We start from the raw sequence: 55,382 nt of genomic DNA on the forward strand, positions 1-55,382 counted from the left end.
TCGTCAGCATGGTGAAGGCTTGCCCGACGTCACCCGTGTCGCGCCAGATACCGGCGATGCAGAAGATCGGTTCGTCCTTTTTGGTGAACAGCCACTTGTCCTTGCGCTTTTTCCCTTTTTCCGTTGGATCGGTGAATTCGTAGAAGCCATCGGCAACGATAAGGCACCGATTGGAGTTGAACTCGCGTCCGTCCGAGCGGAAATTGTAGACCGGCCGCTTGTTCTGGCCCGGCCAACTCCATCGGCGCTGGACGAGGTCCGCCTCATCGCGCGCTCCCTCGATCCCCCGGATGATCGGCGCCATGTCGGTGATCTTGATGTCCTCGCGTGCTTCAACATTCGGTGCACCTTCACCAAAGCGGATCTTGATCTTGAGATGGGCGAAATTCTCGACGATCGACGCCAGGTCCACCATCAGTCGATAATCATTGCACATGCGTCCTCCGCGCTCCTTCTTGTCTGACTGGGTTCTTGCTATGTTCTACATATGGCGAAAGCGAAGGTTTTCCAGACCGACGCCCCGCTCGACGAGCGCCGCGTCATCATACGGCGCCATGACGGCGATGTGGAGATGGTGGAGCTACCCGGGGGTTGCGTCCTCTCGATGGTGGCCCGCGTGCGGTGCATGTGGTGCGCTCAGAAGGAAGGTTGTTCCCGACTAATCGCTGCCTGGTGCAGGCATCCGAGTTTCGCCATCGCAGTGGGGGCAAGAATTTCAGTTTCTCACTGGGGAACGGTGACTGGTTTTATTTCGCAGGAATCTGGCGGCAGGCGTCGAATGGCTGGTCGGAAGCCTATGCCATCCTCACTATCGAGGCGAATGCCGACATTGCGCCCTATCATGATCGGCAGATGGCAGTCCTGACGCGCCACCAACGGATGGACTGGCTCGACGGGATTATGCCGGAAGAGGAAATCCTACGGCCACTTCCTGCCAGGACCTTCCGCGTCAGTCCTCTTTCGAACGCTTCTTTCCAGCCGCCGCTGGCAGTTTAAAGGGCGAGCCGCAGTTGCGGCGTGGTTTCAGGCCTGCGTTCCTCCAGGGAGGACAGCGACACGCCAAGCAGGCGTATACCCTTTTGCGCCGGGAAGATCGGTCCAAGAAGCAGATCGACGACCTCCTCCAGATCGCTGATCGCCGTTAGAGGTGCCGGTAGTGTCTTGCTGCGGGTGATCTGGGTGAAGTCGGCATATTTGACCTTGAGCGTTACCGTCTTGGCGCCGATCTCATTGGCTTCGCAATGGCCCCATACTTTCTCGATCAGCGGCTGAAGGCCTTCGCGCGCCGGCGCAAAGGCATGGATATCCTGCGAGAACGTATCCTCCGCACCGACGGACCTGCGCACCCGGTCCGGTTTGACCAGCCGGTTGTCAATGCCCCGCGCGATATCGAAAAAGTAGGGTCCGGACTTCCCAAAATGCTGGATGAGGAAATCCAGCTTTTTTATCTTCAGATCGGCGCCTGTCTCGATGCCCAGCCGATGCATTTTCTCTGCCGTCGCCGGACCGACACCATGGAATTTCTTGACCGGGAGCTGCTCGACAAAACGGGCGCCGTTCCTCGGCGTGATCAGGAACTGGCCGTTCGGCTTGTTCTGCCCGGAGGCCATCTTGGCGAGGAACTTGTTGTAGGAGATGCCGGCGGAGGCCGTGAGGCCAGTAATTGCGAAAATTTTTGCCCTGATCTCCTCGGCAATCTCGGTAGCGATCGTCATGCCTTTCCGGTTTTCGGTGACGTCGAGATAGGCTTCGTCGAGCGAGAGTGGTTCGATGAGCGGTGTGTATTCCGCGAAGATCGCGCGGATCTGCAGCGAGACCGCCTTGTAGACGTCGAAGCGCGGCCTGACGAAGATGAGGTCGGGGCATTTTCGCTGGGCGGTGACCGACGGCATGGCGGAGAAGACTCCGAAGGCTCGGGCCTCATAGCTGGCGGCGGCAACGACGCCGCGGGCTGCGGGACTGCCGACAGCGACCGGCCGGCCCCTAAGCTCCGGATTGTCGCGTTGCTCGACCGATGCGTAAAACGCATCCATATCGCAATGAATGATTTTGCGGATGGCGCCCTGAGCGTCAGGTTCTATGGGACGATCGTTTGCCTCATCTGCCACGTCAAGTCCTCACCGCCACATGCTGCGCATCCTGGCGCCGACATCTACACGGATCTGGCGCGCACTGCGCTCGGAAGCCGAAGCGCTTACCTGGGGCCATGTCGTCGCTTCAAAAAACTGCAGCAGCGTCACGGGGATAAACCGTGTTCGCGAGGCATAGACATGCCGGTCGCCCTGGGCATGCTGGCCTCCAGTGAAGAAGCGCTGCGGCGTGAGGAGCGTCAGGCTGTCCTTTGCCCGGGTCATGCCAACATAGAGCAGCCGGCGCTCCTCTTCGAACTCGACCGTCGTGCCGACCCCGAGATCCGAGGGAATACAGCCGTCGACGACGTTGAGCATGAACACCGATCGCCATTCCTGGCCCTTGGCCGAATGGATCGTCGACAGGATCAGATAGTCCTCGTCCAGCAGCGGAACGCCGGCCTGGTCGCTTGTCGCATCCGGCGGATCGAGCGTCAGTTCGGTCAGGAACCGCTCACGGCTCGGATATCCAGACGCGATCTGTTCGAGCTGCAGGAGGTCGGCCTTCCTCGTTTCGGCATCCTCGTGAATGCGGTCGAGATGCGGCTCATACCACTCTCGCGCCTGTGCGATTTCCGCTGGCCAGCCGCCCTCTGTCTTCCGCAGTCCCATCAAAACCTTCACAAACGCCGTCCAGTCGGGGCCGGCTTTCGGCGGCGGCGGGATTTCCGCCAGCGCCATCAGCGGTTCGGGATCTGCGGCGATCGTGTCGAGGATCTTTCCCGCTGTCGAGAGGCCGACACCCGGCAGCATCCGCAGCAGCCGGAAACCGGCGACGCGATCACGCGGGTTCTGGGCAAAGCGCAGCACCGCCAGCATGTCCTTCACATGCGCGCTGTCGAGGAATTTCAAGCCGCCGAATTTGACGAAGGGGATGTTGCGGCGGGTCAACTCGACTTCCAACGGGCCGCTATGGCTCGATGAGCGGAACAGCACGGCCTGCTGCTTGAGCGTCATGCCGACCTCGCGATTGGCAAGAACCTGCTCGACGATGTAGTTGGCCTGGTCCGCCTCGTCCTTGACGGTCACCAGCATCGGGCGCTGCTCGGACTGCCGATCGGTCCAGAGGTTCTTTGTGAAGCGTTCCCGGGCGAGGTCGATGACCCCATTGGCCGCCGCAAGGATTGTCTGCGTCGAGCGATAATTGCGGTCGAGCGTGATGATGTCGGCGGCCGGCGAGAATTCGTTTGGAAAGTCGAGGATGTTGCGCACGGTCGCCGCACGAAACGAATAGATCGACTGCGCGTCGTCGCCCACGACGGTCAGGCCACGCCCGCCCGGCTTCAACGCCATCAGCACCGACGACTGAAGCTTGTTGGTGTCCTGATATTCATCGACGAGGATATGGTCGAAACGGCCTCCGACATCGTCGGCGATCTCGGGATCGGACACCATCTGCGCCCAGTAGAGCAGCAGGTCGTCGTAATCGAGGACGTTTTGCGCCTGCTTGGCCTCGACATATCCGGCAAACAGTTCTTTCAGCTGCGCTTCCCAGCCGCTAACCCATGGATAGTTCGCCTTCAGCACCGCCGCCAAGGGCGCTTCCGAATTGACCACCCGTGAGTAGATCGAAAGACACGTGCCTTTGGTCGGAAACCGGCTTTCCGTTTTCGAGAAGCCGAGCTCGTGGCGCACGAGGTTCATCAGATCCGCGGAATCTTCGCGGTCGTGGATGGTGAAGTCGACATTGAGGCCGATCTGCTCGGCATAGATCCGCAGCAGTCGGGCGCCGATCCCGTGGAATGTCCCGGACCAGGCTAGCGCGTCCGTCAGGACGCCGGAATTGGCGCCGAGCACCTGTTTGCAGATCCGCTCGACACGGCGGGCCATTTCCGAGGCAGCACGACGGGAAAAGGTCATCAATAGAATGCGGCGCGGGTCGGCGCCGCTGACGATGAGGTGAGCCACACGATGGGCCAGTGTATTGGTCTTGCCGGACCCGGCGCCGGCGATGATCAAAAGCGGGCCGGCCAGCTTTCCCTCCGGTAGCGCAACGCCGTGCTCGACCGCCAGCCGCTGCTGTTCGTTGAGCTTCTCCAGATAGGCAACGCTCATTCCGGTCTCATCTCCTGCGGACTCTTTTGACTTGTCTGGCGACGCAGGAAATTTTTCCTGCCTGTGAATAAAAGCCCATCCATTTGATCTTGCTCATGGATTCTCAAGCTCATCATGGTCGCCCAACTTTCTGCTGTGCCGAACGCCCAAAGCATCCGATTGACTCATTGCACGTTAGAGAACAAAAAAGGAACATAACCTACGCTAAGCCCATTGAAAAGGTCTTGATCGGACTTGCCCACATTATGCAAAATCGTGCCCGAACCATTGCCATCGAGGAGTTGCGTGAGCGCATCCAGCATCTGGAAGGCGGCTCAGTACGGACTCGCGAGGCTCTGCCGTTCGGTGTGGATGAGATCGATCGACATCTGCCTGGAGGCGGTTTGGCGCTCGGGGCGCTTCATGAGGTCGCCGGCGGCGGTAATGGAGCACTCGACGGGGCTGCTGCTGCCCTGTTTACCGCCGGGATCGCCGCACGCACCAAAGGCAAGGTGTTCTGGTGCGTCACCAGGCAGGACCTGTTCATGCCGGGGATCGTGCAGGCGGGCCTGTCGAACAACCGCGTCATCATGGTCGAATGTCGCGACGAGAAAGGCATTCTCGACTGTTTCGAGGAAAGTCTTCGATGTCGAGGCGTCGGCGCCGTGATCGGCGAGCTGGCCCGCTTGCCGATGACCGCGTCGCGCCGGCTGCAACTCGCCGCCGAAACCTCCGGCGTGCTTGGCATCGCCATTCGCCGCTGGCGCCGCCAAGCGGATGTTTCCGATTTCGGGCATCCGACGGCTGCCGTGACGCGTTGGCGCATCTCGGTCTTGCCGTCACAACCGCTGCCGGTTCCAGGCATTGGCCGGGCCCGGTGGTATCTCGAACTTCTTCGTTGCCGTGCCGCAGAAAGTGCTGATTATGTGGTCGAAGCCTGCGATGCCAAGGGTCGTCTCGGTCTACCTGCCGACCTGGCCAACCGATCGCCGTCGAAGGATGCTTGGGCAACAAGCGCCGCCGGTTGACCAGCCTGTGGTGATGATCGCCCGCGAAGGCAGCCGTCGGCGGGTCGTGGCCGCCAATGCCGCCGCGATGGCCGCGGGACTGCGTATCGGCATGCCCGCGAGCAAGGCCCAGGCATTGGTTGCCGAGTTGATCATCGAGGAGTTGCGCCCTGAGGAGGATCGCAACGAGCTCGATCGCCTGGGGCTATGGTTCCTGCGCAACTATGCGCCGATCGTGGCAGTCGATCCTCCCGACGGCATCGTCATCGATACGACCGGCGCCGATCATCTGCATGGCAACGAGACATTGATGCTATCAGGAATGATCAATCGGCTGTTCGCGATGGGTTTTACCGCCCGTGCCGCCGTAGCCGACAGCTGGGGCGCCGCGCATGCGCTAGCCCGCTTTTCCGCCAAGCCCGCTCTGGTCGTTCCGGAGGGGGAGGCGGCGCAAGCTGTGCTCGATCTGCCGATCGCGGCGTTGCGGTTGGAGAACCGAACTGTCGCCGCGCTTCGCACCCTCGGTTTCGATCGCGTCAGTGAGCTCGCCGCCACGCCACGCGCGCCGCTGGCCCTGCGTTTCGGTCCCGAAATCGGCCGCCGCCTCGACCAGGCGCTCGGGCGCGTTGCTGAGCCGATCGATCCTATTCGCGCCGCAGAAGCCATCGAAGCCCGACGCGCCTTTGCCGAACCGATCTCCGCTGCCGAGACCATCGCCCGCTATACGCGGATGCTGGTGATCCGCGTATGCGGGTTGCTTGAGGAACAGGGGATTGGCGTTCGCCGACTGGACCTCATCCTCCATCGTGTCGACAACACCTTGCAGGTCATTCGAGCAGGAACGGCGAAACCGATCCGCGATGTCGAACGCCTAAGCAAGCTCCTCTGCGACCGGATCGACACGATCGATCCCGGGTTCGGTATCGAGATCATGGTTCTGTCGGCCGCGCATTGCGAGCCGCTGGATGCGATACAGACAATATCGTCGCTGATCGAGGAGCCGGAAGCGGAGATCGGCGGATTGATCGACGTGATCTCCAATCGCGGTCACCGCGTCTATCGCGTTGCCGCCGTCGAGAGCGAAGTGCCCGAGCGTTCGCTGGCGGCGGTTCCCGCTCTAGCCGAAGACGATGAACTGGGATGGCCAGCGGAATGGCCGCGACCGTCCCGGCTCCTTCTTCATTCCGAGCCAATCCAGTGTATGGCGCTGCTGCCGGATCATCCCCCTGTCAGCTTCACGTGGCGTGGCAGCCGCCATGCGGTCAAGCGCGCCGACGGTCCGGAGCGCGTCTTCGGCGAATGGTGGAAACGCGACAAGGAGCTCGGCGCCATCAGGGATTATTTTGTGGTCGAGAACGAGGCGGGTGAGCGCTTCTGGATCTATCGTCAGGGCGATGGCGAACATGCCGACAGTGGCTCCGGCAACTGGTTCCTGCAGGGGATCTTCGGATGAGCGAGACCGGGGCCGATCAAAGCCGCTACGCCGAACTGCAGGTGACCTCGCATTTTTCCTTTCTGCGCGGGGCGAGTTCCTGCGAGGAGCTGTTTGCGACTGCGGCCTTGCTTGGCATCGAGGCATTGGCCGTTACCGATCGCAACAGTCTTGCAGGGATTGTGCGGGCGCATCAGGCGGCCAAGGATATTGGCATCCGGCTTGTCGTCGGCTGCCGTCTGGATCTGCGCGACGATCTCTCGGTTCTCGTCTACCCGACCGATCGCCCGGCCTATTCCAGACTGTGCCGTCTGTTGTCTCTCGGCAAGGGGAGGGCCGGCAAGGGCAAGTGTGATCTCGGTTGGGACGATCTGGTCGCCTATGGCGAGGGCTTGCTGGTGGTTCTGCTTCCCGATCTTGCCGACGATCTTTGTGCTATCAGGCTGCGGAGACTGCGCCAGGATTTTGGCGATCGTGCCTATCTGGCGCTCACACTTCGTCGCCGGCCGAACGACCAGCTCCGACTTCAGCAGCTCTCCAACTTCGCCGCACAGGCCGGTGTCTCAACGGTCGTCACCAATGACGTACTCTACCACGACCGCGATCGTCGTCTGATGCAGGACATCGTCACCTGCATCCGGCACAATTGCACGATTGATCAGCTTGGCCGCCGCAAACAGCGTTTCGCCGACCGCTATCTCAAGCCGCCGGCGGAAATGCATCGGCTGTTCAAACGCTACCCGGAAGCGCTAGCCCGGACCCGCGAGATCGGCGCGCGGTGCAGATTCTCGCTCGACCAGCTGGCCTACCAGTATCCGGACGAGTTGATGCTCCCGGGGCTAACGGCACAGGAGGCGCTGGAGCAGCTGACATGGGAGGCCGTGCCGAACCGCTATCCGGAGGAATTGCCAGCGGATGTCGAAAAGATCCTGAAGCACGAATTGGCGCTGATCGCCAAGCTCGACTACGCGCCCTACTTTCTCACCGTCAATTCCATCGTGCGCTTCGCCCGCTCCAAGGCCATTTTATGTCAGGGCAGGGGATCGGCGGCCAATAGCGCCGTCTGTTACGTGCTCGGCATCACCTCGATCGATCCGTCGCGCAGCGATCTGCTGTTCGAGCGCTTCGTTTCGGAAGAGCGGCGGGAGCCGCCGGACATCGATGTCGATTTTGAGCACGAGCGAAGAGAGCAAGTCATCCAGTGGATCTACGAGACCTATGGGCGCCAGAGAGCCGCGCTGTGTTCCGTCGTCACCTGTTATCGCGCCAAGGGGGCGCTCAGGGACGTTGGCAAGGCTCTCGGCCTGCCGGAAGATCTCACCAAGATGCTTTCGTCACAGGTCTGGGGCTGGAAGGAAGGCATCGGCGAAAAGCAGGCGGCCGATCTCAATCTCAACGCCACCGACCGGCGTCTTCGTCTCGCCTTCGATCTTGCCCAGCAACTGATCGGCACCCCGCGGCACCATTCGCAGCATCCGGGCGGTTTCGTCTTGACGCAGGACAGGCTGGACGAGCTCGTGCCGATCGAGCCGGCGGCGATGGAAGATCGGCAGATTATCGAATGGGACAAGGACGACATCGACATCCTCAAGTTCATGAAGATGGACGTGCTCGGGCTTGGCATGCTCTCCTGCATGAAGCGTGGCTTCGATCTCCTCGATGAGCACAAGGGCATCAAAAAGGATCTCGCGACCATCCCGCCGGAGGATCCGCGCACCTATGCCATGATCCGGCGGGCCGACACGCTGGGCACGTTCCAGATTGAAAGCCGGGCGCAAATGTCGATGCTGCCTCGGATCAAGCCCAGGACCTTCTATGACCTCGTCATCGAGGTGGCGATCGTCCGCCCCGGTCCGATCCAGGGCGATATGGTGCATCCTTATCTCCGGCGGCGCGAAGGCAAGGAAAAGGTTCATTATCCGAAGCCGGAACTGGAGAAGGTTCTGGGAAAGACCCTTGGCGTGCCTTTGTTTCAGGAACAGGCGATGCGTGTGGCGATCGAATGTGCCGGCTTTACCGCCGGCGAGGCCGATCAGCTGCGGCGCGCCATGGCGACATTCAAACATACCGGAGGTGTTTCAAAGTTCGGCGAAAAGCTGATCAACGGCATGATCGCCAATGGCTACGAGCGTGACTTTGCCGAAAAGACCTTTAGCCAGTTGGAAGGCTTTGGAAGCTACGGTTTTCCCGAAAGTCACGCTGCCTCCTTTGCCTTGATCGCCTATGCCTCCTCCTGGCTGAAATGCTGGCATCCCGACGTTTTCTGCGCAGCGCTGCTCAACGCCCAGCCGATGGGATTTTATGCGCCCGCCCAGATCGTCCGCGATGCCCGCCAACACGGCGTTGACGTCCGGCCCGTCTGCATCAACAGCTCTCGCTGGGACTGCACGCTCGAGCCCAGTGAGGATGGCCGCTTCGCCGTTCGCCTGGGGCTGCGTTTGGTCAAGGGATTGGCGAACAAGCATGGGGCGACAATCGTCGCCGGGCGAGAAGACGTTCCGTTCCAGTCGATCGACGATCTCTGGCGCCGTGCCAGTGTGCCCTCGGCGTCCCTGGTCCAATTGGCCGAAGCGGATGCGTTCCAGCCATCGTTGAAACTGGCACGACGTGAGGCATTGTGGGCGATCGAAGGCCTGCGCGACGACCCGTTACCATTGTTTGCCGCTGCTGCCGCCCGTGAGCACGCGGTCGTTCCCGAGGCGATCGAGCCGGTAGTCGCGCTGAAACCCATGACATCGGGCGGTGAAGTCGTCGAGGACTACAGCCATGTCGGCCTGACCTTGCGCGCTCATCCGCTGAGCTTTCTGCGCGACGATCTCAAAAGGCGGCGGATCGTCACCTGCGAGGATGCCATGAACGCCCGCGACGGCAAATGGCTGGAGGCCGCCGGTCTCGTTCTGGTTCGCCAGCGACCCGGCTCGGCCAAGGGCGTCATGTTCATCACCATAGAGGACGAGACGGGCCATGCGAACCTCGTGGTCTGGGTGAAGATATTCGAGAAATACCGGCGCGTCGTGCTGGGAGCCGGCATGATCGGCGTCTACGGCAAGGTTCAACGCGAGGGAGAAGTGGTGCATCTCGTCGCCCACCGGCTGACCGACCTGTCATCCGAACTCGTGAGCGTCGGATCCCGGGAAGGGGCCTTTCCGTTGCCGCATGGACGCGGCGACGAGTTTCATCACGGTTCGCCGACGCTTGACCCGCGCGGGCTGCCGAAAGTTCGCGATATCGTCGACCCCTACGGCCACCTCGATCAAATCAAGGTCAAAACACGGGATTTCAGATGAGTTCGACTTATGTTGGCGCAGTAGCGGGGCCCTCAATGGCGTCATGATCGGCTTCGGTGCTCGCCAGGATCATCGTCGGCGCGGGCGGGCTTGGCTGTCCCCGAAACATCCTCCCAGATCCAGACTTCTCGAGCCAGGTTCGGATGAGAGATCAAGGGCAGGTGGTTCAATCTGGCGGAGTAACCGTCGGCATAGGGACAGACTGCATGGCAGCGGTCAGGAGTTGGTCGCGATCGCGCATGCCTCTGTTGTAAAGCCTTGCGACTGATGCTGTCAGGCTTCCGATCGCGCCCGGGTCGTTCACGAGACCTTTTGCTCGAGCGATCTCCTTGACGACGCCAGCACACAGACGCGCATCTTCCTGCGNCCATCCGAGAAGACATAGGAGTTGGTCGCGATCGCGCATGCCTCTGTTGTAAAGCCTTGCGACTGATGCTGTCAGGCTTCCGATCGCGCCCGGGTCGTTCACGAGACCTTTTGCTCGAGCGATCTCCTTGACGACGCCAGCACACAGACGCGCATCTTCCTGCGAAATCGGTCCAGACGTCATTTTGTCCTCCAAACATGGCCCGCCCCACGAATGGGGCAGGCCACAGCGTAGTTAGAAGTCCATACCCGAACCAGCGGGCAGGGCGGGGGTGGAGTCCTTCTTYGGCTTCTCGGCGATCATCGCTTCCGTCGTCACCAGAAGGCCGGCAACGGATGCRGCATCCTGCAGGGCGGTGCGAACCACCTTTGCCGGATCGATGACTCCCTGGGCATAGAGATCGCCGTACTCGCCGGTCTGGGCRTTCCATCCGAACGACAGGTCCGTCTTTTCCCGGAGCTTGCCAACGATAATCGAACCTTCTGCGCCGGCATTCTCGGCAATCTGCCGCACAGGTGCCTCGATYGCCCGGCGGACGATATCGATGCCAACCCGCTGATCGTCATTGGCAGTCGGGAGGCCGTCCAACGCCCTAACCGCACGCAGCAAGGCTACGCCACCGCCCGGCAGRATGCCCTCTTCGACGGCTGCGCGTGTTGCATGAAGGGCGTCATCGACGCGGTCCTTCTTCTCTTTCACCTCGACTTCGGTCGAGCCGCCGACGCGAATGACAGCGACACCGCCAGCGAGTTTGGCGAGGCGTTCCTGAAGCTTTTCGCGGTCGTAGTCGGAGGTCGTCTCYTCGATCTGCGCCCGGATCTGGGCAACACGGCCGTCGATCTCGGCCTTGGAACCAACGCCGTCGATGATCGTCGTGTTTTCCTTCTCGATCACCACCTTCTTGGCGCGGCCAAGCATGTTCAGCGTGACATTCTCCAGCTTGATGCCGACGTCCTCGGAGATGACGGTACCGCCGGTCAGGATGGCNGATCACCACCTTCTTGGCGCGGCCAAGCATGTTCAGCGTGACATTCTCCAGCTTGATGCCGACGTCCTCGGAGATGACGGTACCGCCGGTCAGGATGGCRATRTCTTCCAGCATGGCCTTGCGGCGATCGCCGAAGCCCGGCGCCTTGACGGCCGCGATCTTCAGACCACCGCGCAGCTTGTTGACAACAAGCGTCGCCAGCGCCTCGCCTTCGACGTCTTCCGCAATGATCAGAAGCGGCTTGCTCGACTGAACAACCGCTTCGAGGACCGGCAGCAGGGACTGCAGGTTCGACAGCTTCTTCTCGTGGATGAGAATATAGGGYTCCTCGAGTTCGACCCGCATCTTGTCCTGATTGGTGACGAAGTAGGGCGAGAGATAACCGCGATCGAACTGCATGCCTTCGACGACTTCCAGCTCGGTCTGATCACCACCTTCTTGGCGCGGCCAAGCATGTTCAGCGTGACATTCTCCAGCTTGATGCCGACGTCCTCGGAGATGACGGTACCGCCGGTCAGGATGGCRATRTCTTCCAGCATGGCCTTGCGGCGATCGCCGAAGCCCGGCGCCTTGACGGCCGCGATCTTCAGACCACCGCGCAGCTTGTTGACAACMAGCGTCGCCAGAGCCTCGCCTTCGACATCTTCAGCGATAATGAGGAGCGGCTTGCTCGACTGAACAACCGCTTCGAGGACCGGAAGCAGGGACTGCAGGTTCGACAGCTTCTTCTCRTGGATGAGAATATAGGGYTCCTCGAGTTCGACCCGCATCTTGTCCTGATTGGTGACGAAGTAGGGCGAGAGATAACCGCGATCGAACTGCATGCCTTCGACGACTTCCAGCTCGGTNCTGTTGGGCGGGATGGTGCCGAACGCCTTTTCCGTCCTCGAGTTCGACCCGCATCTTGTCCTGATTGGTGACGAAGTAGGGCGAGAGATAACCGCGATCGAACTGCATGCCTTCGACGACTTCCAGCTCGGTCTCGGCGGTCTTTGCCTCTTCGACGGTAATCACGCCTTCATTGCCGACCTTCTCCATCGCTTCTGCCAGATACTTGCCAATCTCTTCGTCGCCATTGGCCGAGATGGTGCCGACCTGGGCGATCTCCGAATTGCTGGTGATCTTGCGGGCGTTCGCCTTCAGTTCCTTGACGACRGCMTCGACGGCGAGATCGATGCCGCGCTTCAGGTCCATGGGGTTCATGCCGGACGCGACCGCCTTGGCGCCTTCCTTGACGATCGCCTGCGCAAGAACCGTAGCAGTGGTGGTACCGTCGCCGGCGAGATCGTTGGTCTTCGAYGCCACTTCGCGCAGCATCTGGGCGCCCATGTTCTCGAACTTGTCTTCCAGTTCGATTTCCTTGGCGACCGAAACACCGTCCTTGGTAATGCGCGGCGCGCCGTAGGATTTGTCGATCACGACGTTGCGGCCCTTCGGACCGAGCGTTACTTTCACCGCGTTGGCGAGAACATCGACCCCACGCAGCATGCGTTCGCGGGCATCGGTGTTGAATTTGACTTCTTTCGCAGCCATGTGTTCACTCCTTCAATAGGCAGCTTTTGACTGATGGGCRGCAGTGCGTGATTACGCAGCCTGCTTCTGCTCGGCCCGGGCTTCGATGATACCCAGGACATCGCCTTCCTTCATGATCAGCAGGTCTTCGCCGTTGATCTTGATTTCGGTGCCGGACCATTTGCCAAACAGAATACGGTCGCCAGCCTTGACGTCGAGCGCCTGGATCTGGCCGGCCTCGYTGCGTGCACCAGGGCCGACGGCRACGACTTCGCCTTCCTGCGGCTTTTCCTTGGCCGTGTCAGGGATGATGATGCCGCCTTTGGTCTTTTCTTCGGATTCGACCCGGCGGACAAGAATGCGATCATGAAGCGGTCGGAACGACATGTTTTCCTCCATTGGACAAAAAAGATGACGCAAGATCCCCTGCCGGACCGGGTGACCAATCCGGACGGGTGCGAACCTCACTCGAGCGTTCGCGGGCAAAATTTATTTTCGGGATTTTTCGATTTCAAGAGGGAGAACCAGAAAAATCAGCACTCTGCSGGGACGGCTGCTAACACACTGGAAAGGAACGGTAATATGAAATTTGCGGTATTTGGTAGGTTGATGATGGCGCACASCTGCGCCATTATTCTCCTGTCRCGAAACGGAGATGAAGCATGAACTTTTCATCTGATCTCGAGCGCCAGCTTAATGGGTACGGACTTACTACCGCGCATATTCTTTATCGCATTCCGGATTTCGAATCCGTCCTGCAGACCTATGTCTGGCAGGACTACGATCTGGCGCCYGAATTCCCTGAGATGCGAAAATTCCTCGATTTCTGGCAAACAAACCTCGACGGGCCGCTGCACTCGGTTCGTTACAGCCACCAGCGCTTGATCGGCCCTAACGAATGGCGGCGCRTCGACGGTGAATTCAAGCTGCATTGAAACTTGAAATCGATTTTCTCACTTCCTAGCTCACCCGACGATCGGGGCTTGATGAGCCCGATCGCTTTCCACGTCTGTTCGGAGTGAGACCACATGGAAGAAAATATCAATAGCATCAGAAGCGCCAGCATCCCGGAAAGGGAGGAGATTATCGTCRATTTTGCGCGCTGGCTCGAGACTGCCTCGCAGGATGCGCTTGTCTACGGTGAGGGCCGTTTTGCTGTGATGTCGGCTAATGTAGCGCAAGCGATCCGCTTGAACGCCGACGAACTTGCGCGCGACAATCCTGAGACGACCGAGCGGGTTCTGCAGCAAGCGTGCGCGATGCTTTCCGATCATCTTGCGCGTCAGCCAGTGGAAGCAGCAGGATTATGCCGTCAAGCNCCCGGAAAGGGAGGAGATTATCGTCGATTTTGCGCGCTGGCTCGAGACTGCCTCGCAGGATGCGCTTGTCTACGGTGAGGGCCGTTTTGCTGTGATGTCGGCTAATGTAGCGCAAGCGATCCGCTTGAACGCCGACGAACTTGCGCGCGACAATCCTGAGACGACCGAGCGGGTTCTGCACCAAGCGTGCGCGATGCTTGCGCAGTTCAAGACGGCATACCCACACCGCGTTCTTAGTCGATCAGTTCATTGACCCGGCCCATCACGCACGCGCCAGCGTGCGACGCAGCCTGTCATTGATGTTTTGGGAAACCCCAATATAACAGCATGGCATCTTTCGATGATGATGATGCGTAGGTTCTTCGGGATCTGCCAATGCTTTTGGGAAAGATGCGATATGCCGAGACGGAAAGCGACTGCAGTTGTCAGCACCGGAATAACAGGACTGGACGAGATCCTGCGCGGCGGCCTACCGGCATCGAACCTCTATATGCTTCAGGGCGCGCCGGGATCTGGCAAGACCACGGCGGCACTCCAGTTTCTCCGCGCCGGCGTGGACGCGGGCGAAAGCTGTATTTACGTGACGCTGTCGCAGACGGCGGCAGAACTCGAAGCTATCGCGGTTTCGCACGGGTGGACGCTCGATGGCATTCGTATCGAAGAGTTGACCACCTCCGGGTCGGTCAGCGAGGCGGACGACCAAAGCATCTTCCTGACGGCTGATCTTCGTCTGGATGAAACCAGAAAGGCAATAGAAGCTGCAATCGAAGAACACCAACCACGTCGCCTGGTCTATGACTCGCTTCTGGAAATCCGGCTGATCACCGGCGACTCCCCGCGCTTCCGGCGGGAATTGATCGGTTTCAAATCGTTTCTGGCCGAGCGCAACGTTGTCGCCCTTCTGCTTGATACCCAGACGCTGGGCTATGACCGCAGCGGGGAAGAAGTGGAAGGGCTGGCCCACGGGGTCATCCGTCTGGACAAGTCGCTGGAGGAATATGGCGGTGTGCGCCGTCGCGTCGAGATTTCCAAGATGCGCGGTGTCCCGGTTGCCGACGGCTATCACGACATGGCGATCCGGGAAGGCGAGGGCGTTGTCGTTTTCCCAAGGATCATGCCCAATACCGCACCGGAAACGACCAAGCCGCAACTGATCAAGTCGGGTGTGGCAGCGCTGGACGATATGTTCGGTGGCGGCCAGGAAGCCGGAACCACGACCCTGGTCATCGGCCAGTCGGGTACCGGCAAGTCGACCATGTCATCGCTTTATGCGACCGCGGCGCTCGAGCGTGGCGAAAACGTCGCGCTGTTCCTGTTCGAAGAGCGGCTTGAGACATTCTTCCGGCGCTCCGAAGGTCTGGGGATGCAGCTGCGTCAATTCCATAAGGACGGCAAGCTCATCCTGCGCGATTTCAATCCGAACGAAATTTCCCCCGGTGAATTCGGTCAGATCGTCCAGGACGCCGTGACCAAGAACAAGGTCCGCGTGGTCGTTATCGACAGCTTGACCGGCTATCTCAACTCGTTGCCCCACCGCGAAAAGGCGGTCCGCGATATCCAGTCGCTGCTGAAATTCCTCGCCCGCTCCGGCGTGTTGACCATGTTGATCGTCGCCCAGCACGGGTTGCTTGGCCAAAATGTCGGCATCGACGTCGATGTCAGCTTTCTGGGCGATACGGTCCTGCTGCTGCGGATCGTCGAGCACGAGGGGCGATTGCGCCGGAATATCACTGTTGTAAAAAAACGACACGGTCCGCACGATCTCAATGTCCAGGAACTGCTGATCGAAAGCGGCAGCGTCAGCGTTGTTTCCTACAATCCCCTTCCTGACCCGAAATGAATGACGCGGGAGGCGAAAGCGAGCTCGATTGGGTCCTTGTCCTTGCTCCGTTTCGCAAGGATGCAGACTACATCGCTGCGTTTTTGCGTGAGCAGGATATAGCAGTCAACCACAGCCTGATCGGCGACGATCTGGCCAATCACCTGTCACTGTCTCCCGGCGTCATTGTCATTACCCACGAAGCGTTGAGCGCGTCGATCATTGCCGCGATCGGTGAGCATCTCGCCGCCCAGCCGGATTGGTCGGAAGTTCCGATCTTGGTGCTCCTCGAGCGGGCGGCACCGCTTGATCGAATTCGCGAGCATCTACATCGGTCATGGCCCGGCGCGCGTCTCCTGTTCCACACGCGCCCGATCGCCCGGCTGGAACTGGTCAACAGCATCCAGACCAATCTTCTGGTGCGGCTGCGCCAGAAACAGGTGCGCGACGCCATCGAGCGCGAGGTCGAGCTGCGACTGGAGCTTAATCATCGCATCAAGAATATCCTTGCGAGCGTGACCTCGATCTTTCAGATGACGCGGCGCGGCGCCTCAACGGTCGACGAACTCGCTGAAGATTTTACCAGCCGGCTGCACGCCTTGTCCAATGTGCATACGGTGGTATTCGAGGCTGGTGGAGAAGAGGCTTCTCTCTCTTCGGTGATTGCGGTTACGGTTGCGCCATATAACAGCGATGGCCTCAGTCGTATCAAAGCGCAAGGGCCCGACGTTTTCGTCAGTCGGACTACTGCCACGACAATTGCTCTGTGTCTTCACGAATTGACGACGAACGCCATCAAGTACGGCGCACTGTCGCAAAAAGACGGCAGTGTAGACGTTGCCTGGTCCATCTCGGAGCATAATCCGCCGACGCTATCCCTGGGCTGGGTCGAATCGGGTGGTCCCCCTGTGACGGAACCGACGCGGCAGGGTTACGGCACCAAATATGTCCGCTCTGCGCTCGGAGCCCTGTTCGGATCCAAGCCCGAGATAGTGTTCGAGCGGCAGGGTCTGCGGTGCCATGTGGTTGGACCACTGGAACGACTTAAGTAAATGCGTTTCCTTGACACTGACCCGGATGACCGAGTCCGCTGCGACCAGTCCCAGTAAGCCGTCGAAAACCTGCTGAAGATCGAGGATCAATTTTCCGACCGGCACGTTACCTGTCCTTGTCGGATGTCTACGGTCCGCAACAGTCGCGATGGAGCTTTGGGGATGGGCTACAACGGTATCACGGTTCTTGTCGTCGAGGACGAAATCCTTCTTCGGATGGATATCGGGCAGTCACTGGAAGAGGAGGGATTCAGGGTATTCGAGGCTGCCAATGCAGACGATGCGATCGCCATTCTCACCGCGCAGTCAAAGATCCACTTGATGTTCACGCAATCGTCGGTCACACCCCCAGCGGCCTTCAGCCGCCATCCCTAGGATGGCGGTCCTTCTTTTACCCACCGCCCCAGGATCTCATAGTATTTTTGAAGCCAAAGCCGCCAGGACGCCCACCCAGGCAATAGTCAAGAAACCGATACGGACGATAAATATCTAGGCTTTAAAGGGCAGTTCCCCTCGCACGGATGTGAAAGGAACGCGGAAGTTCGCAAGAAGATTCGAAAATAAGCGAGAGGTAATCTTACATCGTAACCAATCCCCACGTCCCAGGATCGCAATTCAATTGCTGGTATGAGGCGAGAGGCGTATGGTCCTACTCAGCCGGAGGGAAATCCGAGCCCGCATCTGGTTAGAGGCCCGAAGAGCACACCTCAGTTGGGCCTCGCTAAGGTTCCCAATGAGCACAAAAAGCCCTGATCCGTCACCGAAACAGATCAGGGCTTGCGTCGTCCAAATATCGCCTGCGAGGCGAGCCTCCAAAACGCGCGCAAATCGGCATGTCTTTAAATAGAAGTGGAGTCGATTCTGTTTTGTGGCATGTTCGGCTCGCCCGAATGAAAGCGGGCTATCGAACAAACTCACGCCCCTGTCGCTCCCCGGCAGGGGCTTTTTTGCTGCCCCAGCGCCCCAGTATCACTCCAGCAATTTAATGCGACGTGTGCAGCCCCAGGCCGAACCATACGACGGACTCAATGGCGTTGGCTGCGGCGCAGGCGAATTGTCGTTGGCTGTATTTCGCGGCTCTGTCTGCATGTAAGCGTAGATAGCGCGACACACTGCTAAGGCAACCCCGCGCCCCAACCTCATAGGCCTGTTTTAATTCTGATCAGCAGAACTTTTGCCTTCTTGGCCTCACGGTACATTCCGTAACGTAGGGCAAAGACGACAATGAAGATAAAGAAAAACAAAAACGCACTGATAGGCCAAAAACCCTTTGAAAGAAGACCACGGCTTTGAATATCCAGTGCGTGCAGGACGACCAATAAGGGTGAGACGCCGACGGCTGCGATCAGAAACTTATCCTTCACAGTCGTGTATTTCCAGAAAACGTGGAGTGCGTTCATTTGGGATTGCCCTTGTTGATGGCTCGTATTGTGCATAGAGGAAAAGGGTTGCTGAACGCTAATACCCCCTACTTCATCTGTGGGCCGTTTATAATTTGACCGATAGCCCGAAAATCACTCCGACTGCCTCGCAGAACCATGTGGGGCAGGCGTTTGCGAATTTAATCGGGTTTTGATCGTGGCCGATTATTCGCGGCTGGAGAGCTTGTCAAGCATCTCACTGACGGTCACGCTTGCTGCCTGATCTGGCAACGGCGTCTGCTTTAATCAGCCCCGCCATCCACCTTCACCCACGTCACCGACCAGTCAAAGCCATCCTCAACATCGACATGCCGAAACTTGCCGCTGTCAGCGACCCCGCCATTATCGTTGACGGTGATGTCTTGCGGGTAGCGCAAGCCCGGCAGATCAAGCATGCGCAACACGCCATGCAGCTCGTCGATGTTGGTCACCCGCTTGATCGGCTGGCGGTTTGGCACTTGGATCGTCCAAGCGTAGAGCGCCACAGCGCTAGCTTTGCTCGGCCACGGCCGGAATGCTTGCTCGGTCGATAGTGTTGGGCTTGTAATAAGCATTGTGGATCAGCAGCAGCGCGACGGCAAAGAAGCCGGCGATCATGAGGAAGAGGACGCTTCTCGGTGTCATGGCTTTTGCTTCCCTTGAATGGACGCTTTGACAAGGCCTTCTGCGGCCGGAAATTCTCCGAAGTCGTTTGCATCGCCGCTGTCACCGTCTAGGTCATCTTGCGTGTCCGAATTCACGTTGACAGACGCGAAGACCGTTCCCTTTCCGTCGGTGATGTCGATGCCTCGAAGGTGTAGCCCACGTCCTGAAGCCATCTCGTCGGATACCATATCGACCAGGCCCGCTTCGGCATCTTTCCGTGCGTCTTCCAGGCTTGGAAACGTGATGCCCTCTGGATCCTGCTCTACGCCTTCAGTTGTTCGCATGTGGAAAAAGTAGTAAGGCATGCAAGATCCCTTCGGAGGAAAAGGACCCTGCCGAGGCAGGGCCAGTTGCCTGATGTGCTGGATGGGGAGGCACGGACGTGCCGTTTCCAGCGCGACTCAACGAAGCTTGCAGGGCTTTGTTCCGACTCTCCTTATATGCAGCGTTCGCCATCGGTGCGGCGCGACCCTAAGCCGCTCGGAGGATCATGTCGGCCGGGCCGGACGCGGCTTCAACACCCGCAAGTTCGAATCCCAAACTCGGACGGAACCAACACGACTGTTCATCCATATGTGACGCTGGGAACTGCTCGTCGGCGTCCGTCGTGGTAGAGTAGGTATGTCGAAATGGAGGAGCCGAACATGGCAGAGCACTCGGCCACGATCGTTTATGACGTTGTTGCGAAGGCGGTTTTGATCGAATACCGCGACAAAGTGGCGACGTTAGACGGTCCCTGACTAAGCCCGCAACACGCAAAGGCCGCAGCCGAGGATTACTGCCGTATCAGGGGCTGGCCTTTACCCTAGAACCTTGGCGCGCATCTCGTTCACGCTGCAGCCGCGCCGCCCGTAGCGCCTCGGTCTTCTTATCTGCGGCCACACGAGCGTTTTCGCTTGCACTTCCGAATTCCTTGGGAGTTTCAAACTTCCCACGTGGGGATTCCCCCGTGGCCGGCGCGTCGTTGTTTCCGGATCGGTCATGCCCGAGCCTCCATCTCCAGATGGAAGACGCGAAGTTCCAACGTCTGCTTTACAGAGCCAACAAGTTCGCCGTCGACGAAGGGTTTACGAACCCAAGCCGTGGCGTGAAAATCCGGTGGCAGAGGGAGCCATACTCGAAATGTACTCACCATAAAATCAATCGTCGCAAGCAAGGCGACGAAACTGCGGGATGGTGGCGGACTATATCTAATGTCTAAGGGCAACGGCCGCTATTGGATCCTCAACTATACATTAGCAGGCAAACGCCGGGAGATGGGGCTCGGCCGATTGCACACGGTTGGACTGGCAGATGCGCGCGATCGGGCAGAAGAAGCTCGGAAGCAAATTCGCCAGGGCGTGACCCTGTTGTAGCGAAGGAGCTAAAAGCCGAAGCCTGCCGCCATGACATTCGGTACTTATGTGGATTCTTACATGACGCCGCCGTCAAGGCGGGGCAGATGGCGCGGTGCGAAGACTGAGGCAAGGTAGCGTAACCTCGTTGAGAACCACGCGAGGCAGATCAGGTCGAAGGCGTTGGCCGATATTGGCAATACCGACATCGTCAATTTGCTCCGGCCGATCTGGGGTGAAAAACAGGAAACCGCTAGTGTTAGGCCCATGCAGGAGATTGACTTCGTTCAGCCCGGGATCGGGGAGGTTGGACGCGACATGCACGGCCTTTTCGCGTATCTCGAAGCCGGCAACGATCTCCGCGATTGCTTCAGCGCCGAGCCCAGCATTGGCGGACGGACAATATCAACGGCACCGGAAAAGCGTTCGCAAATACCATTACCGGAAACGCCGGCAACAACACCATGGATGGCGGCGGCGGAAATGACACACTCGTCGGCGGTTTCGGGGACGATAGATACATGCTCGCCGGTGGAAACGATGCTGTCACCGAGAGTGGCGGCATGGACACGATCTATTCGACGATCAGCCGTTCGCTGTAAGAGTCAATAATTATGTCATTGCCGTCGCCGGCATCAATAATGCTATCGCGAGCGCCGTCGTCGATTATGCCGTCGCCTGCGCCTCCATCCATCAGATTTACGCCCGTAAGCGTATTGTTCCCGCCCCGCCCATAAAGCGCAATCAGCTTGTATAAAGACGAGAAATCGTTCGCGTTTATGTCGTCAGCGTTGGCGGTACCGTTAACAACCTTATCGTATGCCATTTCAACCCCAGATTAGTGAGCAATGCATCTCGCGACTTACGCGCAAACTGGCTAAGATGTTTATTTGAGTCAGCACCAAATGGAAGTCGGATGAGGACGTAAAAAAGCCCGCCGGACTGACGAGCACGGCGGACAAAGTGTGTGAGATCAGGTGGCCGGTGTTCATCGGCGCGGATGCTAGAACGGAAGGAAGTCATCGTCGTAGTCTTCATGCGCGAAGTAATCGAGCGCTCACTGGCCGCCTGACGAATCGAAGTCAGTGTGCTCTCCGTCGGAGCCAGCGAGAAGCTGCCCGATCACTTGATACGCTTGGCCAACTTTGGCCTCTAACTCGGCAATGCGTTCTGCGCCAGTCGTGGTGGGATCCTCGTGTTGCTACAAGACTGCCCGGACCTTTTGTGAACGCCAACAAAAAGCCCGCCCGTTGGAGAAAACGCGCGGATTTGGAGATTTATCTAAATTGACGGAACCAAACGACTGCGCATCCGTATGTGTCCTTGGGAACGGCATGCGATGTTCGCCTGCGATACTTTAGTTCTGATTAATCCGGGGGAACCAACGCATGGCAGAGAACTCAGCCACGATCATTTATGATGTGGTGTCGAAGGCGGTGCTCATTGAGTACCGCGATAAGGTCATGACGCTCGCCGGGCCTTGGCCCAGTCAGGCGCTGGCGAGGGCTGCCGCCGAGGACTATTGCCGTATCAGAGGCTGGCCTTTGCCGTAGAATTTCGGCGAGCATCTTGCTCACGCTCGCCGGGCCGCACGCAGCGCTTCCGTCTTTTTCTTATCCGCCGCCACCCGAGCATCCTCGCTAACGGTTGTAAAAAACTTTGCAGCTTCGACATCGCCGCGGGGGGATGCGCTACGGCGACGGCGCGTTTTGCTTTCGACCTCTGTCACGCTCTTTCCTCCATCTGCAGGTGAAATTCGCGCATTTCGATAGCAAAGCGCACCGCGTCCAGCAGATCACAGTCACGGAAAGGCTTGCGGATCCACGCAGTGACGTTGAAATTGTCTGGAAGGTCCGATGGCTCTCCGCCCGAACAAAAAATCACGGGAATGCCACGCTCCTGCAAGACAACTGCAATGGCCAACCCGTCGCCGTCACGAAAGCTGAAGTCGAGCACCGCAGTAGCGGGGCTATTGCTCTCGAGCCATCTCAAAGCGTCATTTCGTGATGAGCGAACTTCGACTGCCATACCGGCCGCTTTTAAAACTTCATCGATATCCATCGCAATGAACGGCTCATCCTCAACGACGAGGACGGTTCGGACACGGTCTGCAGTGGGCTCGATGTCAGGGGGAGTGGGATCTGTAATATCAAGTAGAGACATAGCTCTGCTCCATCAAAGTTGGGCAAGAGCAAATTGGTCTCTCAAACAGTCGCAGCCGAGGAAAAGGATAGGTGCAGTGGGACTGGTGGCTATATTATACGCCTCTCCGGAGGGAATGGCATTAAACAATATCAATAGATGGAGCATTGGTGGATCGATCGACCGTTGCGATAGCGCCGTGACGGAACAATGACTGGATATCGCGGTTCGGCTCTCACAACGAAGGAGACGACCATGACCAACCGCGAACACCTGATCCGAGAACGGGCCTACTCACTCTGGGAAACGGAGGGCAGCCCGAGTGGAAAGCACGAAGACCACTGGCAACAAGCAGAAAGGGAGATCGACGGCGGCAATTCTGGCTTGGCGGCGTCTGATGCGCCCAGCCCGCCAGAAATGGACCTGGAGCCGATCCCGTTGCCGTTTGCGGCGGGAACAGACGATCAGGACGTGCCGCCTGCAAGAACCGGCCAGTCCGAGAACAGTAAAGACCCTGTGGAGAGCGGTGGGGCGGATAATCCCGTACATCATACGGGCGAGCAGCCGCTAAGTCCGCTTTCGAAGTAATCAATGAAAAAGCCCGCTCTCCGGTGGCGCGGAAAGCGGGCCGACAAGAGCCAAATCCTGCCGTCGCAAGTTAACGCCTGCTTAACCATGTTGGCAGAAGATCATCTCAACGCAGCCGACCATCTCCTCTGACTGCGTCGATTCGTGGCGATCTCCTCCCAGCTGCGGTGATTAATCGACGGCCCACCAGGCGCTAGGGTGGGCCGTTTTTTTATGAGTTGTTCTTTGAGCTAGGTTAAAACGGGGAGGCACAGGATGTTTCCGCGCACCCCATGACTCCCCGTTCGGCGGCTCCCTGCCGATCTGCAAATGCTAGAGCCTCTGAATTCGGCTCGCATTGTAAAAATTTAAACGGCGCGAGGACTTCCGCCTCAGACAATCAGGCCGCTTGATTTCCGTAAAAACCAATGGCACATTTCCAGCGGATTTTTGATCCCCGAACACGCATGTCACGCTCCCGCCGCAACCTTTTGGTCGCGGCGTTTTTTTGCGATACGGGTAATTACACACTATCTCCTTTTTTCTCCGCCTCTAGGCGAAGCTTGCGAAGCGCTTCGGATTTTCGCTGTTGCGCTGCCATCCTTTCGGTTTCATAATCAGTGCTCGCCGATTTTGATTTCTCAAAGTTGCCCCGCGGTGACGCGCCGCGCGGACGCCGAGTCGGTTTCTCGGTCATATGGCGCTCCATCTATTTTATAGTGAGGGAGTTTAAGCGCTCATGCGGCCAGACGGACTGGATCCAGTGCGCTGCCATGCTGCGGCAACAGCCTGAACCGGCAAGCCCGCTTCCAGGCAAGCAGCAACAAATGCTTCACGGGCGATCGCAACCGGCGTTCGCCTCGCAAGGGCGGCGCGACATTTTTCGCATGCACGCTGATAGCGCTCCCCGTGGCGAAGCGGCCACTCATTCTCGAGAAAATCGACGGTGTCGTTCAAGCTTTCGAATGCGCGCGTCAGGCCGTTCGGAAACGCCACCTTGAGGGGCACGGAAAAATACACGTCAGCAAGCATAGCATTCCTCCTTTTCACGATGTTAGGATGATTTTGATATTGGTTTCGGTTGGTCCGATTCAAGGTCCGCTGACGAATTTTTAGGCACAAAAAGCCCGCTTGCCGGAGAAGACAAGCGGGCAAATAGCGCTGCGTGGTTCGCGCGCTGGAACATGGTGGGGTGGGTGGCGTTAGTTTGCCGTCTTTCCGACTGCGGTAGGGGCGGCATCGCGTTCGCCGCGCTTGCCGTGAACCTAGTCACGTTCGATCGGGAGTCGTGTCCCGGGCATCCGAATTCGACGAACCGCCTGCTGTTCGTCAGCTATGGCGCCTTGCTGGGTTTCGACGCGATCAGCCTTGTGCCCGAGCTGGTGACCCAGCCGCTGCAGGTGATCGTCGGCGGGCACCGGGGTCCGACCGGACAGTAGGAGGCGGGGAGGCGTCTGTTCGACCTTTCGACGTCGAGGGCGAAGTACTTCTTCGAAGTCGAAGGCGCGGGACACTACGACAGGTACTACAAGCCGGAATATGTCGGCCCGGCGGTCGCACGGCTGGCCGAGTTCTTTTCAGAATATCTCGCGCCGGAGGATTCGGCGGGCTGCTAGGACGAGCCGGAGTCGTAGCACTCGATCAGCATCTCTGTCAGCACACGCACCTTCCGAACAAAACTTCACATCGTCCCTAGGCCATCGTAGGCATCTCCTCCTTTGCCAGCGAACTGGTTAGACGCGCTCTCGACGACCAAGCTTGGTGAGAAACGACGCCGCACTTTTGCGATAGGACTGCCGCTTGTCTTCATCCATCCGCCTCCAAGTAGAATAGACTTGAGCGAGACGATGATTCTTGGATAGGATCGCGGTATTTCGATCTATAAAATCCCAGTACAGGGCATTGAATGGACATGCGTCTTCGCCGGTTTTCTTAGAGACATCATATCGGCAGCCGTCGCAGTAGTCAGACATCCGGGAGATGTAGGCGCCACTTGCCGCATAGGGTTTGGATGCCATAAAACCCCCGTCCGCAAACTGGCTCATGCCAATGACATTAGGTAGCTCCACCCATTCAAATGCGTCCGCGTAGACAGAAAGATACCACTCATGCACTGCATGGGGATCAAGCCCGGCGAGCATCGAAAAGTTTCCAACAACCATTAGACGTTGGATATGGTGAGCATAGGCGTAGTCGATCGTCTGGGTAATCACCTGCGAAACGCAGGCCATATTGGTATCTCCGCTCCAGAAAAAACCGGGAAGCGGTCTGTCCGCTTTGAACACGTTGCTATGTTCGTATCCCGGCATTTTCAACCAGTAGATGCCGCGGATGTACTCGCGCCACCCAATGATTTGTCGGATGAAACCCTCGACGGCGTTGAGCGGCGCTTCGCCCTCGATGTAGGCTCGTTCCGCCTGATGGCAGAGCGCCAAGGGATCAAGAAGGCCGATGTTGATGTAGAACGATAAAAGCGCGTGATTGAGAAACGGATCCTCGCTCAACATCGCGTCCTGCGTTTCACCGAAATTTGGTAGAAACTCTTTTACAAACGTCCGAGCTGCCTCTTCCGCATCAGCGCGTGTCACCGCAAATGAGAAATTTGCTGTCGAGCCGATGTTCTTCGGAAACGTCCGTTCGACAAGATTCAAAACATCTCTGGTCGTTTTGTCCGGATCAAACTTAGCATGCTTTGGGCGAAACAGGTCAGGCTTTGCGGGCTTGCGGTTTTCCGCGTCAAAGTTCCAGCGGCCACCTTCCGGGTTGTTGCCATTCATCAGGAGGCCAGTTCGCCGCCGCATATCCCTGTAAAAATATTCCATCGTCAGGGATCGACGTCCACGCGCCCAATCTTGAAATTCAAACTTCGAACAGAGAAAGCGGTTATCAACTCGAATTTCCACCGGAATGCCGATACCCACCTCCCATGTTCCCATCGCCTGGAGGACCCGCCACTCTGCGGCCTCGGTGACGATGACGCGCTGCGGTTTCATATCGGAGACAGCGCGTTTCAGCTCACCGGTAAAGGAACCGGAATTATCCGGGCTGTCGAGCGACATATAGTGCACATCAAAGCCTTGCTCACGAAGCTCTTCTGAAAAGTGCCGCATGGCGGAGAGAATCAGCGCGATCTTCAGCTTATGATGATGCACATAGGACGCCTCCTCCATGACTTCGCACATCAAAATAACGTCTTGCGCGGGATCGGCGCCATCGAGGCTGGAGAGCGACTGTGAAAGCTGATCGCCAAGGACAAAGATGAGATTACGAGCCCGTTTCAACGAGAACTCCCATCGGCGTTGGAGTAAGTCTTGGTCAATAGCGAAACACCCGTGATCCGAGCTACCAAACGATGGGGCTGCCGTCGTATGCGAAGAAACCACCAGTCTCGGCAGGCTGAAGCGCGTCAAGCACCCGTAGAATGGCTTGCCCGGCGTCGTCAGGCGTCGACCTTTTGTGCTTTGAGGAGAATGGATCCGACAGGGAGGTGGCAACGCTGCCTGGATGCATGGCGACGACCACCGATGCAGGGTTTACCCTGGACACCTCGATTGCCGCTGTATGGACGATCTGGTTCAGCGCAGCCTTGGAAGATCGATAAGAGATCCATCCACCAAGTTGATTATCGCCGATCGATCCGACGCGCGCTGAAAGCAGCGCAAAGATGACCCGTGTCCTCCTGGCAAGCAGGGGTACAAAGTGTTTCAGGATCAATGCTGGTCCAACTGCATTAACGGCAAACTGGTTCATCATAACGTTTTGCGAGATCTGGCGTATCGACTTTTCTGGTCCAACACCATCTATGGTCAGCGCGCCGGTCGCGCAGAAAATCAGATCGAACGACGTTGATTGAAATCTATCGGCCGCGCGACGAACGGTTTCTTCGTCGGTGATGTCGAGCCCGTTCTCACGGCGCGAAAGCTGAACTATTTTTGAGCAGTTAAGATCGGTTGCCAAGCAACTGGAAATCGCTTGGCCAATACCCCCGCTTGCCCCGATCACCAGGGCCGAGTATCCCGGATCCAACGAGGTCATGAGTGTACCCGCCATGAGATGCTCCCCTAACGTTTGGAAGTAGTCTTGCAACAATCAGCCCCGCGCCAGCATCATAAAGCGCGACTGATCCTGAGCAGAAGCCTTAAACGTGCCGGTAAACGTGGTTGTTATTGTTTTGGCACCCTGCTTTCGAATGCCGCGCATCGCCATGCACATGTGCTCTGCTTCAATCATGACAGCAACGCCTTTCGGGCGAAGGCTTTCGTCGAGAGCTCTCGCAATCTGCGACGTCATCGTTTCCTGTGTTTGAAGCCGGCGGGCATAAAGCTCAACCAGTCGTGCCATCTTAGAAAGTCCAAGCACGCCGGCTTCCGGGACGTAGGCGATATGGGCAGCACCATGAAATGGCACCATGTGATGCTCGCAATGCGAATGGAACTCGATATCCTTGACAATCACCATATCGTTATAGCCGGCGACGTCGGAAAAAGTCCGCACCAGAATGTCCTCCGGGACCGCATTGTAACCAGAAAAAAGCTCACGATACGCTTTGGCGACGCGCCTTGGCGTATCCAGCAGGCCCTCGCGTGAAGGATCGTCGCCGGCCCACCGGATCAAAGTCCGCACGGCGGCTTCGGCCTCCTCTTGGTTCGGAACGTCTGGGGCCTCAAAAAAATCTCTATCCGTCGCGATTGCGTCCATCTGGAATTTCCTTTGCTCTTCAGTCAGGCTGATACGCTGATCGTTTGGCTCGGATCAAAACTGCGGCGTGGAGGAGTGGAAATGGGCGTTCTGCTCAACGGTGCCGTAACCGCAGCGTTGTGGCTAAACAAAGACTGATGATGCGGCGCGTGAGCTTAAGATGCCGCTCGATCACCTATTCCTGACGCCGGCGTATCGAAGCGCGACGAAGGTTGTAAGGCTCGCCACCGCGAACGCGTTGAGATTGAGAAGAATCGCCAAGTCGCTCTCGTTCCAGACATGCAACGGCGCGCCGATGAATGTTCGCGAGAACATGAAAACGATGAAGACGATGGCAGCCATACCCCGCTGCCACCAAAGTTCCTTCGCACGAAACGACATCGCCGCCAACATCAAGCAGGCTGCGAAAAACAATTCTGTCCCGGAGCTTGGCCCAAAAAGCTTCGTTTCGAACCACGTGTCGAGTGTTCCGACCAATGGTAGCGCAACTCTTGCCGCCAAAGACGAACGCTTTGCAAGAAACGGAATGGTCAGGAAAAACGGAACCGCTGCGAGCGTCCAAAGTGACGCCAACACTCCATGACCGATAAGATACCAAACATAGAGTGGGTAAAAAGGCTTGTTCAGGATAATCACCCAAGCAACTGTGACAGTCGCCTGGGTCAGGGGATCTCTTCGAGTGTCACCCAGATTCATGCGCTTGGAGCCATCAGATAGTGCCCGACACCAAAGACATCGCCGCTCTCAAGACCGAGTAGCCCGCAGTCGACAGGAATAGGCGCCGCCAGCGTCGTTGCGAGGGGGCCGCCTCTGCACCCTCCAGCAGATCCAAAGCCGCAAGCGAAATGCCATCCCATTACTGCACGTCCAGCGGCGTTGATTGCAAACGCCAAGGTTTTCATCGAACCTCTCCGCCAGGAGACGGCAGGGATTTGCGCGGGCCGGGGAAAAAGGCGTTGACGCGCTTTTGCAGGGCGCGAAACGTGTCGCCGCGCGACCGCAGCATGTATTCCTCTAACGGTGGAATTCCCGATACATGCACCAGCAGCCAGTACATCATGATTGGGGCAAGAACCGACAACCAGCTCCACGCCGGCCCCGTCAGCGCAAACAGCGGAAAACAGCACCAGAATAACCACTCAAAGAAATAGTTGGGATGGCGGGAATAGCGCCAAAGGCCAACCTCGCAAATCCCGTTGCGCGCGCCCGGCGATTTTCGAAATCGTGCCAATTGGTAATCGGACAGTGTTTCGCCGCCTAGGGAAATGAAAGCTACGAAGATGGCAAGGAAATCCTGAGGTCGGGAGACACTCGCATCGTTGTCTGCCGCCAGATACACGGCCAATACGAGGACGAAGGCTGCGACCGCTTGAACCTGCAAGAAGACGAAAAGCCGCCATGCGGCACTGTCGCCCCATTCCTCAATAAACTTCGCGTAGCGCGGATCCTCCTTTGCCCCTCTTGTGCGCATCCCGATGTGGCTTGCGAGCCGCAGAGACCATAGTGCGATGACGATGAAGACGACAGAGCGACGGGTGTTGCCACCATTGGCGAAGATTATGGCGGCAACACCTCCGGCTCCCACGACCAAGGACCAGATCGTGTCGATCCAGCCGCTGAGGCCTGTCGCGCGCTGGATGGCCCAGGCGCCAGCCATCGCTCCGGAAAGAGCAATCGCGATAATACCCAACAGATAGATGTCCATTCGCTTCCCTTGCGCACTCAGTTAACGAACGCCCCTACGCTGGTTCCGGTAGCTCGGTTTACGCTTCCGACCAGAAACTGGAAAAAAATCTGCGTGATCGAAAACCGTGGCGAGTTCCTTCCGTAAGTAATGACAGTTCAAAAATTGAAACTATGAGGGGCGTTTATGGAATTTCGAACTCGTGCCGTTGGGGCGCGCCGTCTCAATATCGCAATCATTGGCAGCGGCATCTCAGGTCTTTCTGCAGCCTGGCTTCTGTCAAAGCATCATGATGTGACCGTGTTCGAGGCTGCGGGTAGGCTTGGCGGTCACAGCAACACGGTGACGTTTACTGCAGAGAGTGGCAAAGTCGCGGTGGATACGGGATTCATCGTCTACAATGAAGTGACGTATCCCAATCTCACGGCACTTTTCGGTGCGATCGATGTACCGACGGCCGCTTCCAACATGTCATTTGCAGTATCGCTCAATGAAGGGGAGTTCGAGTATTCCGGTGGTACGGGTCTCGGTCTGTTTGCGCAATGGTCGAATGTTGCAAACCCGCGCTTCTGGTCGATGATGCGCGACCTTCTAAGGTTTTACCGCAATGCACCCCGCGACCTCGCTGTGATGAATGGCATCTCTCTCGACGACTATCTCTCCCGTAACGGTTATGGGCGTCCTTTCCGCGAGGATCACCTTTATCCGATGGCCGCCGCGATCTGGTCGACGCCGGCGATGGAGGTCGGTGCCTATCCAGCCGCAAGCTTTGTCAAATTTTGCTGCAATCATGGTCTTCTGGCGTTGTGGAATAGACCGACGTGGCGCACCGTGAGGGGCGGCAGTCGGGAATACGTAGCGCGACTGACCGCCGGTTTTGCTGATAGGGTAAGGCTTTCGACGCCCGTCAATGCAATCCACCGTTTGGGCAATCAGGTCGAGATCCGCGATGCCTTCGACAAGCAATACTGGTTCGATGACGTTGTGGTGGCGACCCATGCCGACCAGGCTCTGCGGATGTTGGCCGACCCGAGCGATGAGGAGCGTAGGATCCTGGGGAGCTTCCGCTACTCACGCAACGAGGCAGTTCTGCATGGCGATACCACACTGATGCCGAAACGCCGTGCTGCCTGGTCCAGTTGGAACTATGTCGCGGACAACAGGGGTACCAGTCAGCAGGATCAGACCCAGCCTTCGATCACATATTGGATGAACAAGCTGCAGCCACTCGGTTCTGCCCCGCCTACCTTCGTGACGCTTAATCCCAAACGTTCTCCCCGCGCCGCGACGATCATCGCCACTGAGGCTTACGACCATCCGGTGTTCGACCTCGCCACAGATCGAGCCCAGCGCGAAATCTGGTCGCTTCAAGGTTCACGCAACACGTGGTTTTGCGGCGCGCATTTCGGCTCCGGTTTTCACGAGGATGGTATTCAAGCGGGGCTCGCCGTGGCTGAAGAGCTCGGAGGTATACGCCGTCCATGGAACGTCCCGCAGGAGAGCGGGCGTATCGTCCGCGGCTCTGTGGAGCGACCGTCAAAACGAACTGTCGATCTGGAGATGCTTGCATGAGGACCCCACGGTTGCGGTATGCTTCGCGCCCTTCAAGCGCTTCCTTCCAAACTTCACCCATCGCAAGGCCGTAGCCCGTGACGCAATTTGACGAAGCCACTGAGCCGACCAACGCTCTCACGTTACGCAGGCCAAGGTCTGGGATCGGCGGACTTATTTTCGAACAATTGATCAAAGATCTCCGCTACGGCCGCCTCAAAATCGTCTTGCCGAACGGCGCAGTCATCGAACATCCCGGATTGGAGGAGGGGCCTGACGCGACGATCGTCATCCGCCGATGGCGGGCGCTTCGGCGGCTTATTGCTTCTGGCGAACTTGGCGCAGCGGAAGGATTTATCCGCGAAGACTGGACAACGCCTGATCTGACGGCACTGATACGCTCGGCCGCCGCAAACGCCGATGTACTGGCGCCAGCTCTTGCTGGAACTCGGATCGCAAGACTGCTCAGCCGCATGCGCCATCTCCTCAACGCCAACACCAGGAAGGGCAGCCGCCGAAATATTGAAGCGCATTACGATCTGGGGAACGCGTTTTACAGAGAATGGCTTGATCGCTCGATGCTTTATTCCTCGGCAATATTCGAAGATCCATTACAGACACTAGAAGCTGCGCAGCAAAATCGGCTCAATCATATTCGCAAGAAGCTGGAAATCTCGGATGGACAACGCGTCCTGGAAGTCGGTTGCGGATGGGGCGCTCTGGCGCTCGACCTCGCCACCCATTCCAACGCTCATATCGTGGGTTTGACGCTTTCGCCTTCGCAACTGAGTTGGGCGAACACCGCAATATCCGCGGCGGTCAAAACCGACCAGATCGAACTGCGGCTTCAAGACTATCGTGATGTTCACGGTCAATTTGATCGAATCGTTTCCATTGAGATGTTCGAAGCGGTCGGCGAAGCCTACTGGCCGGATTATTTCGCGATGATCAAGCGGTGCATGGTACCCGGTGGGCGTACACTTCTGCAGGTCATTTCCATCGATAAGAGCCGGTTCGACGCCTATCGCGGCAGCACCGATTTTATCCAAAAGTACATCTTTCCGGGCGGATTTCTGCCGTCCGATGAGGCGCTGCGCGACGCAGTCGTTCTCGCCGGTCTCAAACTGATCGACATCGAGCATTTTGGCAAATCGTATGCGCACACACTGCGGGAGTGGCGAACGCGGTTTCACGCGAGGTGGCCGGCTATTGCCAGTCAGGGGTTCGACGACGCGTTCAAGCGGATGTGGACTTATTATCTTTGTTATTGCGAGGCAGGGTTCGAAGAGGAGCGCATTAATGTCGGGCTTTACACGATTGAACATGCCTAGGGGCCTCGTTGAGTTAAACGGAGCCAGATCTCTTCTCTGGGCAATTCCGTTGCTTTTCGTCAGTGAGGCGGGCTCGGCAGCCGCTGACATCACGGGCAATTGGGCCCGTGGAGACGGAAACGCGCGTGTGCGGATCGCGCCTTGCGGCAGTGACATCTGCGCGGTCAATACATGGATAAAGCCCGGGACGCCGAAAGAGAAGGAAGGCGACAAACTGGTAATGTCGATCATGCAAGACGCCGACGGTACCTATGCCGGCACGGCTTTCGATCCGCAACGCGACCTCACTTACAAACTGACGGTCAAGATCGATGGCGATCGAATGACGACCAGAGGCTGCGTGGTCGCCGGTCTGATCTGTAAAGGCATCGACTGGACCCGCATCAACTGATCCCAACACGTGCAAGAGGGAACCGAACATGAAAATGTACATGACCGCTTATGCCACAACGCTGATCGTATTTGTCGTAATCGACTTTGTCTGGCTCAGCATCATGGCCGACCGCCTTTATCGCCCAACGCTGGGTGACATGCTGGCTCAGCAGTTCCGACTGGCGCCGGCAGTGGTGTTTTACCTGATTTATGCAGCCGGGCTGACGTTTCTGGCCGTCAGGACCGGCTTGTTGTCGGGGTCGATGACAACTGCGGTCATATATGGGGCCGTCGCAGGCTTCATGGCTTACGCCACATATGACCTGACCAATCAATCTACCTTGAAGAATTGGTCTGCGATTCTGACGGTCGCCGATGTGCTGTGGGGAACCGTCCTGTCAGCGATCGCATCGGGTGCCGGGTTTTGGGTCGCGCAGCGGATGTTTGGCCATGTCGAGCGGCTTTGACAAGCTGCGGCGATTTCGGTTTAAGGATTGCAGCGCCTCGTAAGCAGCCTTAATGGGAATTTCGAGCGTTGTCTGATCCAGCCGCGTTCGGATGCGTATACGGCTCCATGAACATCCAAATAGCGCTCCGAACTGGTTTACGTCGTGACGCCTACGCAAAGGCAAATGTTTCGCTGCCTCCGGTCGGGAGGCGAAAGGTCGGTAATTTGGAGGAAAATAGCGTCAATCTCGATGCTGAACGGATCGTCGTTTTGATGTCCGCAATCTCAGAAAAGCGCGATGTCGGCGCATTCGAAATCCTTTACCGGCACTTTTATCCGCGCGTGCGCTCCTACATGGTGAGGATGACGCGGGGCAACCGTGTTCTCGCAGAAGAACTGGCTCAAGAGACGATGATGCGTGTCTGGAATAAGGCTTCGCTCTTCGACGGTTCCAAGGCTCAGGCGTCAACCTGGATATTCACCATCGCCAGAAACCAGATGATCGACTCTGTCCGCAGAGGTGTGCGGCCAACCTTCGACCCCAACGACCCGGCCTTCGTGCCAGACGAGTTTGAGGCGGCCGATACGAAAATCGAGCGAGAGCAGAGTGCCGCCGCCCTGGGCCAGGCAATGACGACCTTAAAAGGCAATTATGCCGAAGTGTTGCGCCTGTCGTTCTTCGAAGGCCTCACCCATTCGTCGATAGCGGAAAAACTCAACATCCCAATTGGAACGGTGAAATCAAGGATCAGGCTTGCATGCGAGAAACTGCGCAACGCGCTTCAGGACGAAATCAAATGATTGAGCATCATCTGGATGATGACATTCTTTCGCAATACTCGGCTGGAACGTTGACCGAGGGATGGAGTATTGCTGTTGCAAGCCATCTCGCCCTTTGCCCTGCCTGCCGATCCAAAGTGGACATGCTTGACAGCCTCGGTGGATACTTCTTGGAAGCGGACGACGGTCGCGCAAGCGACGTTTCGAAGAGCTGGGAAGCAGTGAAAGCGCGGATCGATGCTGGGGAGGTCGACAATGTTGTGCCACTCAAAGTGCGGTCCGTACCGGATCGAATTTACCCCGAACCGCTGAAGAGATACATTGAGGCGGCAGGCGGTCTGAGATGGAAGAGACTGGGGAGCGGCGCAGCCCAAATGTTGATCCCGACGGGGGATGCGACGACAACGGTCAGACTCCTTAAAATTCCCGCAGGTCAGCCGGTGCCCGAGCACTCCCACGGGGGTCTCGAATTGACGCTCGTGCTTGACGGCAGCTTCAGTGATGAGGTCGCGACATTCGGGCGGGGCGATATAGAGATGGCCGACGATAATCTAACGCACCAGCCAAAGGCCGATTTGGACAAAGACTGTATATGCCTTGCGGTGACGGATGCGCCGCTTCGGTTCAAGAGCCGATTCATGCGACTGATACAGCCTTTGCTGGGAATATAGGATTTTTGCGAACGATCTGCGCACAGCATACTGCCACCCAAAATCGCCCTTTAGGCAAACACAATTTGTTGATGGGACCGTTTGAACCGGGACGATGATCATTCGTAGAACCGTCACCCTGCCAAAAGGCCGGGAACGAGAGGAGATGATCATGAAAAAATTGCTAATGGTTTCGGCTGTTGCGCTCGCCACTCTTATGGCGGGTGGCCTGGTTGCTCAAGCCGCCAACCCGGAAGTTGGTGGTGCTGCGATGTTTGTGGACAAGAACATTGTTGAAAATGCCGCCAATTCCAAAGACCACACGACTCTTGTGGCCGCGGTCAAGGCGGCGGATCTCGTATCCACCCTCGAAGGCAAGGGTCCCTTCACGGTGTTTGCGCCGACGAATGAAGCGTTCGACGCGCTTCCGAAAGGCACCGTCGAAACGCTGCTTAAGCCGGAAAACAAGGACAAGTTGACCAAAATCCTGACCTGTCACGTCGTCGCCGCGGATGCAATGGCCAGCGCGGTCGCCAAGATGATCAAGGATGATGGCGGTGAGCACGACATCAAAACCGTGGGCGGCTGCGTCCTGAAGGCCAAGGAAGACATGGGCAAGATCACACTCACGGATGAAGCCGGCGGTACGGCCACTGTCACGATTGCTGATGTCAAGCAATCCAATGGCGTGATCCACGTTGTCGACAAAGTGCTTCTGCCGAAGTTGTGAGTTTTAATTGCCGGGCCTGCATATAGGCCCGGCAATCAAAAGCTAGCTTTTTCGCTTCATCGGTATTCGAATGCCGAAGTATCCGTTCGGTTCAATTGAGGAACCCGGCAGCCGATTTTATCCACTGTATGCAAAGCCGCGATCAATGCTGGCAACGCAGGTGGTGATTGGCGCCGGCTCGGATGATAGCGATGAAACCCGGGTAATGTGGCCCCAGCAGTGACGAAAAAGCCCCCGGCCAGGAGAGAACCAGGGGTTGAGTTCGCTGTTTCGGATGGTGCTCACGCATCCGATGAAAGAAGAGACTAGCCGATAGCAGTTAACACGCGCTTACGTCGGATCATGTATCATATGAGTCTGAGCCTCGTTGAGTAGTGTCGCCAGGGCAGTGACAAGTTGAGCCGGCACAAATGGCTTTTGAAGCAAAACGCTATCCGGCACACCATGGGCGCGCCATTCTTGTGCACTGTCGCCTGTCATATAAATGACTGGTAGAGACGGCTTTAGTTCCCTAGCCCTATGAGCGGCATCCCAGCCCGTCAACTTGCCAGGCATTCGGATGTCCGTCACAAGGGCGCAGAACCGTTCCGGCTCTCGTTCCAGAGCATCGACTGCCTGTTGCCCGGTGACAACCATCACGAAATTAAAGCCAGCGTCGCCCATAATCTCCTCAAGTGTCATCTGCACGAGAGCGTCATCTTCTGCCAGGAGCACGGTCTGTTTGTCGGCTTCCATTTGCGATCCTACGATTTTCTCGCAGATACGATCAGTTCTGCGCTGAGGATCACTATGACACCAAAGCTTTCGAATGCGTCTAATAAAGCGTCAGCCAAAGAATAAAACGAAAACTTATCCAGCGTGATCGTCTGTATGGCGCCTTCCAGGTCCGTGCGCGATCACAGCTGACGTAGAACCAGCTAATCGCGCTGATTAAACGCCCTAAAGGTCGACCACCTTCATTTTTTTTGAAAACGGGGGGGCCGGCCCCATCCAAAAGCGGCAATTTACCGTACTAGCTCCAGATTGGAGTAATGAAGATGCTAAAGACCAACGCGCTTCCTGATGCCGATGGCTTTTTTGGTCAGTTCGGCGGCCGCTTCGTGCCCGAAACGCTGATGCCATTGCTGCTTGCCGTCAACGACGAATGGCAGAGCGCCAAAATCGATCCTGCGTATTGGAATGAGCTCGACGGCTATTCCAGACACTACGTGGGGCGGCCCAGCCCACTTTATTTTGCCGAAAGGCTGACTGAAAGACTGAGAGGCGCGCGTATCTATCTGAAACGTGACGAACTTAACCATACCGGGTCGCACAAGATCAACAACTGCATTGGCCAGATTCTCGTCGCTCGCCGTATGGGCAAGCGCCGCATTATCGCCGAAACGGGAGCCGGGCAGCATGGCGTGGCGACAGCAACTGTCGCTGCAAGGTTCGGTCTCCAGTGCGTCATCTACATGGGTGCCAAGGACATCGAGCGTCAGTCTCCCAATGTCTTCCGGATGAAGTTGCTCGGAGCCGAGGTGAGGGCGGTCACAGCTGGGAATGGCACGCTGAAAGACGCGATGAACGAGGCGCTCCGCGACTGGGTTTCGAATGTCGAGGACACGTATTATCTGATCGGTACGGTTGCCGGCCCTCATCCCTATCCTGAGATGGTGAGAACACTGCAAACGGTTATTGGGCGGGAGGCGCGCAAGCAGATCGTCGAACATGAGGGCCGACTGCCGGATTTGCTGGTCGCTGCGGTCGGCGGCGGATCGAATGCAATCGGTCTGTTTCATTCATTCCTAAACGATCCAGTCGTGGCAATGGTTGGCGTCGAGCCAGCCGGAAAAGGTCTCGACACCCAGGAGCATTGTGCGTCGCTGACCAAAGGCAGTCCGGGTGTGCTGCATGGAAATAGAACATTCCTTCTTCAAGATGGGGACGGTCAAATCACCGAAGGCCACTCGATCTCGGCTGGCCTAGACTACCCCGGTGTGGGACCCGAACACGCCTGGCTGAAAGAAAGCGGGCGTGTGACCTACTCGTCGGCCACCGACAGCGAAGCGCTTGAGGCTTTCCAGCTTCTTTCCACCGAGGAAGGAATTATCCCTGCTCTGGAGCCCTCGCATGCCATAGCCGAGGTCGTCAAACGGGCGCCGCGAATGCCGGGAAAGATCATTATCGTCAATCTGTGCGGACGTGGTGACAAGGACATTTTCACGGTGTCGAGACTGCTTGAGCTTGAAAGCTGAACTTCTCTCTTCACCGCACTTTCAGTGATACGACATTCGCGGGTGAAATTCCCAAACCGGAGACATGCACAAGCCTCTTTTAAAACATCCGCGCCAGTCAGGGTGATTTCAGTTATAATCGTTGCAGAGCGAAAATTTGGAATTACGATGGACGACGTCGCTAAAACAGATTTTTTTGATCTCATCCCGTTCGTGGACAATTTTGCCGACCTCACCAACGTCGAAAGCTATAGACCCCTTCCAGATGGGTGGGTGCTTGCCATTGCCGACGTCATCGACTCTACGCGCGCAATCGAGAAAGGAAAATACAAGGCGGTCAATACTGCCGGAGCAAGCGTTATCACCGCGCTGCTCAATGGGCTTGGTCGTCAGACCTATCCATTTGTCTTTGGGGGGGATGGTGCGATGCTGGCTCTACCAGGTGAAAGAGTATCAACCGCACAGGAGATCCTCGCCACCCTGACTGTCTGGGTATCTGAAGCCCTCCAACTGACACTGCGTGCGGCGATCGTTCCAGTTCAGGATATTCGAGACACTGGATTGGACGTGCTTGTCGCTCGACACAGGGCTAGCGAAAACGCAACTTACGCGATGTTCTCTGGCGGGGGGTCACACTGGGCTGAAGCTCAAATGAAGAAGGGCCTATATTCCGTTGTCGCCGCTGCGCCGGGGTCAAGACCGGATTTGACGGGACTTTCATGCCGATGGGATCCAATCCCGGCGCGGAATGGCGAGATCGTTTCGCTTATTGTGGCACCTGGTGTCAACGGGCGAGACCCTGAATTCAACTTGCTTCTCACTGAGATCATCTCGATTGTCGCCGAACAGGAAAGAGATGGACATCCGCTTCCGGTGGATGGCCCACCGCTCACTTTAACCACTAAGGGGATAGATTCCGAGGCTCGAGCAACAGCAGCCGAAGGGCGTCTTCTCATGCGGAAACTTGGTATTTTTGCCGAGACAATGCTCGCCGTCGGTATCGATTACCTTGGAGTTCCTGTTGGGTCATTTGATCCCAAGCGTTACAAGGTCGAGGTGGCGGAAAATTCCGACTTCCGCAAATTCGACGACAGCTTGAAAATGACCGTTGATCTCGATACGGAACGAACGCAAAGACTGGAGCAGCGATTGGTGCGGGCAGCTTCGGCGGGCACCTGTCGATATGGCATTCACCGACAATCCGAGGCCTTGATGACCTGTTTTGTACCGTCTCTCCACGCCAAGAACCATGTCCACTTCGTAGATGGTGCAAATGGTGGATATGCTCTTGCGGCCAGGTTACTGAAGAAATGGGATCTTTATCCTTAACAATAGTCGGAGTCGCTAAAACCACTAGCCATTTTGACTGCTCAGCGGTTGCGCAGCGCGTCTGAGGCCAATTGCCGCGTTTGGTGGCGGAACTGCAGCGCCTAAAGTACCGTATAGAAGGCATATCAGAATCGTGGCGGGTATCCCGACAATTCCCCGTCGTGCGGAGTGCGATATCCATGTTCGACCAATTTGACGCTTCGATCCTCGCGAGGGTGCAGTTCGCCTTCACCGTTTCCTTCCACATCATCTTCCCGGCCTTCTCCATTGGCCTGGCAAGCTATCTCGCCGTTCTGGAAGCGCTGTGGTTGTGGAAGAAGGATCAGGTCTACATGGATCTGTTCAATTTCTGGAAAACGATCTTTGCGGTCGCTTTCGGCATGGGTGTCGTTTCGGGTATCGTCATGTCCTATCAGTTCGGCACGAACTGGAGCCTGTTCTCCGACAAGGCCGGACCGGTCATCGGGCCGCTGATGGGCTATGAGGTGCTGACCGCTTTCTTTCTCGAGGCGGGCTTTCTTGGCGTCATGCTGTTTGGCCTGCACCGCGTCGGGCCGAAGCTGCATTTTCTGGCGACCGGCATGGTCGCCTTCGGAACGCTGATCTCCGCCACGTGGATTCTCGCGGTCAATTCCTGGATGCAGACGCCAGACGGTTTCGGTATGAACGATGCCGGCCAGTTCATCCCGCTCGACTGGTGGAAGATCATTTTCAATCCGTCCTTCCCGTATCGGCTGGTTCACATGGTTCTGGCCGCCTATCTGACAACGGCACTGGTCGTCGGCGCCGTCGGCGCCTGGCATCTTCTGCGCAACACCGCGCCAAGACGCTCCCACACCATGTTCTCCATGGCCATGTGGATGGCGACGATCGTCGCGCCGATCCAGATCCTCGCCGGGGATGCCCATGGTCTTAACACGCTTGAGCATCAGCCGGCCAAGATCATGGCGATTGAGGGGCATTATGAAAGCCACCCTGACGGTGCGCCGCTCATCCTCTTCGGCATACCCAACTCGGCGGAAAAACGGATCGACTACGCCATCGAGATCCCGAAACTGTCGAGCCTGATCCTCAAGCACGATCTAAACGCGCCGCTCGCCGGGCTCGATACGATCCCCGAAAACCTCCAGCCGCCGGTCGCCGTGGTCTTCTGGTCGTTCCGGGTGATGGTCGGCATCGGCTTTGCCATGCTCGGCCTTGGCCTGTGGAGCTTGTGGAGCCGCTGGCGCGGCACCCTGGACAGCAACGATTGGCTGCATCGCGCCGCGGTGTTGATGGGACCAGCCGGCTTCATCGCGGTTCTGGCTGGCTGGATTACCACGGAGGTCGGTCGCCAGCCCTACACGATCTACGGCCATCTGCTGACGGTGGATTCGATCTCGCCCGTGCAGGCGCCGGCGGTCGCCGCATCGCTCATTGCATTCGTCATCGTCTACTTCCTCGTCTTCGGCGCCGGCACATTCTATATCCTGCGCCTGATCAAGCGCCTGCCGCGCGATCCAATGCCGGATCTCGAGGACGGGCCGATCCGCACCGCCGGCATCACCCCCGGTCCGGCTGCCGGCAATACGCATCCTGACAGCAAGCATGGGAGCACGCATCATGGCCATTGACCTTCCCTTCATCTGGGCCGGCATCATCGCCTTTGCCGTGCTGGCTTATGTGATCCTCGACGGCTTCGATCTCGGCGTTGGCATCCTCTTCCCCTTCTTTCCGGAAAAGCACGATCGCGACGTGATGATGAATTCGGTCGCGCCCGTGTGGGATGGCAACGAGACCTGGCTGGTGCTCGGCGGCGGCGGGCTGATGGCGGTTTTTCCGCTGGCCTATGCCACCATCCTGCCGGCACTCTATGCGCCGATCATCGCGATGCTGCTGGGACTGATCTTCCGCGGCGTCGCCTTCGAATATCGCTGGCGCACCAAACGCGGCGAATTCCTGTGGAACTGGGCTTTCGCGGGCGGTTCGACGCTGGCCGGATTTTCGCAAGGGGTGGCGCTCGGTGCGCTGGTGCAGGGTATCCCGGTTGCAAACCGCGCCTATGCCGGTGCCTGGTGGGACTGGCTTACGCCTTTTTCGGTCGCAACCGGCCTGGCGCTGGTGATCGGCTATGCGCTTCTGGGGGCCACATGGCTCGTCATGAAGACCAGTGGAGACCTCAATGAAAAAGCACGGCGCATCGCCTTCCGCACCTGTTTCGCGACCATCGCCGCCATGGGCGTGGTCAGCCTCTGGACGCCGTTCCTCGATCCACTTTACCTTGATCGCTGGTTCAGTTTCCCGACAGCCTTCTTCAGCGTGATCGTGCCGGTGCTGGTGCTCGGTTGCTTCGCGCTCCTGCTTTCCGGTATCCGCAACAAGCGCGATGCGCAGCCGTTCCTGGCGGCGCTCGGATTGTTCATTCTCGGTTATGCCGGCATCGGAATCAGTTTTTACCCCTTCATCGTCCCGCCCTTAGTCACCATCTGGGATGCGGCGGCGCCCGATTCCAGCCTTGCCTTCCTGCTCGTCGGCGCATTGATCCTGGTGCCGATCATCCTGATCTACACGGTCTATGCCTACTGGGTGTTCCGCGGGAAGGTCGATCCGGAAGAGGGGTATCACTGATGCCGGAAAACAGCCTGCCGCGCAAACTGCTCTGGTTCGTCGCGCTTTGGGGCGCGGGCGTGCTGTCGGTCGGCATTGTCGGCTATGCCATCAAAGTTTGGCTCGATACATAGTCAAAACGCGTTCTGGTCACGCTTTCGTTTGTCTCGCGTGCTTCGTCGACATCATAGCCTACGACGGATATTGGTAAATCGGTTGCAATCGAAGGCCTTGTCGTATCCCTCCGCCGAAGGCCGTCTGCCCTGAGATGGCGCTGCAGGCTAGCCCGCCATTGGGCAACCGGTCGTCGTCCGTTTCAATTCGGAGCATCGCCTGTGGGATTTTGCCCCGCGTTGAGCATGATCTGTATCGAGCCGTGAACCATGTGTCGGAACGGCGCATCGTCACTGCATGACGAATCGAATGAAAGCTTTACTTGCCGCCATCGCTGTGTCCCTCGCTATCTGGGCAGCGATAATTTGGGGCGCACTGTTGTTGATCAACTGACGGCCCGCCTGCTTAACCCTACCAAATCACCCAAAAACCGGGTTGTGCTCGATTGGGGCAATCAATGTGTCATCTTGGTTTTGCCGAGCGCGGAAACTCGGCGTTTTCAAGTGCCCAAACATTCAGCCCCGCCTTGTGTATTGCGTAGGCGGGGCGCCCTTATTTCCTACGATCGTAGGTTCAATTCCTGGCGATTGCCGAGAGAGTTCCCGTCGCAGCACCTTGTTGGCCGAAGAAGGTGACGGCAGCAAAAAGAACGATGGTCGCTAGGAGCGACGTAATAAGCAGCATGCGAAACCCATGCTCAAAAAAGCTGCGCATTATCCTGACGAACCCACGAAATTACAAAAGTGCGGCCGGAAGCAGCAGCACACAGGCGGTCACCAAACTCAAGGCCACGACAACCAAAATGCGATTCTCGAATTGAATTCGGGCTTTTTGCCCTGTCCAGTCATATCTCATCAATCGGCTCCGTTCGAAAGCCTCAGTATGCCACAGGATGCTTTCGCCAAGCCTGCGCGACGCACCAGACCAGTATCTTGATCAAATAAGAAGCCGCTCAGACAATCGCGCCAGCCGGCCGACGATCTCCATCCTATAGCCGGTCAGAAGCCTTGTGAATCCCTTCCCCTAAGAGCCAGGCTTCGCCCCGCTTAACGAATTCTCAAAAGCAAACCCTCCCACGTTTCCGTAGGAGGGTCTGGGGAATACCAGCCGCTTGGGAGGTCTCGACAACCAAACTCGACTAGACTCTAATCTGATTTGGTTAATGGTCTCTATCCCCGCGCCCCAGGATCTTAACCCTACCGGATAACCTTAACTTTGCATGCCAATGGAATGGCAACGCTCATGCTGGCATCATCCTGTCACTCGCCGACATAATTGGGGACATGCATGGTGTTCACACAGGAAACCCTAGATCTTTACATCTCAACTGCGCTGACAAGCGTGGGTCTTGATGAGCGTAAAGTGAATGCCATGATTGCCCCTGCTCCGCGCAATGAATGAATGATCGGAGGGACGCTATCCAATCGTATTTGCGCCCTCAATCCTCCATTTGGGGGGTATTCGATGAATTGCCGTTCACGAATACCGGCGGGCGCGATCGGTCCACGCGGCTATTCAGGGCGGAAATGCTTGGAGAGCTTCGGGCCCTGTGCCTGGTAGTTCGAGCCAAGGCAGAGACCGTAGACGCCTTTGGAGCGTTCCATCATATGCTCATAGACTAACCGGCCGACCATCTGGCCGTGTCCGAGGATGAAGCGAACCTCGTGGCTTCGGACTTCGAGCACGGCGCGACCTGAGCCGCCCCGCGCGTCAGTTCTGCGAGACGGGTAACTTCAGCACTGGCAGCGCATTCCCAATCAAAAGTTCGATCACGCCCTCATGTGCGAGATCAAAGAGGGCATTGACGATCGGGTCTTGCTTAAACCCCCGTCCTACCAACGGTGCGCCGACTTCATATAAGCTCGTCGGTCCATCGCCGAACGTGCGCAGAAGGTTGATAACGGCGGCTTTAGTCTCTGCATAGGTCGGCATCAGTTGACCGGGGCGGGAGCCCAATAATCATCGGGCAGATGTTCCTTGCACCAGAAGCGCGGCCCATTGCGCCCACGCTCCAGGCCGAAGCAGCCCCACTGGAAGCGACCAGGATGGACGCAGATCCGCTCCTCATCAGCCCTCGGCGCGCTGATCGGTTGTTGGACTTCGATTGCCGCGTCGATCACGAGTAGGCCTCCGTCGCCCAGCAATTGCGACGGCATTCGTCTCGAAATTCACGTGCGACCACGATCAAGTCGATGCTTTCCACCCACATGGGTACCGAACACTCATCCATCAAGCTGTAGACACAGAGCGTCCGGTTTTTCTCTCTATCGACGAGAAAGAAAAACTCGCCCATAGGAGCCGCGCCTGTCTTTTCAAAAACGGCAGAAGAGAACACCTCCATTCGCGGGATCGCCGGCGCAGCGTACATAAAAACGGCGGGCGGAACCCTGATGAGATCATCCGCCTGCGGCGGTATCCAATAGACGTCCGAGACGAAGCGGAGATCCACGTCTTGGGGTTTCTTTTCCGATGGCTGTCTGGCGAACATGAGTTCTCCTTTCCGCCGGCATAACCGGTGGATATCCTGTGGACCAACTGTTGAAATGACGGCTTCATTGCTGTGAATGTTCTTATTATGTTCCGGTTTTGCCAAGAGTCAAGCTAAGTCACAAATCGGCATCATATTTGTAGGCGTTGAACCGATCCGCCACGAGCCGTCCCGCGTTCTGGCGCGGGTTAACGTAGATCCCAAGAAAGACCTCGATGCTCTCCCAACCGCCCGCCAGCATCGCTGTTTTGACATCGATGCCACTGTCGATCGCGTTGGTCGCGAAGGCATGTCGGCCGCAAGTATGGCTGGGCTTGTAGGTGATATCTGCGCGGCCACTGACAGCCCGTAGGCGCTCATTCACCGAATGGCGGCAGTGATACCGGAAAACGCGCTAGCGCCCGCTACAGGTTGATTTCAAGGCGTGGAGACGGGCGACAAGTTCGTCGGTTAGATGGCGGGTTGAGTTCGTCCCCGTCTTCGTTCTCAAAAGCAGGGCCGTGCGGTTGACGAGATCGACCTGCGGCCACTCAAGCCTGACCGCCTCGCTCACCCTTGCGCCGGTCTGGGCCATGAAAAGCACCAGCGCCGCCACGTGCGGAAGGCCGTCCTTTTCGCACTGCCTCGTGAAGGCGTGTAGCCAAGCTGGCGTCGCCGGCTTCTTTCTCTTGGGTTTCTCCTCCTTCAGTTTATTCAAGCGCATCAGGTTACACCAGCCGCGCTTGTAGCCGTGGATGATCACGGCTCTTGCCGGCGTTAACGCCTGGCGGTTTCGCGTCGAATTGGTGGCGTGTGGATACAATGCCAATGCCATCTGCTCGATGTCGAAAGGGAAGATGGTGACGAGCGGTCTTCCGCGGAAGTATTCGCCTTGTCCAAGGCACGGCTGTCACCAAACCACATGTACCAAGGCGTATCCTGACCGACTTCATCGACAACGCCCTCAAGTTTGCGGGAACAGCTGAGATCAGCGTCGCAAGATCGAGCGACGGAAACTTTGTTATAAGGGTCATAGATGACGGACCGGGTATACCGTACGATAAACTCGGGGCCGCGATGCAGCCATTTTTTAGGGTTGAAACATCACGAAACCGCGAAACCGGGGGCTCAGGTCTTGGACTGGCTATCTCCCAGCAGCTCGCATCCACAATTCAAGGGTCGGTGAAACTCTACAATTTGCCTGCCGGGGGGCTCGCCGCAGAAGTGACTTTACGTTGACCCGTCTGAATAGGCGCGGCGGTTTCCAACATTGGACGTGACACGATGTAAGCTGTCCTCAAAACTACACAGCGTTACGTTTTCCGGCTGATCTGAAAATATCTTGGATACAGGGACGGTTTAAATCTCGAAGCCCATTGGCGGTGAAGTCCGCTATCGGCATACCTGAAGTCCACCAGTGACCTTGGATCAAGCCATCTGATGACCTTGAACCGGAAATACCTATGAAAAAAGCGATTGTTGCTATCCTCGTTGCCGCGGTCTTGGCGTCACCATGCATCTATTATGCAGTCTCACCCGAGCCGTCAGCTGTAGCCGGACTGGTTGCAATGATGACACCGCAGGACACCCACGCCATCACATTGGCGCAAGGTTGGGACGCATTCTACTGGTGCGAAGAGCAGTTGGAGGATATTAGCGGCTGATGTGCTTTAATGGAGCAGACATCGTGGCTTTCCCTTGCGGTATTTAAGAAAAAAGTTAGATCAAGCGGATCCTATGCACATCCAGAGGATTTGATTTAAGTGGATACTCCCAGACCAAGATGGAAGTTGCGCGAGAGGCCGGGCTATCTCGTAGTCCGGTTGGCCCGGCTGATGTCACGCTATGCCGAGGAGCGTATCCACCCCTTAGGTACAGGGCTTGCCGGCTATCCGGTCATAACCGCACTCACAGAGGGCGGCGACATGACGCAAAAGCAGTTGACCGAACTGCTAGGGGTGGAGCAATCCAGCACAGCACAACTTTTAAATCGGCTCGAGCGAGACGGTTTTGTAACGCGTAGAAAGGACCCCCGAGATGGCAGAAGCAGCTTCATTTGCCTCACGGAAAAGGCAACCTCCGCGTTGCCGGCTATTTCTGAGATAATGGATGATGGAAATGACTTGGCTGTGAATGGGTTCAGTGCCCAGGAGATCGCCCATGTGATCGATCTATTGAAGCGCATGCTCGCAAATTTCGAAAAGCGCTAGTGGGTGAATGTGAAATTGAAAGGCGCTCACTACAGGGCTGCCCTCAATACAGCTTCTCGTGTCAACGTGAGAAGCACTTTCAGTTCATGAAGCTTGAAATTCGGCAAAGGACGTTGAAAGTTTTCAGCGTGCAGACGCCCCCTCCTGCAGTATGCCTGCGGCGAAGGGCGTCTGTCGACGATGTTGGTCGTCGGCGGGCTTGGTCGGACGAAGAGAAGGTTCGGATTGTCGAGGAGAGCCTGCAAGGCTGTTTTTACTCGGAATGGACTTTGTTAGATACGTCGCAGCATTGCTTGGACCTATCGGAAGCTACGGGATTTTTGAATAGCTTGGATCGAACGATTTAGGGGTGGTGAGTGAAGCGATGGATGGGCCGCGTCTGCCGGACTTGACTATCTTCGCAAAAGACAAAATCTTTCGCCTAAGCATGACCAGCTAAATCTAAACCGCGATATAGTGGAGCTCGGCAAGTGGCGATGGAAAAATTCGTGTACGCATCCGTCATAGTGTTCGCTGTAATTTGCTTTGTGGTCGCATCTAGGAGGAAGCTATGATGCATTCAAGAAAAATTGCCGCCGCTTTTTTGATTCTAATTACCGCAGTATCGAGGGATGCATTTAGCTCCGATAGCGCAAAATCGGCTCAACGGTCGCCCGAGCTTTTCGCGCGCGCGCTTATAATTACCGATAAAGTTGATGGAATTTTCTATTATTGTTACATGGATATACTACACTATAAACAATACAATAGTAAAAACTGCGAGTTAACATACAATTCCATGGAGCGCTCCGCCTCGATGCTGAGCTTTAGTGGCTTCGACAGGAAAGACCATATCACAATTTCAAAAATACTTCAATTTTTGTCAACCAACACCGGATCTAAATAATGTCGGCTGCAGATTTTATCGCTCGGATCACCTACCCTAACAATGACGGCTATTCTTCCCCTCCCGAAGATAGGACGTTGATAGAAGACATTATTAATCGCGTATACAACACTGGTGCGGGGGATTGGGTGGCGGAAGGTGTTAAGCCGCAAACAGCCCGAAGACCGAACTGACAGCCGTAGGTTACCTGGTACCCTAATGAAGCAGATGCTTCATTTACCGCCGTACCCAATTTATCAACGAAGCGCTGCCGGTCAAGTCGCGAGCGACTTCTCCCCCACACTTTCTGTTGGGGTGATGGGTGCATCATATTGAAACGAGCAGGATTTCTGCTACAGATCCCGCTCGTGTGTCGGTTGCAGAACGGTAATGTCACGTCACAACGTGGGGGGTAACTCTTGCGGGTTCGAATCCCGCCCGGCGCACACCTAAGCGTTTTCAAACTTTCAGGGTCAACGGTACCGCTTCCAGCGCGACACTCTTTCCCCACCATATGTTTTGTTGGTGGTGGGCACTTGCCTGATCCATTGTTCCATAGGATGACAAATGATCTTGGCGCGTACCAACGTAAACAAGGTTCCATGATGGATTTCGGTTTCGAAATAGTAGCAATTTCCAAACAGCGTAAAGGGTATCGTGTTGTCACCGATACGAGCGGAAAGCTGAGAGTGACCTTTGCACACGACCGGTTTTTTTTGTTCGAAGAGATACTCATCGTCGAATTCGCTCTCTATTGTTTCGACTGGCAATGCGAATATGGACGCGACCCAACGGCGAGCTTCTACTATGCGTCAATGGACGAAGAGGAGGAGCCGCTGCTGGCGTTCACTTTGCAGCTCGATGGATTGTGGACGGCTGAGTCTGGCTGGGCGGAATTCACTAATCCTGGCATTTCGAATGAAGAGCTTTCGAAGGCCGTGTCGGATTTTTTGCTAAATTTTGAGAGCTTCACAAAGTCAGCTTTTGGGTTCGGCATGAAGAGTCTCGCCTCCGAACTCAAGCGTTCCCTCTGATCTTGAGCAGGCGCCGGCATGTAGGTGATGCCGTTGACAAAGACTTTGTCGGGCGGAGTGTAGCTTGCGTCCATATCCCAACCGGTGATGAACGCAGGTGGCTGCAAACTATCTGCGGGTGGAATGGCCGCAATTGGGCTCAAAGCGATCACTCGCCTTCCAAGTTTAAGAGCGTGACAACCAAGAACTGAAACTCTTTGGTACTTCCGAAACGCCGACTTTAAGGACCGGAGGCTCGCGCGTCGCGATGTACCAATGATCGGAACTTCGCCAAACAATCTCCCTGAAACTTACTGTGAGTCTTCCGATTGCATGCCAATACGTCATTAGAATATCCGGCGAGTCCATTTCCTTTGGCCGATATGAAAACGGAACTCCGCTGGCATTCAGTTGACTCAGCTTCGAAAATAAATCGTCATTTTCCCATAGCTCCCCTTCATCAATGAATGCGATTTCATTCCCAAATTCGTGACCGCTTGCTATTCGCCTTCCGCCGCATAGAACGATTAGCCCTTGTGACTCCTTCGATAAATGAGAGACATATGGCGGAGGAGGTTCGCCAGGTTTCCCAAACTCAATCGCCAAAGATGGCGTTTGTTTCGTGTCGTTCATCTGTAAAAATCAATCTGCGGCAATTCAAGATTTTATTACATGGCCTTATCGACCGCAATTGGGCGCTAAACGGTCATAAACGATTTCATTTCCATTTGATGGTGGGGTGTTGGTGCTGGTGGCAGGAGAAAACCCGCCGAATCTTTTGAAGCCCAAAGTGGTCCGCTCGCCGAGTCTTTCCTCCTGCTTGGCTAAACGCGTCGAAGCGTAGACCAAACGGTGCAATTTTATGCAGCGCACCAACCAGAAAGTAGTAGATCGTGTCCGAGGGTTTCGACGCCATTTTTGGGATCAGCAAATGAATGAAGAAATAAAACAATCCGAAGGGCGAGCCCTTTTGATATATTTTTTGGAGTTTCTGGCCGAGAGCGATAAAACGCTCGAGACATACAAGTATGGCGAAAATGGCGACAGCGCCTTGTTCATAGACTACGATCTGGTGATTAAATATCTGATTGGCATTCTCCACATTGAAGACATCCCAGCGTGTGTGGGAAAAATCATCACAAAGAATGAAGCCCCAGAGCTCAAGGATTTGGCGACCTCACTGCGCGCCACGCTTGAAGAGGACTATCCCGACGAACTGACTGCCCACTACGTACAAACCCCACGCTGGCAGAACGTAGTTCGGAACGCGAATATTCTGCTGGAATCAGTCAAAAAAAGCGACGTTTATCTGGACCAGTGAGCCCGTGAAATGAATATGCGTTCGCTCGATTTTGGGGTGGTGGGACTACCAATTGGCACATTGCGGAGTTCTCGGGATTCGCTAAACATCACGCCTGAAGAGAGAGGGTGAAATGATCAGGGGTCGGAAGCAGAAACCAGGGGACATTGTCAGGATCGATATTGGGAACAACAGGCACTTCCATGCCGTCGCCTTGACGCATCCGCTCTTCGCGTTTCTCGATGAAGAGCTTGAGGCTGAAGAGTTAGTCGACAATCTGCGAGGTCGAGCCGTGATTTTCAAACTTTGGGTAATCGACAACGCTGTAAAGTCTGGGCGATGGCCCGTCGTTGGCAAACTTGACCCGGCCACAGTGTCTGCGTTGGATGGAGCGACGTTTTTTAGACAAGACCTGATTTCAGGGAAAATAACTGCGTGTGACACTATCACAAATAGCGAGTCGCCGCTTAGCTTCGAGGAGGCTGATCGCTTAGAATGCGCTGCTGTTTGGAGCCCCGAGCATGTCGAGGACAGACTTCGTGATCATCTGGACGGAATCCCAAACCAGTGGTGGGCATCCATGCGGCCCCGAAAACCGATACTTTGATGGTGGGGTGGTGGCGGGAGGTGTTAAGCTGCAAAAGCGGCTTCGTCAGAACCGTCAGCCCTAGGTTACCTGGTACCCTAATGAAGCAGGTGCTTCATTTACCGCCGAAGTCTGGTTACCAAATAGCGATCGCTCGCGCAACTATAAGATGGTGGGGAGCGGGGTTAAGCGGCGATCCGTGCATGCTGGCTTGGCGTCAGCACCTCGATAAGCCCTGCGTCCCGCTTGGATGCGATATAGTTCATCATCGTTGTGAACTCAGCCGTCGCGGTGATCGTGCTTGAAGACGCCGTTGTGGCGATCGTGTGACCGTACAGCACGAGCGTATAGCCGGCAAGAATGGCGTCATCGACCCACGCCTGCACTTGGGCGGCGGTCTTCTGGCCGATATCAAGCGCGCCGACGAGCAGCGGGTTCGGCTTGCCGAGCGAGGTGATCGGGAAATAGTTCGCCCCGGTGGAACGTGCCCACTTGACGCCTTTTTCCAGCAAGGTCGCATCTGTTGCGAGAGACCTGGAATTCAGAGGATATGCGAACAGGTCCCGACCATCGGTTAAATTGAGGCCTTCCAAGATGCCCTCTGCCTCGTCGAAATCGGCCGGCAGGTCGCCGGGGTTCGTCAGATAGTTTGTATGCTCCATCCCCTGGCTGACAATATCCCATCCAGCGCTCTGGAAGGTCGCCAGTTTGGCGGAGTTCGCCGCTGCAGAGTCACCATCGCCGGCGATGTATCCGCGCAAGTTGAGGCTCTGGCAAAGCGGCAGGACGATGCTTTCATGCGAGGCATCACCAAATCCGTCGAAGCCGAAAATGACCGCAGGACGCGACCGGCCGTTGAATGCCACCGCGTCGATATAGATGTACCGTTCCGCGAGCGGCGTGGCGGCGCTGATCGACCAATCGAACTCGAATTCGGTGATGGCATTGAAATCCATCGTGCCGGCCGCCAGCGTGGGCGCCAGACCGTTCGGCGCGCTGTTCGTAAAGAGCTTGCCGTCCTTATGCCAGTAGAGCGGGCACCAGTAGCCGGAGACTGGTGCTTGTCAGGTGCGAACACCTGCTGGTAGCGGTTCGCCGGAGCGGATGTTGGCGGGTTGGCCGTGGCACCAGAGCAGACGCGGGAATAAATCGTGTGCCCGCCGGCAGTGACGACGGGAAGCCAGACCCACAATTCTAACGGCCCGGTCAGCGCGGTTGCCTGTGCCAGCGCGCGGCGAAAGGTCTTGTAGAACGAAACGCCCTCGGCTGTTGCTGCAGATGCATCTATCTTGAGCGTAGAAATGCCGGGCCGACGCGTGAAACCGCTGTCGATGGTCATCACGCCGCCCGTTGGCGAGGTATCGCCCGCGCGCCATTGGTTCGCCCCGTTGACGCCGGTACCGGGCTCCGCAACGATCGTCGATGGCGTGATCCACGGCACCCCCGCTCCCGCCATTGGGGCAGCACTGCCGAGGTTGAGGCCAAATCCGAGATAACCAACCATGTCAGTTCCCTCCCGTCATGCTGGTAAGGCGCTGGCGCTCGATCCGATCAAGCCGCTATCTCAGGTCGAGGTTGATGTCGCGCTGGCCGTAGACGCTGCCTGCCGTCTGCTTCAGTTCTTCGGTCTGGCGCTGGAGACTGGCGTCGGTGGCCGTGTAGCTCTGCCAGACACGTTCATGTTCGGCGCGCGGGACCATATCGCTGCGCAGATCCTTGATTGCGCCTTCGGTTCGCTGCCTGTCTTCGGCACCCCGAGCAGTTCGCCATTCCATTTCCTTCTGCGTCACCATTCGGTCAGTGATGGAGGCCAGCGCTGCCTTGGTGTCCGATACTTGCGCTTGTTGGCTGTTCTCCAGACGGCCAATGCCAGCCCATACAGGCGCGTAGGCGATCCCGCCGATGGTGGTGACATAGGCAAGCATCGCGACCGCGATGGAGACAATCAGTCACCCAAGGCGTTCGCTGTCGCTCGTCCAGTTTGGCGACGAACGATGCGAACTGGTTCGCCAGTCCCTGAACCGATGTTTCGATGCCGGACACCCGCTGGGACAGAGCCGCGAACCGGGCGTTATCGCTGTAGTGGTTGCCGTTGTTGGACATGTCTTGAGACTCATTCGCCATTTGGAGGGCATGCCTTCCGATGCGGAGGCGATGCTATGCGAAGATCAGCGGTGTTCGGCTGGAACTGGAATGTCGGGGATGCCTTCAGGTGTCTTGACCGTGGCGCTCACGGCCGGGGGCAGAACCTTGTCGATTTCCTTCGCCAGTTTGGCGGCACGGTCGGAACTTGACTTGGTACGGGCCGCGTAGATTGGCACGATGATGGCAATGAGGCCGAAGACGGCGCCGACGATCTCTGGGACCGTGCGGGAACGCACGTCCACCTGCGCCGGCGTGAGCACCTGCGGGCCGCCAAGCAGCATCACCAGCGAACTGAAAATCACCAGGACGTATCGCAGGATCGTGCCGCTGGCGGTTGCCGTGGTCAGGGGAGTGAGAAGCTTTTCGAGCATGGGAGTTCCTTTCAGGCTTGGTGCCAGAATTTGCAGTTGATTTTCAGGGAAACATCGGGTGAATTTGCGCTCACACAGGCCTGGCATAATGAGCTTTGATGCGATGCAGACGCGACCACATCGGTTTCGACTGAGTGTATTTCAGAACGGCGTTCCGTCTCGGGCTCCGGAAATCCTCACTCGATCTCAGTTGATAGACGCCCTTCTCCACGCATCGATGCATGATGATGCAAGGGTGAACTTTGTTGTCTCGACTGTTGATGAATTGGGATCGTGCGAGATGATCAATGGTCCTGAACATCCCAAGTATCTGATCGAGCGAGTGTCGATTTAAGCGGCGGCCTTCGCTTCGAAGATTGCCCGCAGGCGTGACACGGTCGCTGTATCGAACTCACCACTTTCTGGAAGCCCGGAGGCAAGCTGGAAGGCTCTCACTGCCGCGCGGGTCTTCTTGCCAATAATGCCGTCGATCAGTCCCAGCACATAGCCGCCACACGTCAACAGGCGCTGCAGGTAAGCCGTGCGGGTGTCGGGGCCTTCGAGGACAGGCGCGCTCTGCGGCTCCAGCACGAGGAGCTTCCATGTGCCCTTGATTTCCGCGACTGGCAGACCGCGCTCCGCTGCCCAAGGGATGGACGTCGAAACACGGGCACGCCTTCATGTATTCGAAGGGCTCTATGATGCCGTTGCCGTTCTTGTCGGGGGACAGGTCGCGGTGACCACACCACTCGATCTCGGGGAAATCGACCGTCAATTCGCGCATGCGCTTTTCAAGCGTGGTGAGCTGCGCATCCTTGATCGTGTTGAAGTCCGGTCGACCAGTCGCGGTAATTCCGCGGACCATCGACAGGCCATAGGAGATCGAGTTGAAGCCAGCGACATGGGCCCCGATCGCCATCTTGCCACGACCCATTTCGGGCCGTCCGTCCGGGTTGATGATCTCGTTATAGCCAATATCCGACCAGCCCTGAGTCTTGTGGATTGCCCTGATGCCGGCTGCGGCTTTGTCCCAGCCCGGAGGCGTGGCAGTGACGTGCACGACCCCAAGCGTGGTGCGCTTGCGATTTGCCATGGTGATGTCCTTGATGGTTTGGAACTATTTGATCGTTGGCAGGTTGAGGATCCGCTGAACTGATCGGATCCAAGCCTCAGGACAGCGAGAGACCTGGTCTTGCTCCCAAAGCGATCAGGTCTCGATTGTCCCAAGCCCACTTGACGTTTGCTTATTCCGCTCCACCTTGTCGGCAATAGGGGAATGGCATGATTTATGATTGGGATGGCTGGCGTAGCCGCGTTGTGAAAGCTGTTGGTGCCGCCACCGGGGCCGCGCTGACACTGATAATTTTGGCCTTGCCGCTGCTGATACTTCTATAGGGAAGGATTTGGCGTCAGCAGACCGCGCGATTAGCCACAATGATGTCTTTGAGTCGCCCGAGGACCGTGGTCTTAGTAATGCGTTGCCGGCCAGTCACCGGATTTGATGGGCTGCTTGAAGGCGATAAGTCGCTCTTGCACGATCGCGCGGCCGATGCTCCTGTAGCCACGGCAGGTGCTTTTCAAACTCTGCCTTCCGTTTGCGAGTGGCCGGAAGGTTGCCTCTTGCACGATCCTTTGGCTATATATATAGGATCCTATCGAGGCCGTTTACACTCGGACGTCGCGGTATCTGCCTGCGGAGTTCATACTTTGAAGGAGATTGAATTGAGGAAATTGTTGGCGACATGTTCGGTCGTTTCAGCCGCTTTGGCGCTCACGATATACGCTTCCATCGGCAGCGCTGGAGAAAATGTTTCACCCGTGTACGGCGTTGGTCTTCCGGAGGGTTATCGGGATTGGCGCGTGATAACCGTCGCGCACGAGGCAGGCCAAAACAACGACATCCGTGCGGTTATCGGCAACGACATCGCCTATGAAGCGTCTCGCGCCGGTACGCTTCCCTTCCCAGACGGAGCGATCATCGTCAGACTTGCTTACGAATTCAAATCGTCTCCACGTAATGATGCCGTCTTCCCGGCACCACAGTCTTTCGTCGCTGGCAACCCGACAAACGTTCAGATCAGCGTCAAGGATTCGAAAAAGTACGCTGACACGGGCGGCTGGGGTTATGGGCAGTTTGAGAACGGGATTGCCAACCCGAGCGTCCCGTTGACGACTTCTTGTTTCGCCTGTCATCAGAAATTAGATCGGTCGAACGATTTCGTGTTCAGCCATTACTCGCCGTGACGCCCAAAGCCGACTTGGCAGCAGACAGAATGCTCGGCAAGACGAGAGCCCTGAGGCAAAGTGCAGCGACCAAAATCCAAAGCTATGGAACACGGTCATCCGAGTGCAACCGGATCGAGATCGCCGCCATCCCCGCCTCGGCACTAAACATACGGCGTCTACACTGGGTTACAATGCGGGCCTTAACGGACACACCCTGAATACATGGATGCAGCTATATGACCGTGCTGATGAAGAACAAACATCGGTAGGGCAGAACCCCAAATCTATACAAAGCAAAGGATAAACGTCATGAAGCTCATCAAGTCCGTCGCAGGCGCACTCATGATCGCAGGGGCCACCTTCATTGCGTCGGTGCAGGCGCAGCAGAACAGTCCGCTGAAGCGCACCGATCTTGTACAAAACGAGATAAGCACCCCTGGTCTTCAGGCCGTTCAGGCCCGCGTTGACTTCGCACCGGGTGCCGTGTCCATTAAACACTCGCATCCAGGGGAAGAAGTGGCCTATGTCCTGAAGGGCTCAATCGAGTATCAGCTCGAAGGCAGAGAGCCTGTGACGCTGAAAACCGGTGAAGCGTTGTTCATTCCAGCAGGCGTTGCGCATGTGGCTAAAAATGTAGGCGATGGCGAGGCGTCGGAGCTGGCGACTTATGTCGTAA

General features: G+C 57.0%; 59 protein-coding genes, 1 tRNA gene and 8 pseudogenes (2 of these 68 cut by a window edge). 37 read left to right on the plus strand and 31 right to left on the minus strand.

The annotated features are described in order from the left end of the window. On the minus strand, positions 1-436 hold the 5' portion of the coding sequence (locus tag ASG68_RS09525) for an SOS response-associated peptidase (protein ID WP_062603782.1). 155 nt of this gene lie to the left of the window's left edge; the window shows 436 of its 591 coding nt (coding positions 1-436); it begins with the start codon at positions 434-436; its stop codon lies beyond the left edge, outside the window. A 51-nt stretch (positions 437-487) separates the two neighbouring features. Between ASG68_RS09525 and ASG68_RS09530 the strand changes: the two are divergent. Beyond that, positions 488-996, plus strand: a pseudogene (locus ASG68_RS09530) (SOS response-associated peptidase family protein). Here ASG68_RS09530 and dinB read toward each other — a convergent pair. Together dinB and ASG68_RS09540 are read right to left on the minus strand one after the other, a co-directional pair. Further along, on the minus strand, positions 993-2,108 hold the full coding sequence (dinB, locus tag ASG68_RS09535) for a DNA polymerase IV (protein ID WP_082478535.1): 1,116 nt from the start codon (positions 2,106-2,108) through the stop codon (positions 993-995). The pseudogene ASG68_RS09530 and the gene dinB overlap by 4 nt on opposite strands. A gap of 9 nt (positions 2,109-2,117) precedes the next feature. Then, complete coding sequence (locus tag ASG68_RS09540; RefSeq protein ID WP_062603779.1) at positions 2,118-4,184, minus strand: ATP-dependent helicase; 2,067 nt, start codon at positions 4,182-4,184, stop codon at positions 2,118-2,120. A gap of 245 nt (positions 4,185-4,429) precedes the next feature. On the opposite strand from ASG68_RS09540, the gene ASG68_RS09545 reads away from it, so the two are divergent. Genes ASG68_RS09545 through ASG68_RS09555 form a run of 3 tightly spaced genes read left to right on the plus strand, consistent with a single transcriptional unit; the run spans position 4,430 to position 9,889 of the window. Next, the gene (locus ASG68_RS09545) at positions 4,430-5,191 is read left to right on the plus strand and encodes an ImuA family protein (protein ID WP_062603795.1); all 762 of its coding nucleotides are present in this window, start codon (positions 4,430-4,432) and stop codon (positions 5,189-5,191) included. Further along, entirely contained in the window at positions 5,106-6,623 is a 1,518-nt protein-coding gene (locus tag ASG68_RS09550; protein ID WP_082478534.1) for a DUF6504 family protein, read from the plus strand. The genes ASG68_RS09545 and ASG68_RS09550 overlap by 86 nt, the downstream gene beginning before the upstream one ends. Beyond that, positions 6,620-9,889, plus strand: coding sequence for an error-prone DNA polymerase (locus tag ASG68_RS09555; RefSeq protein WP_062603775.1), 3,270 nt, complete (start codon positions 6,620-6,622; stop codon positions 9,887-9,889). Before ASG68_RS09550 ends, ASG68_RS09555 begins: the two co-directional genes overlap by 4 nt. A 601-nt stretch (positions 9,890-10,490) precedes the next feature. Here the strand turns inward: ASG68_RS09555 and groEL (ASG68_RS32040) are convergent. The 5 genes and pseudogenes from groEL (ASG68_RS32040) to ASG68_RS09575 form a co-directional block, all read right to left on the minus strand. Next, positions 10,491-11,243, minus strand: a 753-nt coding sequence (groEL, locus tag ASG68_RS32040) for a chaperonin GroEL (RefSeq protein WP_210173827.1), incomplete at its 5' end; no start/stop codon positions are given. A gap of 1 nt (position 11,244) precedes the next feature. Continuing rightward, positions 11,245-11,670, minus strand: a pseudogene (groEL, locus tag ASG68_RS32290) (chaperonin GroEL); the annotation flags it as partial. Continuing rightward, positions 11,670-12,092: pseudogene (gene groEL / locus ASG68_RS32045) on the minus strand (chaperonin GroEL); the annotation flags it as partial. The pseudogenes groEL (ASG68_RS32045) and groEL (ASG68_RS32290), both read right to left, overlap by 1 nt. A gap of 1 nt (position 12,093) precedes the next feature. Further along, a pseudogene (locus ASG68_RS09570) lies at positions 12,094-12,732 on the minus strand (TCP-1/cpn60 chaperonin family protein); the annotation flags it as partial. A gap of 96 nt (positions 12,733-12,828) precedes the next feature. Continuing rightward, positions 12,829-13,143, minus strand: a complete 315-nt coding sequence (locus tag ASG68_RS09575; RefSeq protein ID WP_062609541.1) for a co-chaperone GroES — start codon at positions 13,141-13,143, stop codon at positions 12,829-12,831. A gap of 275 nt (positions 13,144-13,418) precedes the next feature. Between ASG68_RS09575 and ASG68_RS09585 the strand changes: the two genes are divergently transcribed. The 6 genes and pseudogenes from ASG68_RS09585 (at position 13,419) to ASG68_RS09610 (ending at position 17,321) form a co-directional block, all read left to right on the plus strand. Further along, positions 13,419-13,691, plus strand: a complete 273-nt coding sequence (locus ASG68_RS09585; protein ID WP_062609545.1) for an usg protein — start codon at positions 13,419-13,421, stop codon at positions 13,689-13,691. A gap of 93 nt (positions 13,692-13,784) precedes the next feature. Beyond that, a partial coding sequence (locus tag ASG68_RS32295) for a hypothetical protein (protein WP_156384857.1) occupies positions 13,785-14,074 on the plus strand: 290 nt, incomplete at its 3' end. A gap of 1 nt (position 14,075) precedes the next feature. Then, a pseudogene (locus ASG68_RS32300) lies at positions 14,076-14,328 on the plus strand (hypothetical protein); the annotation flags it as partial. 144 nt (positions 14,329-14,472) lie between these two features. Beyond that, positions 14,473-15,915 carry an ATPase domain-containing protein gene (locus tag ASG68_RS09600; RefSeq protein WP_062603668.1) on the plus strand — a complete coding sequence of 481 codons (1,443 nt, stop codon included), beginning with the start codon at positions 14,473-14,475 and terminating at the stop codon, positions 15,913-15,915. Continuing rightward, positions 15,912-16,946, plus strand: coding sequence for a sensor histidine kinase (locus tag ASG68_RS09605; RefSeq protein ID WP_062603670.1), 1,035 nt, complete (start codon positions 15,912-15,914; stop codon positions 16,944-16,946). The genes ASG68_RS09600 and ASG68_RS09605 overlap by 4 nt, the downstream gene beginning before the upstream one ends. A 162-nt stretch (positions 16,947-17,108) precedes the next feature. After that, on the plus strand, positions 17,109-17,321 hold the full coding sequence (locus tag ASG68_RS09610; protein WP_062603673.1) for a response regulator: 213 nt from the start codon (positions 17,109-17,111) through the stop codon (positions 17,319-17,321). A gap of 764 nt (positions 17,322-18,085) precedes the next feature. Here ASG68_RS09610 and ASG68_RS09615 read toward each other — a convergent pair. The 4 genes from ASG68_RS09615 to ASG68_RS09625 all read right to left on the minus strand — a co-directional run bounded on the left by ASG68_RS09615 (position 18,086) and on the right by ASG68_RS09625 (position 19,317). Beyond that, entirely contained in the window at positions 18,086-18,346 is a 261-nt protein-coding gene (locus ASG68_RS09615) for a hypothetical protein (RefSeq protein WP_062603675.1), read from the minus strand. A 263-nt stretch (positions 18,347-18,609) separates the two neighbouring features. Beyond that, positions 18,610-18,825: a hypothetical protein gene (locus ASG68_RS09620; RefSeq protein WP_062603677.1), complete on the minus strand. Its 216-nt coding sequence runs from the start codon at positions 18,823-18,825 to the stop codon at positions 18,610-18,612. A gap of 31 nt (positions 18,826-18,856) precedes the next feature. After that, positions 18,857-18,991 carry a hypothetical protein gene (locus tag ASG68_RS32755; RefSeq protein ID WP_274534209.1) on the minus strand — a complete coding sequence of 45 codons (135 nt, stop codon included), beginning with the start codon at positions 18,989-18,991 and terminating at the stop codon, positions 18,857-18,859. After that, positions 18,988-19,317 (minus strand): DUF6894 family protein, encoded by a 330-nt coding sequence (locus ASG68_RS09625; RefSeq protein WP_062603679.1) that lies wholly within the window; start codon positions 19,315-19,317, stop codon positions 18,988-18,990. The genes ASG68_RS32755 and ASG68_RS09625 overlap by 4 nt, the downstream gene beginning before the upstream one ends. 837 nt (positions 19,318-20,154) lie before the next feature. Between ASG68_RS09625 and ASG68_RS32995 the strand changes: the two genes are divergently transcribed. Next, positions 20,155-20,367 (plus strand): Arm DNA-binding domain-containing protein, encoded by a 213-nt coding sequence (locus ASG68_RS32995; protein ID WP_413814005.1) that lies wholly within the window; start codon positions 20,155-20,157, stop codon positions 20,365-20,367. A gap of 344 nt (positions 20,368-20,711) precedes the next feature. Further along, positions 20,712-20,948, plus strand: a complete 237-nt coding sequence (locus tag ASG68_RS09630; RefSeq protein WP_062603682.1) for a calcium-binding protein — start codon at positions 20,712-20,714, stop codon at positions 20,946-20,948. On the opposite strand, the gene ASG68_RS09635 is transcribed toward ASG68_RS09630, so the two are convergent. Next, a complete protein-coding gene (locus ASG68_RS09635) occupies positions 20,921-21,172 on the minus strand; it encodes a hypothetical protein (RefSeq protein WP_062603683.1) in 252 nt (83 codons plus the stop codon). The two genes, ASG68_RS09630 and ASG68_RS09635, sit on opposite strands and share 28 nt — an antisense overlap. Before the next feature lie 562 nt (positions 21,173-21,734). Between ASG68_RS09635 and ASG68_RS31305 the strand changes: the two genes are divergently transcribed. Continuing rightward, positions 21,735-21,899 carry a hypothetical protein gene (locus ASG68_RS31305; RefSeq protein ID WP_156373928.1) on the plus strand — a complete coding sequence of 55 codons (165 nt, stop codon included), beginning with the start codon at positions 21,735-21,737 and terminating at the stop codon, positions 21,897-21,899. A gap of 172 nt (positions 21,900-22,071) precedes the next feature. On the opposite strand, the gene ASG68_RS09640 is transcribed toward ASG68_RS31305, so the two are convergent. Beyond that, positions 22,072-22,509, minus strand: coding sequence for a response regulator (locus tag ASG68_RS09640; RefSeq protein ID WP_062578694.1), 438 nt, complete (start codon positions 22,507-22,509; stop codon positions 22,072-22,074). Between the two features lie 234 nt (positions 22,510-22,743). Here ASG68_RS09640 and ASG68_RS09645 point away from each other — a divergent pair, with 234 nt between their 5' ends. Next, entirely contained in the window at positions 22,744-23,076 is a 333-nt protein-coding gene (locus tag ASG68_RS09645) for a DUF2934 domain-containing protein (RefSeq protein ID WP_062603685.1), read from the plus strand. A gap of 502 nt (positions 23,077-23,578) precedes the next feature. Here ASG68_RS09645 and ASG68_RS31310 read toward each other — a convergent pair. Both ASG68_RS31310 and ASG68_RS09650 read right to left on the minus strand, forming a co-directional pair. Continuing rightward, positions 23,579-23,752, minus strand: a complete 174-nt coding sequence (locus tag ASG68_RS31310) for a hypothetical protein (RefSeq protein WP_156384849.1) — start codon at positions 23,750-23,752, stop codon at positions 23,579-23,581. 32 nt (positions 23,753-23,784) lie between these two features. Further along, entirely contained in the window at positions 23,785-24,087 is a 303-nt protein-coding gene (locus ASG68_RS09650; RefSeq protein WP_062578696.1) for a DUF982 domain-containing protein, read from the minus strand. Positions 24,088-24,251: 164 nt separating this feature from the next. On the opposite strand from ASG68_RS09650, the gene ASG68_RS31870 reads away from it, so the two are divergent. Next, positions 24,252-24,494 (plus strand): hypothetical protein, encoded by a 243-nt coding sequence (locus ASG68_RS31870; RefSeq protein WP_200943322.1) that lies wholly within the window; start codon positions 24,252-24,254, stop codon positions 24,492-24,494. Positions 24,495-24,788: 294 nt separating this feature from the next. On the opposite strand, the gene ASG68_RS09660 is transcribed toward ASG68_RS31870, so the two are convergent. The 5 genes from ASG68_RS09660 to ASG68_RS09680 all read right to left on the minus strand — a co-directional run bounded on the left by ASG68_RS09660 (position 24,789) and on the right by ASG68_RS09680 (position 29,458). Then, complete coding sequence (locus ASG68_RS09660; RefSeq protein WP_062603689.1) at positions 24,789-26,336, minus strand: cryptochrome/photolyase family protein; 1,548 nt, start codon at positions 26,334-26,336, stop codon at positions 24,789-24,791. Between the two features lie 61 nt (positions 26,337-26,397). Beyond that, positions 26,398-27,105 carry an SDR family NAD(P)-dependent oxidoreductase gene (locus ASG68_RS09665; RefSeq protein WP_062603691.1) on the minus strand — a complete coding sequence of 236 codons (708 nt, stop codon included), beginning with the start codon at positions 27,103-27,105 and terminating at the stop codon, positions 26,398-26,400. Between the two features lie 39 nt (positions 27,106-27,144). Beyond that, on the minus strand, positions 27,145-27,753 hold the full coding sequence (gene folE / locus ASG68_RS09670; protein ID WP_062609553.1) for a GTP cyclohydrolase I FolE: 609 nt from the start codon (positions 27,751-27,753) through the stop codon (positions 27,145-27,147). Between the two features lie 171 nt (positions 27,754-27,924). Continuing rightward, a complete protein-coding gene (locus ASG68_RS09675) occupies positions 27,925-28,449 on the minus strand; it encodes a hypothetical protein (protein WP_062603694.1) in 525 nt (174 codons plus the stop codon). A gap of 202 nt (positions 28,450-28,651) precedes the next feature. Next, a complete protein-coding gene (locus ASG68_RS09680; RefSeq protein ID WP_112409043.1) occupies positions 28,652-29,458 on the minus strand; it encodes a DUF1295 domain-containing protein in 807 nt (268 codons plus the stop codon). A 165-nt stretch (positions 29,459-29,623) separates the two neighbouring features. Between ASG68_RS09680 and ASG68_RS09685 the strand changes: the two genes are divergently transcribed. The 7 genes from ASG68_RS09685 (at position 29,624) to ASG68_RS09715 (ending at position 35,299) form a co-directional block, all read left to right on the plus strand. Next, a complete protein-coding gene (locus ASG68_RS09685) occupies positions 29,624-31,009 on the plus strand; it encodes an NAD(P)/FAD-dependent oxidoreductase (RefSeq protein ID WP_062609555.1) in 1,386 nt (461 codons plus the stop codon). A 77-nt stretch (positions 31,010-31,086) separates the two neighbouring features. After that, positions 31,087-32,319, plus strand: a complete 1,233-nt coding sequence (locus ASG68_RS09690) for an SAM-dependent methyltransferase (RefSeq protein WP_062603697.1) — start codon at positions 31,087-31,089, stop codon at positions 32,317-32,319. After that, positions 32,288-32,710 (plus strand): DUF2147 domain-containing protein, encoded by a 423-nt coding sequence (locus ASG68_RS09695; protein WP_244484174.1) that lies wholly within the window; start codon positions 32,288-32,290, stop codon positions 32,708-32,710. Before ASG68_RS09690 ends, ASG68_RS09695 begins: the two co-directional genes overlap by 32 nt. A 28-nt stretch (positions 32,711-32,738) precedes the next feature. Beyond that, positions 32,739-33,158: a DUF2177 family protein gene (locus tag ASG68_RS09700; RefSeq protein ID WP_062609557.1), complete on the plus strand. Its 420-nt coding sequence runs from the start codon at positions 32,739-32,741 to the stop codon at positions 33,156-33,158. Positions 33,159-33,265: 107 nt separating this feature from the next. After that, positions 33,266-33,940, plus strand: coding sequence for a sigma-70 family RNA polymerase sigma factor (locus ASG68_RS09705; protein WP_320416507.1), 675 nt, complete (start codon positions 33,266-33,268; stop codon positions 33,938-33,940). Beyond that, the gene (locus ASG68_RS09710; RefSeq protein WP_062603700.1) at positions 33,937-34,590 is read left to right on the plus strand and encodes a ChrR family anti-sigma-E factor; all 654 of its coding nucleotides are present in this window, start codon (positions 33,937-33,939) and stop codon (positions 34,588-34,590) included. Before ASG68_RS09705 ends, ASG68_RS09710 begins: the two co-directional genes overlap by 4 nt. 151 nt (positions 34,591-34,741) lie before the next feature. Beyond that, positions 34,742-35,299: a fasciclin domain-containing protein gene (locus ASG68_RS09715; protein ID WP_413813999.1), complete on the plus strand. Its 558-nt coding sequence runs from the start codon at positions 34,742-34,744 to the stop codon at positions 35,297-35,299. Between the two features lie 330 nt (positions 35,300-35,629). Here ASG68_RS09715 and ASG68_RS09720 read toward each other — a convergent pair whose 3' ends face one another. After that, positions 35,630-36,034: a response regulator gene (locus ASG68_RS09720; protein WP_062603702.1), complete on the minus strand. Its 405-nt coding sequence runs from the start codon at positions 36,032-36,034 to the stop codon at positions 35,630-35,632. 302 nt (positions 36,035-36,336) lie between these two features. Between ASG68_RS09720 and trpB the strand changes: the two genes are divergently transcribed. The 4 genes from trpB to cydB all read left to right on the plus strand — a co-directional run bounded on the left by trpB (position 36,337) and on the right by cydB (position 41,451). Then, on the plus strand, positions 36,337-37,536 hold the full coding sequence (gene trpB, locus ASG68_RS09725) for a tryptophan synthase subunit beta (RefSeq protein WP_413814000.1): 1,200 nt from the start codon (positions 36,337-36,339) through the stop codon (positions 37,534-37,536). Positions 37,537-37,683: 147 nt separating this feature from the next. Continuing rightward, the gene (locus tag ASG68_RS09730) at positions 37,684-38,844 is read left to right on the plus strand and encodes a DUF3095 domain-containing protein (protein WP_062609559.1); all 1,161 of its coding nucleotides are present in this window, start codon (positions 37,684-37,686) and stop codon (positions 38,842-38,844) included. A 179-nt stretch (positions 38,845-39,023) separates the two neighbouring features. After that, the gene (locus ASG68_RS09735; protein WP_062603709.1) at positions 39,024-40,457 is read left to right on the plus strand and encodes a cytochrome ubiquinol oxidase subunit I; all 1,434 of its coding nucleotides are present in this window, start codon (positions 39,024-39,026) and stop codon (positions 40,455-40,457) included. Then, entirely contained in the window at positions 40,447-41,451 is a 1,005-nt protein-coding gene (gene cydB / locus ASG68_RS09740; RefSeq protein ID WP_062603711.1) for a cytochrome d ubiquinol oxidase subunit II, read from the plus strand. The genes ASG68_RS09735 and cydB overlap by 11 nt, the downstream gene beginning before the upstream one ends. 1,604 nt (positions 41,452-43,055) lie before the next feature. Here cydB and ASG68_RS30480 read toward each other — a convergent pair. The 5 genes and pseudogenes from ASG68_RS30480 to ASG68_RS32305 form a co-directional block, all read right to left on the minus strand. Further along, positions 43,056-43,247 (minus strand): annotated as a pseudogene (locus tag ASG68_RS30480) (2'-deoxycytidine 5'-triphosphate deaminase); the annotation flags it as partial. A gap of 7 nt (positions 43,248-43,254) precedes the next feature. Further along, positions 43,255-43,476, minus strand: coding sequence for a hypothetical protein (locus ASG68_RS09745; protein ID WP_062609561.1), 222 nt, complete (start codon positions 43,474-43,476; stop codon positions 43,255-43,257). Further along, positions 43,476-43,664, minus strand: a complete 189-nt coding sequence (locus ASG68_RS09750) for a hypothetical protein (protein WP_062609563.1) — start codon at positions 43,662-43,664, stop codon at positions 43,476-43,478. The genes ASG68_RS09745 and ASG68_RS09750 overlap by 1 nt, the downstream gene beginning before the upstream one ends. Next, positions 43,661-44,032 carry a hypothetical protein gene (locus ASG68_RS09755; protein WP_062609565.1) on the minus strand — a complete coding sequence of 124 codons (372 nt, stop codon included), beginning with the start codon at positions 44,030-44,032 and terminating at the stop codon, positions 43,661-43,663. The genes ASG68_RS09750 and ASG68_RS09755 overlap by 4 nt, the downstream gene beginning before the upstream one ends. 118 nt (positions 44,033-44,150) lie before the next feature. Continuing rightward, a pseudogene (locus ASG68_RS32305) lies at positions 44,151-44,846 on the minus strand (tyrosine-type recombinase/integrase). Positions 44,847-44,896: 50 nt separating this feature from the next. Here ASG68_RS32305 and ASG68_RS30485 point away from each other — a divergent pair. The 8 genes and pseudogenes from ASG68_RS30485 to ASG68_RS09800 form a co-directional block, all read left to right on the plus strand. Beyond that, positions 44,897-45,250: pseudogene (locus ASG68_RS30485) on the plus strand (ATP-binding protein); the annotation flags it as partial. A gap of 224 nt (positions 45,251-45,474) precedes the next feature. Continuing rightward, complete coding sequence (locus ASG68_RS09770) at positions 45,475-45,675, plus strand: hypothetical protein (RefSeq protein WP_062603713.1); 201 nt, start codon at positions 45,475-45,477, stop codon at positions 45,673-45,675. A gap of 171 nt (positions 45,676-45,846) precedes the next feature. Beyond that, positions 45,847-46,221, plus strand: a complete 375-nt coding sequence (locus ASG68_RS09775; RefSeq protein ID WP_062603715.1) for a MarR family winged helix-turn-helix transcriptional regulator — start codon at positions 45,847-45,849, stop codon at positions 46,219-46,221. Between the two features lie 1,235 nt (positions 46,222-47,456). Beyond that, positions 47,457-47,532, plus strand: a tRNA-OTHER gene (locus ASG68_RS09785). 114 nt (positions 47,533-47,646) lie between these two features. Then, complete coding sequence (locus tag ASG68_RS09790; RefSeq protein WP_062609571.1) at positions 47,647-48,120, plus strand: hypothetical protein; 474 nt, start codon at positions 47,647-47,649, stop codon at positions 48,118-48,120. 542 nt (positions 48,121-48,662) lie between these two features. Then, entirely contained in the window at positions 48,663-48,881 is a 219-nt protein-coding gene (locus ASG68_RS31315) for a hypothetical protein (protein ID WP_156373632.1), read from the plus strand. 80 nt (positions 48,882-48,961) lie between these two features. Continuing rightward, entirely contained in the window at positions 48,962-49,420 is a 459-nt protein-coding gene (locus tag ASG68_RS09795; protein ID WP_156373631.1) for a hypothetical protein, read from the plus strand. Positions 49,421-49,532: 112 nt separating this feature from the next. Further along, positions 49,533-50,006 (plus strand): Imm26 family immunity protein, encoded by a 474-nt coding sequence (locus tag ASG68_RS09800; RefSeq protein WP_062601884.1) that lies wholly within the window; start codon positions 49,533-49,535, stop codon positions 50,004-50,006. A 164-nt stretch (positions 50,007-50,170) separates the two neighbouring features. Here the strand turns inward: ASG68_RS09800 and ASG68_RS09805 are convergent, their stop codons facing one another. From ASG68_RS09805 to ASG68_RS33000, 4 genes are all read right to left on the minus strand, one after another. Further along, positions 50,171-50,941, minus strand: coding sequence for a hypothetical protein (locus tag ASG68_RS09805; protein WP_062609573.1), 771 nt, complete (start codon positions 50,939-50,941; stop codon positions 50,171-50,173). Between the two features lie 603 nt (positions 50,942-51,544). After that, on the minus strand, positions 51,545-51,910 hold the full coding sequence (locus ASG68_RS09810; RefSeq protein WP_062601880.1) for a hypothetical protein: 366 nt from the start codon (positions 51,908-51,910) through the stop codon (positions 51,545-51,547). 243 nt (positions 51,911-52,153) lie between these two features. After that, positions 52,154-52,501, minus strand: coding sequence for a hypothetical protein (locus ASG68_RS09815; RefSeq protein ID WP_062601878.1), 348 nt, complete (start codon positions 52,499-52,501; stop codon positions 52,154-52,156). Positions 52,502-52,831: 330 nt separating this feature from the next. Continuing rightward, complete coding sequence (locus ASG68_RS33000; protein ID WP_062601876.1) at positions 52,832-53,071, minus strand: peptidoglycan-binding domain-containing protein; 240 nt, start codon at positions 53,069-53,071, stop codon at positions 52,832-52,834. A 13-nt stretch (positions 53,072-53,084) separates the two neighbouring features. Here ASG68_RS33000 and ASG68_RS33005 point away from each other — a divergent pair, with 13 nt between their 5' ends. The 3 genes from ASG68_RS33005 to ASG68_RS09835 all read left to right on the plus strand — a co-directional run. Beyond that, positions 53,085-53,636 carry a hypothetical protein gene (locus ASG68_RS33005; protein WP_200951800.1) on the plus strand — a complete coding sequence of 184 codons (552 nt, stop codon included), beginning with the start codon at positions 53,085-53,087 and terminating at the stop codon, positions 53,634-53,636. Between the two features lie 551 nt (positions 53,637-54,187). Further along, the gene (locus tag ASG68_RS09830) at positions 54,188-54,724 is read left to right on the plus strand and encodes a cytochrome P460 family protein (protein WP_244484176.1); all 537 of its coding nucleotides are present in this window, start codon (positions 54,188-54,190) and stop codon (positions 54,722-54,724) included. Positions 54,725-55,015: 291 nt separating this feature from the next. Further along, positions 55,016-55,382, plus strand: the 5' portion of a protein-coding gene (locus ASG68_RS09835) for a cupin domain-containing protein (protein ID WP_062578740.1). Its footprint extends 35 nt past the window's final position; the window shows 367 of its 402 coding nt (coding positions 1-367); it begins with the start codon at positions 55,016-55,018; the stop codon falls past the right edge of the window.

Origin of the sequence: Rhizobium sp. Leaf453, from assembly GCF_001425605.1 — a bacterium.
In the GTDB taxonomy this organism is placed as follows: domain Bacteria; phylum Pseudomonadota; class Alphaproteobacteria; order Rhizobiales; family Rhizobiaceae; genus Pararhizobium.

Bases quoted from the DNA above. Each gene is read 5' to 3' on its own strand.
- ASG68_RS09540 (WP_062603779.1), bottom strand. From the start codon at position 4,184: ATGAGCGTTGCCTATCTGGAGAAGCTCAACGAACAGCAGCGGCTGGCG.
- ASG68_RS09545 (WP_062603795.1), top strand. From the start codon at position 4,430: ATGCAAAATCGTGCCCGAACCATTGCCATCGAGGAGTTGCGTGAGCGC.
- ASG68_RS09550 (WP_082478534.1), top strand. From the start codon at position 5,106: ATGCCAAGGGTCGTCTCGGTCTACCTGCCGACCTGGCCAACCGATCGC.
- ASG68_RS09555 (WP_062603775.1), top strand. From the start codon at position 6,620: ATGAGCGAGACCGGGGCCGATCAAAGCCGCTACGCCGAACTGCAGGTG.
- ASG68_RS09600 (WP_062603668.1), top strand. From the start codon at position 14,473: ATGCCGAGACGGAAAGCGACTGCAGTTGTCAGCACCGGAATAACAGGA.
- ASG68_RS09605 (WP_062603670.1), top strand. From the start codon at position 15,912: ATGAATGACGCGGGAGGCGAAAGCGAGCTCGATTGGGTCCTTGTCCTT.
- ASG68_RS09610 (WP_062603673.1), top strand. From the start codon at position 17,109: ATGGGCTACAACGGTATCACGGTTCTTGTCGTCGAGGACGAAATCCTT.
- ASG68_RS09615 (WP_062603675.1), bottom strand. From the start codon at position 18,346: ATGAACGCACTCCACGTTTTCTGGAAATACACGACTGTGAAGGATAAG.
- ASG68_RS32755 (WP_274534209.1), bottom strand. From the start codon at position 18,991: ATGACACCGAGAAGCGTCCTCTTCCTCATGATCGCCGGCTTCTTTGCC.
- ASG68_RS09625 (WP_062603679.1), bottom strand. From the start codon at position 19,317: ATGCCTTACTACTTTTTCCACATGCGAACAACTGAAGGCGTAGAGCAG.
- ASG68_RS09635 (WP_062603683.1), bottom strand. From the start codon at position 21,172: ATGGCATACGATAAGGTTGTTAACGGTACCGCCAACGCTGACGACATA.
- ASG68_RS31305 (WP_156373928.1), top strand. From the start codon at position 21,735: ATGGCAGAGAACTCAGCCACGATCATTTATGATGTGGTGTCGAAGGCG.
- ASG68_RS09640 (WP_062578694.1), bottom strand. From the start codon at position 22,509: ATGTCTCTACTTGATATTACAGATCCCACTCCCCCTGACATCGAGCCC.
- ASG68_RS09645 (WP_062603685.1), top strand. From the start codon at position 22,744: ATGACCAACCGCGAACACCTGATCCGAGAACGGGCCTACTCACTCTGG.
- ASG68_RS31310 (WP_156384849.1), bottom strand. From the start codon at position 23,752: ATGACCGAGAAACCGACTCGGCGTCCGCGCGGCGCGTCACCGCGGGGC.
- ASG68_RS09650 (WP_062578696.1), bottom strand. From the start codon at position 24,087: ATGCTTGCTGACGTGTATTTTTCCGTGCCCCTCAAGGTGGCGTTTCCG.
- ASG68_RS09665 (WP_062603691.1), bottom strand. From the start codon at position 27,105: ATGGCGGGTACACTCATGACCTCGTTGGATCCGGGATACTCGGCCCTG.
- folE (WP_062609553.1), bottom strand. From the start codon at position 27,753: ATGGACGCAATCGCGACGGATAGAGATTTTTTTGAGGCCCCAGACGTT.
- ASG68_RS09675 (WP_062603694.1), bottom strand. From the start codon at position 28,449: ATGAATCTGGGTGACACTCGAAGAGATCCCCTGACCCAGGCGACTGTC.
- ASG68_RS09680 (WP_112409043.1), bottom strand. From the start codon at position 29,458: ATGGACATCTATCTGTTGGGTATTATCGCGATTGCTCTTTCCGGAGCG.
- ASG68_RS09685 (WP_062609555.1), top strand. From the start codon at position 29,624: ATGGAATTTCGAACTCGTGCCGTTGGGGCGCGCCGTCTCAATATCGCA.
- ASG68_RS09695 (WP_244484174.1), top strand. From the start codon at position 32,288: ATGTCGGGCTTTACACGATTGAACATGCCTAGGGGCCTCGTTGAGTTA.
- ASG68_RS09700 (WP_062609557.1), top strand. From the start codon at position 32,739: ATGAAAATGTACATGACCGCTTATGCCACAACGCTGATCGTATTTGTC.
- ASG68_RS09705 (WP_320416507.1), top strand. From the start codon at position 33,266: ATGAACATCCAAATAGCGCTCCGAACTGGTTTACGTCGTGACGCCTAC.
- ASG68_RS09710 (WP_062603700.1), top strand. From the start codon at position 33,937: ATGATTGAGCATCATCTGGATGATGACATTCTTTCGCAATACTCGGCT.
- ASG68_RS09715 (WP_413813999.1), top strand. From the start codon at position 34,742: ATGAAAAAATTGCTAATGGTTTCGGCTGTTGCGCTCGCCACTCTTATG.
- ASG68_RS09720 (WP_062603702.1), bottom strand. From the start codon at position 36,034: ATGGAAGCCGACAAACAGACCGTGCTCCTGGCAGAAGATGACGCTCTC.
- trpB (WP_413814000.1), top strand. From the start codon at position 36,337: ATGCTAAAGACCAACGCGCTTCCTGATGCCGATGGCTTTTTTGGTCAG.
- ASG68_RS09730 (WP_062609559.1), top strand. From the start codon at position 37,684: ATGGACGACGTCGCTAAAACAGATTTTTTTGATCTCATCCCGTTCGTG.
- ASG68_RS09735 (WP_062603709.1), top strand. From the start codon at position 39,024: ATGTTCGACCAATTTGACGCTTCGATCCTCGCGAGGGTGCAGTTCGCC.
- cydB (WP_062603711.1), top strand. From the start codon at position 40,447: ATGGCCATTGACCTTCCCTTCATCTGGGCCGGCATCATCGCCTTTGCC.
- ASG68_RS09745 (WP_062609561.1), bottom strand. From the start codon at position 43,476: ATGCCGACCTATGCAGAGACTAAAGCCGCCGTTATCAACCTTCTGCGC.
- ASG68_RS09755 (WP_062609565.1), bottom strand. From the start codon at position 44,032: ATGTTCGCCAGACAGCCATCGGAAAAGAAACCCCAAGACGTGGATCTC.
- ASG68_RS09770 (WP_062603713.1), top strand. From the start codon at position 45,475: ATGAAAAAAGCGATTGTTGCTATCCTCGTTGCCGCGGTCTTGGCGTCA.
- ASG68_RS09775 (WP_062603715.1), top strand. From the start codon at position 45,847: ATGTCACGCTATGCCGAGGAGCGTATCCACCCCTTAGGTACAGGGCTT.
- ASG68_RS09790 (WP_062609571.1), top strand. From the start codon at position 47,647: ATGACAAATGATCTTGGCGCGTACCAACGTAAACAAGGTTCCATGATG.
- ASG68_RS31315 (WP_156373632.1), top strand. From the start codon at position 48,663: ATGGCGGAGGAGGTTCGCCAGGTTTCCCAAACTCAATCGCCAAAGATG.
- ASG68_RS09795 (WP_156373631.1), top strand. From the start codon at position 48,962: ATGCAGCGCACCAACCAGAAAGTAGTAGATCGTGTCCGAGGGTTTCGA.
- ASG68_RS09800 (WP_062601884.1), top strand. From the start codon at position 49,533: ATGATCAGGGGTCGGAAGCAGAAACCAGGGGACATTGTCAGGATCGAT.
- ASG68_RS09805 (WP_062609573.1), bottom strand. From the start codon at position 50,941: ATGGATTTCAATGCCATCACCGAATTCGAGTTCGATTGGTCGATCAGC.
- ASG68_RS09810 (WP_062601880.1), bottom strand. From the start codon at position 51,910: ATGCTTGCCTATGTCACCACCATCGGCGGGATCGCCTACGCGCCTGTA.
- ASG68_RS09815 (WP_062601878.1), bottom strand. From the start codon at position 52,501: ATGCTCGAAAAGCTTCTCACTCCCCTGACCACGGCAACCGCCAGCGGC.